Source organism: Pseudoalteromonas sp. NC201 (assembly GCF_002850255.1).
GTDB lineage: Bacteria > Pseudomonadota > Gammaproteobacteria > Enterobacterales > Alteromonadaceae > Pseudoalteromonas.
Window position 1 is genome coordinate 1,092,914 of sequence record NZ_CP022522.1, and the last position, 57,671, is coordinate 1,150,584.

General features: G+C 43.2%; 57 protein-coding genes (2 of these 57 running past the window's edge). 23 read left to right on the plus strand and 34 right to left on the minus strand.

Annotation, left to right across the window (positions count from 1 at the left end; translation table 11 throughout):
- From PNC201_RS04455 to PNC201_RS04480, 6 genes are all read right to left on the minus strand, one after another.
- Positions 1-1,972: the 5' portion of a prolyl oligopeptidase family serine peptidase gene (locus tag PNC201_RS04455; RefSeq protein ID WP_233525244.1), read on the minus strand. It extends 68 nt beyond the left edge of the window; 1,972 of the gene's 2,040 nt are visible here — the first part of the coding sequence; its start codon is at positions 1,970-1,972; its stop codon lies beyond the left edge, outside the window.
- Positions 1,973-2,113: 141 nt separating this feature from the next.
- On the minus strand, positions 2,114-3,739 hold the full coding sequence (locus PNC201_RS04460; RefSeq protein ID WP_102056296.1) for a Na/Pi cotransporter family protein: 1,626 nt from the start codon (positions 3,737-3,739) through the stop codon (positions 2,114-2,116).
- 48 nt (positions 3,740-3,787) lie between these two features.
- Positions 3,788-4,840 (minus strand): helix-turn-helix domain-containing protein, encoded by a 1,053-nt coding sequence (locus PNC201_RS04465; protein ID WP_102056297.1) that lies wholly within the window; start codon positions 4,838-4,840, stop codon positions 3,788-3,790.
- A gap of 121 nt (positions 4,841-4,961) precedes the next feature.
- Positions 4,962-6,203: an esterase/lipase family protein gene (locus tag PNC201_RS04470; protein WP_102056298.1), complete on the minus strand. Its 1,242-nt coding sequence runs from the start codon at positions 6,201-6,203 to the stop codon at positions 4,962-4,964.
- A gap of 9 nt (positions 6,204-6,212) precedes the next feature.
- Positions 6,213-7,163: an alpha/beta hydrolase gene (locus PNC201_RS04475; RefSeq protein ID WP_102056299.1), complete on the minus strand. Its 951-nt coding sequence runs from the start codon at positions 7,161-7,163 to the stop codon at positions 6,213-6,215.
- Between the two features lie 2 nt (positions 7,164-7,165).
- Complete coding sequence (locus tag PNC201_RS04480) at positions 7,166-9,436, minus strand: TonB-dependent receptor (RefSeq protein WP_102056300.1); 2,271 nt, start codon at positions 9,434-9,436, stop codon at positions 7,166-7,168.
- A 227-nt stretch (positions 9,437-9,663) separates the two neighbouring features.
- On the opposite strand from PNC201_RS04480, the gene PNC201_RS04485 reads away from it, so the two are divergent.
- Positions 9,664-10,428, plus strand: a complete 765-nt coding sequence (locus PNC201_RS04485) for a hypothetical protein (protein ID WP_102056301.1) — start codon at positions 9,664-9,666, stop codon at positions 10,426-10,428.
- A gap of 212 nt (positions 10,429-10,640) precedes the next feature.
- Positions 10,641-10,823 carry a hypothetical protein gene (locus tag PNC201_RS04490; protein ID WP_010607278.1) on the plus strand — a complete coding sequence of 61 codons (183 nt, stop codon included), beginning with the start codon at positions 10,641-10,643 and terminating at the stop codon, positions 10,821-10,823.
- Positions 10,824-10,983: 160 nt separating this feature from the next.
- Here PNC201_RS04490 and PNC201_RS04495 read toward each other — a convergent pair whose 3' ends face one another.
- Positions 10,984-11,598, minus strand: a complete 615-nt coding sequence (locus PNC201_RS04495; protein WP_102056302.1) for a response regulator — start codon at positions 11,596-11,598, stop codon at positions 10,984-10,986.
- Complete coding sequence (locus tag PNC201_RS04500) at positions 11,595-12,731, minus strand: sensor histidine kinase (protein WP_233525211.1); 1,137 nt, start codon at positions 12,729-12,731, stop codon at positions 11,595-11,597. The genes PNC201_RS04495 and PNC201_RS04500 overlap by 4 nt, the downstream gene beginning before the upstream one ends.
- A 154-nt stretch (positions 12,732-12,885) precedes the next feature.
- Between PNC201_RS04500 and PNC201_RS04505 the strand changes: the two genes are divergently transcribed.
- The 3 genes from PNC201_RS04505 to PNC201_RS04515 all read left to right on the plus strand — a co-directional run bounded on the left by PNC201_RS04505 (position 12,886) and on the right by PNC201_RS04515 (position 14,370).
- The gene (locus PNC201_RS04505; RefSeq protein WP_102056304.1) at positions 12,886-13,194 is read left to right on the plus strand and encodes a hypothetical protein; all 309 of its coding nucleotides are present in this window, start codon (positions 12,886-12,888) and stop codon (positions 13,192-13,194) included.
- Positions 13,195-13,426: 232 nt separating this feature from the next.
- On the plus strand, positions 13,427-13,675 hold the full coding sequence (locus PNC201_RS04510) for a hypothetical protein (protein WP_010370628.1): 249 nt from the start codon (positions 13,427-13,429) through the stop codon (positions 13,673-13,675).
- A gap of 128 nt (positions 13,676-13,803) precedes the next feature.
- Entirely contained in the window at positions 13,804-14,370 is a 567-nt protein-coding gene (locus tag PNC201_RS04515) for a hypothetical protein (protein WP_017217868.1), read from the plus strand.
- A gap of 196 nt (positions 14,371-14,566) precedes the next feature.
- Here the strand turns inward: PNC201_RS04515 and PNC201_RS04520 are convergent, their stop codons facing one another.
- Positions 14,567-15,115, minus strand: coding sequence for a carbohydrate binding domain-containing protein (locus PNC201_RS04520; RefSeq protein WP_102056305.1), 549 nt, complete (start codon positions 15,113-15,115; stop codon positions 14,567-14,569).
- 242 nt (positions 15,116-15,357) lie between these two features.
- Between PNC201_RS04520 and PNC201_RS04525 the strand changes: the two genes are divergently transcribed.
- The gene (locus tag PNC201_RS04525) at positions 15,358-18,039 is read left to right on the plus strand and encodes a DUF2339 domain-containing protein (protein WP_102056306.1); all 2,682 of its coding nucleotides are present in this window, start codon (positions 15,358-15,360) and stop codon (positions 18,037-18,039) included.
- An 11-nt stretch (positions 18,040-18,050) separates the two neighbouring features.
- On the opposite strand, the gene PNC201_RS04530 is transcribed toward PNC201_RS04525, so the two are convergent.
- Positions 18,051-18,242: a hypothetical protein gene (locus tag PNC201_RS04530; protein ID WP_233525212.1), complete on the minus strand. Its 192-nt coding sequence runs from the start codon at positions 18,240-18,242 to the stop codon at positions 18,051-18,053.
- Between the two features lie 52 nt (positions 18,243-18,294).
- Here PNC201_RS04530 and PNC201_RS04535 point away from each other — a divergent pair, with 52 nt between their 5' ends.
- Complete coding sequence (locus tag PNC201_RS04535; protein WP_102056307.1) at positions 18,295-18,543, plus strand: hypothetical protein; 249 nt, start codon at positions 18,295-18,297, stop codon at positions 18,541-18,543.
- A gap of 100 nt (positions 18,544-18,643) precedes the next feature.
- On the opposite strand, the gene PNC201_RS04540 is transcribed toward PNC201_RS04535, so the two are convergent.
- A complete protein-coding gene (locus tag PNC201_RS04540; RefSeq protein WP_102056308.1) occupies positions 18,644-20,029 on the minus strand; it encodes a hypothetical protein in 1,386 nt (461 codons plus the stop codon).
- A 133-nt stretch (positions 20,030-20,162) separates the two neighbouring features.
- On the opposite strand from PNC201_RS04540, the gene PNC201_RS04545 reads away from it, so the two are divergent.
- Entirely contained in the window at positions 20,163-21,533 is a 1,371-nt protein-coding gene (locus PNC201_RS04545; RefSeq protein ID WP_102056309.1) for a hypothetical protein, read from the plus strand.
- 52 nt (positions 21,534-21,585) lie between these two features.
- On the opposite strand, the gene PNC201_RS04550 is transcribed toward PNC201_RS04545, so the two are convergent.
- From PNC201_RS04550 to PNC201_RS04580, 7 genes are all read right to left on the minus strand, one after another.
- Positions 21,586-22,308 (minus strand): hypothetical protein, encoded by a 723-nt coding sequence (locus PNC201_RS04550; RefSeq protein WP_102056310.1) that lies wholly within the window; start codon positions 22,306-22,308, stop codon positions 21,586-21,588.
- A 100-nt stretch (positions 22,309-22,408) separates the two neighbouring features.
- Entirely contained in the window at positions 22,409-23,491 is a 1,083-nt protein-coding gene (locus tag PNC201_RS04555) for an MBL fold metallo-hydrolase (protein ID WP_102056311.1), read from the minus strand.
- A 92-nt stretch (positions 23,492-23,583) separates the two neighbouring features.
- Positions 23,584-24,282 (minus strand): response regulator, encoded by a 699-nt coding sequence (locus tag PNC201_RS04560; protein WP_010607267.1) that lies wholly within the window; start codon positions 24,280-24,282, stop codon positions 23,584-23,586.
- 15 nt (positions 24,283-24,297) lie between these two features.
- Positions 24,298-25,767, minus strand: coding sequence for an ATP-binding protein (locus tag PNC201_RS04565; RefSeq protein WP_102056312.1), 1,470 nt, complete (start codon positions 25,765-25,767; stop codon positions 24,298-24,300).
- A 20-nt stretch (positions 25,768-25,787) separates the two neighbouring features.
- Positions 25,788-27,284 (minus strand): cytochrome-c peroxidase, encoded by a 1,497-nt coding sequence (locus tag PNC201_RS04570; protein ID WP_102056313.1) that lies wholly within the window; start codon positions 27,282-27,284, stop codon positions 25,788-25,790.
- A 244-nt stretch (positions 27,285-27,528) separates the two neighbouring features.
- A complete protein-coding gene (locus tag PNC201_RS04575; RefSeq protein ID WP_102056314.1) occupies positions 27,529-28,161 on the minus strand; it encodes a hypothetical protein in 633 nt (210 codons plus the stop codon).
- Positions 28,162-28,316: 155 nt separating this feature from the next.
- Positions 28,317-29,225 carry a hypothetical protein gene (locus PNC201_RS04580; protein WP_227387335.1) on the minus strand — a complete coding sequence of 303 codons (909 nt, stop codon included), beginning with the start codon at positions 29,223-29,225 and terminating at the stop codon, positions 28,317-28,319.
- 168 nt (positions 29,226-29,393) lie between these two features.
- Between PNC201_RS04580 and PNC201_RS04585 the strand changes: the two genes are divergently transcribed.
- Positions 29,394-30,506 carry a TRAP transporter substrate-binding protein gene (locus PNC201_RS04585; protein ID WP_102057845.1) on the plus strand — a complete coding sequence of 371 codons (1,113 nt, stop codon included), beginning with the start codon at positions 29,394-29,396 and terminating at the stop codon, positions 30,504-30,506.
- A 71-nt stretch (positions 30,507-30,577) separates the two neighbouring features.
- Here the strand turns inward: PNC201_RS04585 and PNC201_RS04590 are convergent, their stop codons facing one another.
- Entirely contained in the window at positions 30,578-31,417 is an 840-nt protein-coding gene (locus PNC201_RS04590; RefSeq protein WP_416348746.1) for an SPFH domain-containing protein, read from the minus strand.
- A 99-nt stretch (positions 31,418-31,516) separates the two neighbouring features.
- On the opposite strand from PNC201_RS04590, the gene PNC201_RS04595 reads away from it, so the two are divergent.
- Complete coding sequence (locus PNC201_RS04595; protein WP_029215910.1) at positions 31,517-31,930, plus strand: GNAT family N-acetyltransferase; 414 nt, start codon at positions 31,517-31,519, stop codon at positions 31,928-31,930.
- A gap of 39 nt (positions 31,931-31,969) precedes the next feature.
- Here PNC201_RS04595 and PNC201_RS04600 read toward each other — a convergent pair whose 3' ends face one another.
- Positions 31,970-32,155 (minus strand): hypothetical protein, encoded by a 186-nt coding sequence (locus PNC201_RS04600; protein ID WP_010607259.1) that lies wholly within the window; start codon positions 32,153-32,155, stop codon positions 31,970-31,972.
- Positions 32,156-32,250: 95 nt separating this feature from the next.
- Here PNC201_RS04600 and PNC201_RS04605 point away from each other — a divergent pair, with 95 nt between their 5' ends.
- Positions 32,251-32,574 (plus strand): DUF7709 family protein, encoded by a 324-nt coding sequence (locus PNC201_RS04605; RefSeq protein WP_010607258.1) that lies wholly within the window; start codon positions 32,251-32,253, stop codon positions 32,572-32,574.
- A gap of 132 nt (positions 32,575-32,706) precedes the next feature.
- Positions 32,707-32,955 carry a DUF3297 family protein gene (locus PNC201_RS04610; RefSeq protein ID WP_102056316.1) on the plus strand — a complete coding sequence of 83 codons (249 nt, stop codon included), beginning with the start codon at positions 32,707-32,709 and terminating at the stop codon, positions 32,953-32,955.
- Between the two features lie 55 nt (positions 32,956-33,010).
- Here PNC201_RS04610 and PNC201_RS04615 read toward each other — a convergent pair whose 3' ends face one another.
- Complete coding sequence (locus PNC201_RS04615) at positions 33,011-33,652, minus strand: response regulator (protein WP_010607256.1); 642 nt, start codon at positions 33,650-33,652, stop codon at positions 33,011-33,013.
- 11 nt (positions 33,653-33,663) lie between these two features.
- Positions 33,664-34,791 carry a sensor histidine kinase gene (locus PNC201_RS04620; protein ID WP_102056317.1) on the minus strand — a complete coding sequence of 376 codons (1,128 nt, stop codon included), beginning with the start codon at positions 34,789-34,791 and terminating at the stop codon, positions 33,664-33,666.
- 159 nt (positions 34,792-34,950) lie between these two features.
- Between PNC201_RS04620 and PNC201_RS04625 the strand changes: the two genes are divergently transcribed.
- Together PNC201_RS04625 and PNC201_RS04630 are read left to right on the plus strand one after the other, a co-directional pair.
- A complete protein-coding gene (locus tag PNC201_RS04625; RefSeq protein WP_102056318.1) occupies positions 34,951-35,697 on the plus strand; it encodes a hypothetical protein in 747 nt (248 codons plus the stop codon).
- Positions 35,697-36,683: a tetratricopeptide repeat protein gene (locus tag PNC201_RS04630; RefSeq protein WP_102056319.1), complete on the plus strand. Its 987-nt coding sequence runs from the start codon at positions 35,697-35,699 to the stop codon at positions 36,681-36,683. Before PNC201_RS04625 ends, PNC201_RS04630 begins: the two co-directional genes overlap by 1 nt.
- 61 nt (positions 36,684-36,744) lie before the next feature.
- Here PNC201_RS04630 and PNC201_RS23380 read toward each other — a convergent pair whose 3' ends face one another.
- The 5 genes from PNC201_RS23380 to PNC201_RS04650 all read right to left on the minus strand — a co-directional run bounded on the left by PNC201_RS23380 (position 36,745) and on the right by PNC201_RS04650 (position 41,937).
- Positions 36,745-36,915, minus strand: coding sequence for a hypothetical protein (locus PNC201_RS23380; protein WP_010607252.1), 171 nt, complete (start codon positions 36,913-36,915; stop codon positions 36,745-36,747).
- Between the two features lie 398 nt (positions 36,916-37,313).
- Positions 37,314-37,943, minus strand: coding sequence for an SDR family oxidoreductase (locus PNC201_RS04635; protein WP_102056320.1), 630 nt, complete (start codon positions 37,941-37,943; stop codon positions 37,314-37,316).
- A 181-nt stretch (positions 37,944-38,124) separates the two neighbouring features.
- The gene (gene dbpA, locus PNC201_RS04640) at positions 38,125-39,513 is read right to left on the minus strand and encodes an ATP-dependent RNA helicase DbpA (RefSeq protein ID WP_102056321.1); all 1,389 of its coding nucleotides are present in this window, start codon (positions 39,511-39,513) and stop codon (positions 38,125-38,127) included.
- Between the two features lie 98 nt (positions 39,514-39,611).
- Positions 39,612-40,421 carry a fascin domain-containing protein gene (locus tag PNC201_RS04645; RefSeq protein ID WP_102056322.1) on the minus strand — a complete coding sequence of 270 codons (810 nt, stop codon included), beginning with the start codon at positions 40,419-40,421 and terminating at the stop codon, positions 39,612-39,614.
- A 94-nt stretch (positions 40,422-40,515) separates the two neighbouring features.
- Positions 40,516-41,937, minus strand: a complete 1,422-nt coding sequence (locus PNC201_RS04650; protein ID WP_102056323.1) for a DEAD/DEAH box helicase — start codon at positions 41,935-41,937, stop codon at positions 40,516-40,518.
- Between the two features lie 354 nt (positions 41,938-42,291).
- Between PNC201_RS04650 and PNC201_RS04655 the strand changes: the two genes are divergently transcribed.
- Positions 42,292-42,471, plus strand: coding sequence for a hypothetical protein (locus PNC201_RS04655; RefSeq protein WP_102056324.1), 180 nt, complete (start codon positions 42,292-42,294; stop codon positions 42,469-42,471).
- Between the two features lie 432 nt (positions 42,472-42,903).
- Here the strand turns inward: PNC201_RS04655 and PNC201_RS04660 are convergent, their stop codons facing one another.
- Positions 42,904-43,935, minus strand: a complete 1,032-nt coding sequence (locus PNC201_RS04660; RefSeq protein WP_102056325.1) for an IS110 family transposase — start codon at positions 43,933-43,935, stop codon at positions 42,904-42,906.
- A gap of 169 nt (positions 43,936-44,104) precedes the next feature.
- On the opposite strand from PNC201_RS04660, the gene PNC201_RS04665 reads away from it, so the two are divergent.
- Complete coding sequence (locus tag PNC201_RS04665) at positions 44,105-44,569, plus strand: hypothetical protein (RefSeq protein WP_102056326.1); 465 nt, start codon at positions 44,105-44,107, stop codon at positions 44,567-44,569.
- Positions 44,570-44,849: 280 nt separating this feature from the next.
- On the opposite strand, the gene PNC201_RS04670 is transcribed toward PNC201_RS04665, so the two are convergent.
- Positions 44,850-45,821 carry a transposase gene (locus PNC201_RS04670; protein WP_102056327.1) on the minus strand — a complete coding sequence of 324 codons (972 nt, stop codon included), beginning with the start codon at positions 45,819-45,821 and terminating at the stop codon, positions 44,850-44,852.
- A gap of 330 nt (positions 45,822-46,151) precedes the next feature.
- Here PNC201_RS04670 and PNC201_RS04675 point away from each other — a divergent pair, with 330 nt between their 5' ends.
- From PNC201_RS04675 to PNC201_RS04700, 5 genes are all read left to right on the plus strand, one after another.
- Positions 46,152-46,310, plus strand: coding sequence for a hypothetical protein (locus PNC201_RS04675; RefSeq protein ID WP_227387324.1), 159 nt, complete (start codon positions 46,152-46,154; stop codon positions 46,308-46,310).
- Between the two features lie 310 nt (positions 46,311-46,620).
- The gene (locus tag PNC201_RS04680; protein WP_102056328.1) at positions 46,621-46,998 is read left to right on the plus strand and encodes a MerC domain-containing protein; all 378 of its coding nucleotides are present in this window, start codon (positions 46,621-46,623) and stop codon (positions 46,996-46,998) included.
- A 23-nt stretch (positions 46,999-47,021) separates the two neighbouring features.
- Positions 47,022-47,660, plus strand: coding sequence for a DUF1826 domain-containing protein (locus PNC201_RS04685; protein WP_102056329.1), 639 nt, complete (start codon positions 47,022-47,024; stop codon positions 47,658-47,660).
- 12 nt (positions 47,661-47,672) lie between these two features.
- Entirely contained in the window at positions 47,673-48,608 is a 936-nt protein-coding gene (locus PNC201_RS04690; RefSeq protein WP_102056330.1) for an endonuclease/exonuclease/phosphatase family protein, read from the plus strand.
- Between the two features lie 428 nt (positions 48,609-49,036).
- Entirely contained in the window at positions 49,037-49,939 is a 903-nt protein-coding gene (locus PNC201_RS04700; RefSeq protein WP_102056331.1) for a DUF808 domain-containing protein, read from the plus strand.
- Between the two features lie 50 nt (positions 49,940-49,989).
- On the opposite strand, the gene PNC201_RS04705 is transcribed toward PNC201_RS04700, so the two are convergent.
- Together PNC201_RS04705 and PNC201_RS04710 are read right to left on the minus strand one after the other, a co-directional pair.
- Positions 49,990-51,765, minus strand: a complete 1,776-nt coding sequence (locus PNC201_RS04705; RefSeq protein WP_102056332.1) for a sulfatase-like hydrolase/transferase — start codon at positions 51,763-51,765, stop codon at positions 49,990-49,992.
- Positions 51,766-51,960: 195 nt separating this feature from the next.
- Entirely contained in the window at positions 51,961-52,701 is a 741-nt protein-coding gene (locus tag PNC201_RS04710; RefSeq protein WP_102056333.1) for a hypothetical protein, read from the minus strand.
- Positions 52,702-53,108: 407 nt separating this feature from the next.
- Here PNC201_RS04710 and PNC201_RS04715 point away from each other — a divergent pair, with 407 nt between their 5' ends.
- A complete protein-coding gene (locus PNC201_RS04715; RefSeq protein WP_102056334.1) occupies positions 53,109-53,975 on the plus strand; it encodes an alpha/beta hydrolase in 867 nt (288 codons plus the stop codon).
- On the opposite strand, the gene PNC201_RS04720 is transcribed toward PNC201_RS04715, so the two are convergent.
- From PNC201_RS04720 to PNC201_RS04730, 3 genes are all read right to left on the minus strand, one after another.
- On the minus strand, positions 53,967-55,142 hold the full coding sequence (locus PNC201_RS04720) for an alpha/beta hydrolase-fold protein (protein ID WP_102056335.1): 1,176 nt from the start codon (positions 55,140-55,142) through the stop codon (positions 53,967-53,969). The two genes, PNC201_RS04715 and PNC201_RS04720, sit on opposite strands and share 9 nt — an antisense overlap.
- A 121-nt stretch (positions 55,143-55,263) precedes the next feature.
- A complete protein-coding gene (locus PNC201_RS04725; protein WP_102056336.1) occupies positions 55,264-55,833 on the minus strand; it encodes a hypothetical protein in 570 nt (189 codons plus the stop codon).
- Between the two features lie 30 nt (positions 55,834-55,863).
- Positions 55,864-56,697, minus strand: coding sequence for a DUF2306 domain-containing protein (locus PNC201_RS04730; protein WP_102056337.1), 834 nt, complete (start codon positions 56,695-56,697; stop codon positions 55,864-55,866).
- Positions 56,698-56,747: 50 nt separating this feature from the next.
- On the opposite strand from PNC201_RS04730, the gene PNC201_RS04735 reads away from it, so the two are divergent.
- On the plus strand, positions 56,748-57,671 hold the 5' portion of the coding sequence (locus PNC201_RS04735; RefSeq protein ID WP_199539685.1) for a helix-turn-helix domain-containing protein. The gene runs 309 nt beyond the window's last position; only the first 924 of its 1,233 coding nucleotides appear in the window; it begins with the start codon at positions 56,748-56,750; its stop codon lies beyond the right edge, outside the window.

Here is a 57,671-nt window from a genome sequence, read left to right on the forward strand (position 1 = left end):
CAGCGCCTGCATGGCCACCTTCGGTATTCTCAAAATACAGAACTTCAAATCCCATATCTTTCATTTTAGCAACCATTTTACGTGCATGGCCTGGGTGAACACGGTCATCTCGGGTTGAGGTTGTGAAAAATACTTTCGGATATTGTTTGTCTTTACTTAGGTTATGGTAAGGCGAGTACGTTTTAATGTATTCCCACTCTTCAGGAACATCTGGATTACCATATTCGCCCATCCAACTTGCGCCAGCGAGTAGTTTATTAAAACGCTTCATATCGAGTAATGGCACTTGGCAAATAACGGCGTTGTAAAGTTCAGGCCTGCGAGTGAAAGCGGCGCCCACTAGCAATCCGCCGTTACTACCACCTTTAATACCTAAATGTTGAGGTTTGGTTACTTTATCTGCTATCAGCTGCTCTGCTACGGCTTCAAAGTCTTCATACGCCTTGTGGCGATTTTCTTTTAGTGCTGCTTGGTGCCAGCTTGGTCCATACTCACCGCCGCCACGAATATTCGCAAGCACATAAACACCGCCTTGTTCTAACCAGTTTTTACCAGTTGATGCCGAGTAGTACGGCTGCATAGAAACTTCAAAGCCACCATAGGCATATAATAAAGTAGGATTGCTACCATCTAACTTGATATCTTTCTTATGAACAATAAAGTAAGGCACTTTTGTACCGTCTTTTGATGTCGCAAATTTTTGCTGGGTAACAAACTTATCTGCGTCGAAATGTGATTTATTACCTTTGAGTCTGGTTGTTCCAAGTGATTTACCATCGACTAAGTAAAGACTGGTCGGTGATAAAAAGTCCGTGTAGGTGACAAAAAAGTCGTCTCTATTGGGATCAGTATCAAAAACGGATAATGAACCGGTATCAGGAAAGTTCACTGGGTCTATTTTCCACTGCCCATTAGCTTTAGGCATATAGCGGAAAACCTTATTCTTTACATCATCTAACACGGTAACTAGTATGGCTGATTTGGTAAAACTCAAATTTTCTATTGAACGATTTGTTGTTGGCTTGATTAAGCTTGTAAACTGGATATTTTTAGAACCCAAATCGTTAATGTTGGCATATATTACTTCTGCTTGTGAAAAGTGCTTCCAAGCAGATTTTAGCTGGATAAAGAGCATGCCATTGTTTAATCCGAGGAGGCTTGCATCGCTAGGCACTGGAATTTTTATCTGCTTATCACCTTCGAGTTTATAGACGTCGCGAGTATAAAAGCTTGTAGAATCGTATAGAAAGTGATTTGTGTTGCCTTGATCGTATACCGTAAAGCCTCCGGCACTGATAGAACTTTTATTTGCCTGATAGACCGTTTTAGCGTCGTCCAGCAGCGTACCGCGTTGCCACACTTTAACCGTTCCAGCATAACCTGAGTCAGTTAATGAGCCTTCTCCAAAATCTGTTGCAACAAATATTGAATTCTCGTTGAACCAAGATACTGAGGTTTTTGCTTCAGGTAAATAAAACCCATTTTTTACAAAAGATTTGCTTGGAATGTCGAACTCTCTCACGACTTTTGCATCAGCACCACCGCGGGATAAGTACACCAAACAGCGTTCATACTTTGGATAGTGACAGTTCATTCCGCCATAAACCCAGTTTTCGTCTTCAGCTTTTGCTAGCGCATCTAAGTCGAGAATGGTTTCCCACTTAGGATCCGCTTTTTTATACTCTTCAAGAGTTGTTCTGCGGTATATGCCTCTTACATGCTCCGCATCTCTCCAGAAATTATAGTAATAACCTGCACGTTCAGTTGCGTACGGAATACGAGACCGATCATTGATAATATCTAATGTATTTTGAAAGATATGATTATATTGGCTGTGGCTTTTGAGTTGTTTTAGTGAGCTATCGTTTTGTGCCGTTACCCACTCTAGCGCTTGTTTGCCTTCAATCTCTTCAAGCCATAGGTATGGATCTTTTTCTAATGCTATCGATTTACCAGCAAAGGTGGTGAGCATACATAGTGTCGCAATATTAGTAATTTTTTTTCTCAAAACTTAGTCCCTATTTTATAGTTATTTATTACGTTTTATCATCAAGTCGTCAAAATAGGAATGTGTGCTGATTAAAAAACGTGATCTGCTTACATCGATTCACACTTAATCTGCTTGCGATGGAGAGAGTTGTGCTTCAATGGCGTGGATCAGCAACATCGCTTTATGCCACTGCTGTGAAAGTTGCCACATCTCCGCCAGTGTATTGATATTGCTTACCATCTTATCTATCGCCAGTGATGCGTGAGTACCTGCTAGAATTAAGTCGTCTTTCACATCGTCATGTAAACGTTGCAATGTCTCTTGCGCCTGCAACAGCTCTGCAGGTGTTATGCTTTGCCCATGTAAACTGGTTTTCATGAAGTGGCTAAGCTGGGCTTGGTATTCATTCAATTGCGCATGCAAGTCATGATGCTCTGCGAGTTGCTTATATGGAGCGTGTTCCGTTAATTGTTCTACACAGTGGCTACAAGTAAACAAATACTGCTCAATACGCATGAGTTTAGCGAGTAGTGAGGTGGTCTGTGATGATAATGCTGATTGCTCTACCGACACAATAAAAAGGCTAATTTGCTGACATAGAGATTGAACTGCATGAAGTGCCTGTTCAACCGCGAGCTTATCGGTCGGGAGTAGGCATTTATCAAATTGGGCCAACACCTTATCTGCAACGAGTTTGGACTCAAGCAATAACGCATTGATTGCAAGCTCTGGCGTTTGGGCGATGGTATTATCTAAAAAGCGTGGCCTCGAAGCCGTCTCCTCGGCACTGCAAAAGCGTTTCATTAAAAAGCCCGCGAGCCTGTCATTGAGTGGAAAGATGAGTAGCACGCCCAAAATATTAAACAAAGTATGAAAAAGTGCCAATGACAACGCGGGATCGGCAGTGACGCCGAAAAGCGCGGTAAAATAGTTGATGAGATAAAACAACACAGGTAACACCGCAAAAGCGACCATCGCGGTGAACACATTAAACATTACCTGAGCCGCCGCGACGCGTTTGGCATTAGCTGTTGCGCCAATGGATGCCAGCATAGATGTTGACGTGGTACCGACGTTTGCACCGATGACCATCGCGCCTGCGGCATATAACCCAATCATGCCACTAGCAGCGGCGGTAATGGTCAAGGCGATGGAAGCACTGGAGGATTGAGTAAGGGTTGTCATCACCATACCTACCAGCAAAAAGGTCAACATGCCGTTTATTCCCTCTGCGGTAAATTGGCTTAAATCAAAAGCCGCAACAATATGCTCAAATGCGCCTTTGAGAATATCAATACCGATAAAAAATAGCCCAAAACCAACCAAGGCCATGCCTGCCGATGCCAGTCGCGAGCGAGGAAGTAGCAACTTCATCAAGGCACCAATGCCTATCAAGGGAAGTGCGATAGCTTGGATATTAAATTTAAATCCAACTGCGGCTACCAACCAGCCAGTGATGGTGGTGCCAACATTGGCGCCATAGACAATACCAAGCGCCTGATGCATGGTAATAAGACCGGCATTTACAAAGCCCAAAGAGGCCACGGTAACCGCACTGGATGACTGCACTAAGGCTGTCATGCAAAAGCCAGATGCAATACCGCGCTGAGGGGTTTTGGTCCACACTCCAAGCACTCGGCGCAGTGACGATCCGGCCGCTAGTTTCAGGCCGTCTGTCATCATGCTTATCGCAACTAAAAATATCCCCAAACCGCCGAGTAGCGTTCCTGCAAGTTGAAGTGTTTCCATATCCCTTCCACGTATTACATTTTTACTCTGTTTGCTTGTTGCACAATATCACTTTTGTTGTGCTTTACTTTGTTTAACGTCAACTTTTACCGTAGAACTCAAACTCTGCAGAAATTGCATAGGCGTTACGCCGTTCCACGACTTAAACGCACGTATAAAGCTACGCTCATCTGAAAACTGTAGCGTATGCGCCACGTCATACAAACTGCTGCCTTGAGTCAGTCGCAGTTTGGCCTGCTTGTTCTGTACGTTATTTTTGAGTTGCCTAAAACTGGTTTGATACTCAGCGAGCCTTCGTCTTAATGTTGCCGGACTGATATTGAGCTTGTCAGCCATTTGTTCTTGGCACAGTGTTCCCGCGTTAAGCTCACTATAGACTTTGTCGAGCAAGTTAGCATGGTCGTTGATCGACTGCTGGTGATGGAGTGTGTTTGCGAGCGAATGATAAATGGTATTGAGCGTTAGGTGCTCTAGCTTCGCCAAATCCAATGATTGATTCGTTTCTTGGTATTGATAGGTGAGTAAATAGCGATTACTTAAGGGTTTAATGGGAATGTGGGTGATAACCGAGTTTAGCAGCGAGCTTGAGTCACTTTTGGTCTGCACTTGTGTCAGTTGAACTCGGGTGGTTTCGGCGCACACATATTTTACGAGGCCATGGATCAATATCAGCATGCTATCTAACATACAGCGAGAAAATTGTGCGTCAGCGGCTGTGGCGTAGTCAAAGGCTGCATCATCAATTATGTAACTCACTTGAGAGTGTGACACCTCGCAGAAATTGTAGGTCCCCGCGTGGATAAAGTTATAGCCACGGGCAAGCTCCTGTAAGAGCTGAGTAATGGTGCGGCAATGGCGCAGACTATTGAATACAAATTCGTTAGTGCCAGGCAGAAGCTTTTTGCGGTTGAGGTTTAGGCTTTCGTCATTGAGCTCGACAGCACAGTGTTCCATCACGCGCATAAACTCAATGGCATCTAGGGCGTCAATAGCTTTATTGATAGCCAAATACTGCGCGACCGCAGCAAATTCCAGTTTTGCTGCGGTGAGTGTGTGCTGCATCAATTGCACGTAGCAAGGTGCAATGGCGGTGTTTGACATAAATACGTAAGCTCATCCTGTCACTCTCAACAATTCAGTTAATCAACATCAACTCAAGATAGCAATAGTTTTGCGTTGCAACTTTAGTGCAGTATTTTGTCACCATCCGCCGAGGGAGCTGCTAGGGTGCACTTAACCAATTTTTGATTTGGTTGATTGCACTGGGTTCCCAGCCAAGCTCTAGGTGGTTGGTGGCCACAACCGCCGAGCCCGCCAAGTTACTTATTCCTGTGCTGTCGATGCAGCTACTGATAAATACAACGCCATCGGAAGGGCCGGTATGTTCATTGTGAATAAATGCCATATCGGCCTGATCGCCACAAAGATTATAAACTTGAACGCTGCTGTCGGTGCCAGCGCTACGAACTTGGTCTACCAGTGAGTTGACCGTAAACGCTGCGATACCTCGGCCTTTGCTCACAAACCCTAAGCCACCGTAGTAAGTGGTGTACCAATCTTGCTCTGTGGTGGGCAGTGCATATTTATCATCTAGTGCTTTTAACATCTGCGCGGAGCCGGGAAAGTAAGGCGAGTCGTAAACCCACTCGGAACTCGAATACCACAGGCCAAAACATAATATTTGATCATGCGCAGTAGGCCCATTTATGCTGCCGCCACATTGCGAATAAGCACCATAGGTATGATTAACGCCGTGACGAAATGACCAATCAATGCCATTGTTGGGGGCGCCGAGCATCACCAGTTTGCGTACATCACTGTTAAATTTAGTGCTCCAAGCATTGGTCAAAGAAGAAATATACATGCGGGCATTAAACGCGCTTTTTGACCAAGTGACTAAATCGACTTGCGTTGCCCCCGTCTTATTTTTAACCTGAGCGATGGCATTGGCTATCTGCTCCGCCCAGATAAAGCCATCACCATTTTTATGCGCCAAATTTAAGGCAAAAACCTTGTAATCATCATTGGCAAGCGCTTGCATTAAGCCTTGCGAAGGGCAGTTTTGTCGACCACAACCGTAACTACCGGCCTCGTTTGGATTTGCCCAAGCCAAATCGGCATCTTGATTGGCACCGTGGATCAGCAACACCGGTGTTTGGCGGCTGTTACTATCCCAACCCGGTGCATGATAAAGCAGAAACTGCGCAGAGCTTGGTTGGCTAGATGCAAAGAAAGTAGCACGCTGACCTGATTGATCGCCACGGCCGTCAACAGGAAAACTTTCATTGCCGATATGCCCTGAGCTATCTCGCCATCTTTCAACCTTTTGCCAGCCATTGTTAATACCCGTGGTATAGGTGGCTTCAAGTGTCGCTGAAGCGTGCGCTACACCACTTGCTGCGAGTGAGATAAAAACGAGCAATCCATAAGTGTGAGTGCGCAAAGTCGTGTTTGTATTTTTCATATTTTTACCCTAGGTCAAGTCATGTTTTAACTGATTGGCGATATTACTGCGCGCGAGCTTGCAGACGTCGAGCACGGCGAAGGAGAAAAACGCATGTATGGTATTTTCAAAGCAAGTTAGGGTATTAAGCACACCCGCTTGCTTTAGTTTTTTGGCGAGCAGTATTCCCTCATCGTAAAGTGGATCGCAGCCGGCAAGCAGCACACTGGTGGCAGGAAGATGTGTCATGTCTTCAATAAATAATGGCGAGACATTGACGTCCGCCGCGCTTTGCTCGGGTGCGAGATACCAGTTGCAGGTGTCTTTAATTGCCTCTCTGGTTAGCAACAAGTTTCCATCGCCATACTGCAAGCGTGACGGGTAGGTTTCATGGGGAGAAAAAGAGTCAACTACCGGATAAACGAGGTATAAGTTACTTAGGGTGTTTGGCTGTTGTTGATGTAAGTTATGCGCTGCAACAAGCGCTAAGTTACCACCGGCACTGTCGCCCATCAGTGAAATCTTAGTGGGGTCTAGCTCCAACTGCTGGTGGTTTTCTTGCAGCCAATCTACTACGGCTATTACTTGCTGCAGGGCGCATGGAAACTTATGCTCGGGCGCGAGGCTGTATTCGACACTGAAAAAAACGACACCGGATTGCTGGCATAAGTCTTTTACCAGACCGTCATAGCAGTCGACATCTCCTAAAGACCAGCCGCCGCCGTGGACAAACACCACCGCGGGACTGGGGCTTGCCAAAGACTGCGCTGGGCGGTAACAGCGAACGCTCACGTGAATACCATTGTGTTCAATGTGTAGGTCTTGGCTACTTACTTGTGCTTCAATCTCTCCCGCGAGTCCTAAAAACATCGCTCTTGCGCCTTGTCGAGAGGTCTCAATGGAGATTTCTATGTCATGAATGTCGCCAGCTTGAGCCGCGAGGTCGTCTAACAGTGCTTGTGTTTGTTTGTCTAATTTCATAATTAAAACTTATATTTAAGGTTGATACCGTACGTTCTAGGCGCGCCGTAATAACCAAGTTGAACCCCAGGTGCTGCGCTAAGATCGAAGCCGTGTTGACGATAGCGTTTATCGCCTAAGTTTTTACCGTATAAACTGGCTTCCCAAGTATCGTCCGCGGAGCGGTAGTGTAGTGACATATCAAAGAAGGTGTAGCCTGACTGTGCGAGTACCTCAGAGCTGCTCACGGTGAGATAGGTTTTACTGCGATAGGCGGCACTACCACGTAGCGAAAATTCGCCTTGCGTAAAAGCGCTAAAGAAGTATTCAAAGCCTGCACGGCCATTCCATTTGGGTGAATTAACCAGCTCTCTTTCATCGCTGACTTCTTTCCCAAAGTCGCCGATGAGCTCATCATAACCGCCCCCTAAATAGCCCAAGTTGAGGTTCACAGTGAGGTTATCGGAAGCCACGGCTTCGAGCTCCATTTCTGCGCCATAAATGGTGGCTTTACCTGCATTTTCAAACAGTGATAAAAACGCGCCGGTGTCGGGGTCGATAGAAAAGCGGCTGAGCTGAAAGTTCTTATAGTCATTGAAAAAAGCCGCGGTATTTAAGCGAATATTCTGCTTATTCAATAAGGACTTAGAGCCAATTTCATAGCTCCACAAGGTTTCTGGTTCAAAAGGTTGTGCAAATGAGGTGATCCGGCCGTTAAAACCGCCACTTTTAAACCCTTTTCCGGCGCTCAGGTAAACCATGCTGTCGTCAGATATGGTGTAATCGAACACCACTTTTGGGGTAAACTCTTTCCACTCCTTGGATGCGCTGTAGCCTGTAGGGCTATAGCCAATGCCTGTGCCGAATACCGCTTCCATTTCCTCAGCCGTTGTTACACCGGTGCCAAAAAACTCCTCGCCTTTGGACGTGACTTCTTTTTTCTCTATGGTGTAGCGTGCGCCAAGCGTGACGTCGAGCTTTTCAGTCAAAGACCAAGAGAGGTTAGCGTAGAGGGCTGAGCTGGTATTTTCTTGATCGCGTTCTCCTGCGTTAATCACAGGCCAAGGCAGGTAAACATCTGGTGCCACCATAACGAAAAAGTCCGGAGCAACGGAGCCGCCAAAATTCAGATCGTCCTCATTAAAGTAATAGAGCCCAGATACCAAGGAGAACTGGTCGTCTTTGTATAACCATTGAAATTCTTGGCTTATCTGCTGTTGATCTTCGAAATTAAAAATACCAAATGATGCATCGGGGGTGGCATCTAAGTCTAAGTGCGTGCGGTATTCCATTTCGCGTCGAGCAGTGATGGATTTAAATATCGAGTGGCCCGTGAGATATTCAAGCGTTAAGCTCGCTCCCGAGGTATCCAGTTCTTCTAAATCGTTGTAGTTAACGTCAACGAGAAAAGGGTCTTCCTCGGGCGCATAGTAGCCTTCTTTTACCACCGAATAGATAGGCGTTTCTCTATGTGGGGTGCGTGAGCTTGAGGGGGATGCGTTCGAGCCGTCGACGACTAAATAGGCCGAAAAATTCTCACTTGGTTGATAAAGTAAACTGCCGCGCCATGCTAGGGTATCTTTGTCGTGGTCGTCACTATTGTTATAGCGATTCTCACTAAAACCATCTCGACTACTTTTGGCAATTGCAAAACGCCCAGAGAGCGTGTCTTCAATCAATGCGCCGTTGACGCTAGCTTTTATCGTTTGAGCATTATAATTTCCAAGCGCCACGCTGACATATCCTTCGTTGTCTTGCGAAGGTTTGGCACTACTGAAACGCACCGCGCCACCTATGGTATTGCGACCGTAAAGGGTGCCTTGTGGACCACGTAATACCTCGATTTGCTCAGGGTCGACCACATCTAAAAAGGCACCTTGAACGCGCCCAAGATATACGTCGTCGAGATACACACCAACGCCGGGATCGTTAAACGAGATAGAGTCAATTTGGCCAATTCCGCGAATATAAATGACGGCGTTGGAAGCATCACCTGAGTGCAGGTTAAGGTTTGGAACGTGAGATGCCAAGCCACCGAGGTCTTGTACGTTCATCTTCTCAAGCTCTGAGGCGGAGAGGGCGGTCACCGCAAGCGCGACATCTTGTAGATTTTCGGTTTGCCGCGTTGCGGTAACGCTGATCCGCTCAATTTTTTTGCTTTGCTCATTGCTAAGCGTGGACTCCGCTTCGGCATAGCTATGGCCTGATAATACTGCCGCTATCAGAAGTGATAGTGTATGCCGTGGTATACCTTTGGTTGAACTGACTCTGTGCGATTGAGTTGCTGCAATCATGCTGAGTAACCTTTTCGTCGTTATTATTATGTTCTCCAGTATAGGAATGAAGAAAATTCAATAGCTAGGACAAAAACAGTCAACTTGATGAGCAAATTAGCTCATTACGAACATGGATACCTTATTCATCCATTCAATTCAAACCTGTTCTACGGCTCAATGGGTGTTTATATTATGATGCTGATGAAAGTGGCTTAGAGTGTTCAAGTAATTCTTACGGTCAGGTTTTGTTTGATAAACAATACTATCCTGATGACATTTCTTTGAGAGATGACAACTTATGTATCGTTGAAAGTGGTAAGTTGGAGTGTTTCGAGTTGGTAAAAGAATGGAGCCAAGAAGACCCTAAAATTCGACTGCAAGCGCGTCCAACAAATTTAGATTCTATTAGTAATGGAAGCGCAGCAAGAAAATCTTACCTTAGTTGGGAAGGTATTAGCGTATGCGCTTTATACACAGGTGGCTTTTTGTGTGACAGCGATAACTCTGGGGCTGATTGGAGTTATCCTAGTATGTATTTTGATAACATATTATCTCTGGATTTAAGTGATGACCGTATTTGCATGGTTAGAGGTTATCAGCAGATTAATTCTCGCTTTGTGCAATGTATCAAGGAGGGAACTCATGAAGAACTGTTTGTTCCTGGTGACTTATTAACTACAAAAAGTGTCTCAGTTGGTGCTATAGAAACATGTGTTTTAGAACTTGATAGAGCGGTGTGCTGGAATCGCGCTAATGATGTATATAGCAAACCACTCGTTAATCCGACGCAACTCAAAGTATACACTTACCAAGCTTGTGCAGTAGATGATAACGGTCTATCTTGCTGGCCCTTAGGGAGTAATGAAGGAAAGGGGATAACGCTTCCTTCGATTCAAAATGTGACGAAATTAATGGAAGATTCAACCTGTGCGGTGGGAGAAGATGGTCTATTTTGCTGGGATACTTTTCCTTATTATGGGTATGGGCAAAGAGACCGAGCACTATACTAGTTTAAAGGCATTGGACTGGGTTGAGCTCAGTCCATTGCACGCAACAAATTATCCGATATGTAAAGATTGCATGCTAAGCCCTTAGTTAAAACTGAGCGAAAGAGTTATTTACAATTTTAGTATTTGCTGAATTATTGTTCTTTATCTCTAAAGGTGATACTTTGGGGTACTCTTGTAAAAAGGGTACAAATTATCAATAAGGAAAATAAAGAATGAAATTGAAATTACAAAAAAAACCACTTAAATCTCTATCTAATAATACCGAACTCAATGCGCAAGCGACTCCTCAAGTAGCAGGTGGCGTGAAGCAAACTGAGTGGTGCAGCATGGGTCCAAAATGTTTAGTTACCGGCACTTGCTATCCTACGGATAAAGTTGCCTGTACGGAAATGTAATATTGATTCGTGATGCGGACCTAGTTCGTATCACGTTTTATGCTTTTTTGTATAAATAACCTTAGCTTCGGATAGTTAATGCCATCCTAGCCGTCAGCTTTGGCGCTAACCGGATTGAGCTCACTTTCAATAACCAGCTATCGTCACGGTTAAGCTTCATTTAAATCAAACTCTGGTTAATCGCCTTTATGACCGCTTGGGTTCTGTCTTTAACTTCAAGTTTTGCGAGTATTTGAGAGACATGGTTGCGAATGGTGCCTTCGGAATTGTGTAAGGTGTTGGCGATGATTTTGTTTGACATACCGAGAGATAAACAGCGCAACACTGCTTGTTCTTTTTCAGTCAATTTTTCTTGTGGTGCTAATTGCTGATCTAGAAGGTAAGTCGTCAAAGCGCTTTGTAGCACTTTTTTCCCTGCAATCACTTGTTGGATGGCGTCGATTAATGCCTCTAGTTCAATATTTTTAAGTACATAGCCCCGTGCACCAAGATTAATGGCCTTTACCAATACATCGCAATCTTCAAAGGTAGTGATAATCAAAACTGGAGTGGGTATTGCGTTAGTGCGCAATGCATTAAGTACACCTAGTCCATCTAAATTAGGCATGCGCATATCCAGTAAGACGATGTCAAATTGTTGTGAAGCGAGTAACTCAAGTGCCTGTATACCGTCTTCAGCTTGCCCTTTTATACAAATGTTTTCGTCAAGGTTAAGCAAGTTGGCTAGGCCTAACCTCACCAAGGTTTGGTCTTCCACGAGTAGGCAATTGATCATGTAATATTCTCGGATAAAAGGTTAAGTTCGGGTACAGGTATGGTTATCGAGCTGATGAGCTTTTGATTTTCAATTTTTTGTGTGAATGAGCCGTTAAGTAGTGCTAGTCGCTCATGTAGCCCAGATAAGCCATTGCCTTGTTTTGGCAAGCTAGACTCGCTTTGGTTGTGAAAGGCGCTAGCTTTTAGATTATGGTTTGCTGTGTCAATTACGACCTCAAAATTGATATGATTTGCTTTGGTATGTTTGAGCGTATTGCTTACCATTTCTTGACAAAAACGGATCACGCAGAGTGAATGCGCTTGCGAAATTTGTTCTGATCCACGGTCTAGCTTTAAGGTGTAGCGCAAATTGGGTGTAGCCGTGAAAATTGCTTCTAGTGCTTGTTTCAAGAGTGTTTTATTGTGGCGCTGAGTGGATACGATACTTCTTACTTCCTCAAGCAAAGTTTGGCTTAGTTGATGGCAACTCGCTAGGGTTGGCTCCATATCTTCGCTTGCCGTTCTTTTTGCGAAATCAAGATTAATACTCAGTGCTGTGAGTTTATGGCCTAGTGAATCATGCAATTCTCGGGAAATATTGAGTCTTTCTTGCGCTGCTGACATGGCTCCCATCATGTGTTGCGCGGCTTTAAGCTCTTTGTAATTTTGCCGAGATTGGTAGTGCATATTGAGGCTCTCAACTATGCGTCTGCTGACAAACCAGTTCATTGCACAAAAAAATAGCCAAACAGCAAAGGTGATCCAAGGTACGCTACCCTCCCACCTTGTATAGTGTGTAAATCCGTATACCAGCATAGCAAGTAACACGGCAGACAGAACTTTAGGGAATGAAAAGTGCGGACTAAAAATTGCAGAAAACATGACCAAATGAATAAAAACTAATGAAGTTGTTGATACCTGCATAAGTAGCGCTATCAATACTAGGTAGGTACAGGCTGCCGCATGGACTCGCTTATTTGGGTTGTGAATGATAAAAAACAGCAATGTCAAAATGGCACCGCTAATGATTAGCTGGCCGACCAATGCGAGCTGAGAGTTACGGTAATACATACATGCAAGTGTGACACCTAACCAAGAAGCAAGTGTTGAAAAACGCCAGTCTGTTGTATGGCGGATAGGAGAGTCCATCATTTCTGCGCAAAGTTTTTATTTTTGATTATTACAGAATCGCTATGGTGAGAACAGTGATAATTGTCATAGTCAAAATATGAGATTTATCACTGGTGACGTGACATCACTTTACTAAGATAGTGATGGATATCGGTAATTCATATGAGGCTTATTTATGACGGATATGGCAACGATTTCTTCAATGGCTACTGTTCAATGTGGCGTCGCTCGTGCTGATGGAAGATTATGGGCGACGGTAGATACACTGCATTTTACTCCTTTCAATACCTTGCTGGGGCTAGGTCCATATCAAATTGATGTCGCTGATGTGATTAAGGTTGAACAGTGCCTTGGCAAAGGCGCAGGACTGCTTCCTCTTACAACTCAAGCGATCCAAATTACATTAAAGAGTAATCAAACGTTCAAATTTATTTTATCAGAACCTGAATCATGGGTAAGGTGGTTTAATTCTATTAGCTGTTGATTAAATGAAAAGGATTTAAACCCCACAATTTATAGATGGCTTTCTTTAAGTTGTTGTAAATTTTTAATTTTAATTTTTATTTTCCTGATTGGTTTCATTTGGTAACTAGTTTGAAAAAAGGGATTGTTCAGTTTGGTAATTAACCTATAATTAATTTGGCAGGTAGAAATAAAGCTGATAACCTATTGCCCGTCTCAAAATAATCTCACTTAAACACAAGGATTATAGTGTTATGAATGCTCAAAGATTGGAGCGCATATTAAGTGCGTTTTTACCTTCTTTTATTGCCAAGCAACTAGCTAAATCACCAAAACTTTTGCTGTTTGTTGTGCTATTTATCACCTTGCTCGTCATTTTTATTATTAAAGTCGCCTCTTTTGCTATTTACTCTTTGGTCGTGGGAGCTGTGTTATTCGGCTGTTGGATGGCGTGGAGTGGCACTAAACGCATCATGTCGAAGCGCAAGAAACGAGTGTCTTAAAGTTAAATCAAGATACTCTGGGTTTAATACCTATTACTTAATTAATCTGAAATATATTTTGTCTGTTTGTCTGCTGGACTAGATATTACATAAATTGAAAATCTCAATCTATTTAAGGAAAAATAACCATGAGTCTATTAAATAAATTCAAAACTCAAGCGCAATCTATTGGCAGTAGTATTGGTGAATCTACCAGTAAACTAAGCGGTGATATTGTGTCTTCAACGAAAGACAATGCAAAGCTTGCTGGTTTGAAATCAGATATCGCGTCAATCGATGGTCAACTTAATATTGCATACCAAGATATTGGCCGCAAATATATTGAGAACCTAATCAAAAACGATGGTGCAAATCTTGAAGCTGTATTGCAAGACACTATCGAGCGTATCGATCCGTTAATTAAGCGTAAAGACGATCTGGAAGCGGAAGTTATCGCTATTGAGAAGCAACTAAAAGATCAGATAGTTATCCAGGAAAAAGCGGTTTTCCAAAAAGAATTTGATGGTGAAAAAGAGAAGCTAGAAAAAGCGCTAAAGCTTGATGTTATCTCACAAGACGAGTTTGATACTAAGCTGGCTAAAGCACGTTTGAAACTAGACAATTTCGATGAAATTCGTAAAACCAAAAAGCAGCACGAAATGGGTCTAATCAATAAAGAAGAATTAAAAGAAAAGCTAACTGCGTTAGGTGCGTAATCTAACGCTTAATTACTCCCTGATTAGCCAGCGCTAATAATTTAACAATTATATGAGCTGGCTACACTCTGCGTTATTGAAAAATCATATTCAAATCATTGCGTTTACGTTATTCGCTTTAACCTTAAATTGGCAGCGATTGTTTAGTAAAGTGGAATACTCCACATGTAGATGCACATCAATTTAATTGGCTAAATTACTCAATTCGAAGACTCTTTATTGCAAGGCTTGCTTCGCCACCTTCTGTGTCTGTCAAGTCTGGTACAAAGTAAAGTGCGGAAACATGCTTGAGTATGACCCCTTTGTCTTTTGACCAAGCAGGTGTCCAGTTGGGTCTGGCAAAATCATTCAGAGCTACGTTGATTGTGTGCCAAGTATCTGATGCTGGTAATTTAGTTTGGTAGTGAGCATAGCTTTTATCACCTGAGCCGCCATACTCCTGTTGCGATAACTTAACTATCAAAGCGTTATCACTTTTATACGTCAATGCAATGTTGAATTGAGAGGGGAGCTGTTTAGTGGGCAAGTCGTAAATAAGCTCTACCCAAGAGTTGTTTTGTTTATCGACTCGCGGCACGCGTTTAAACTGAATAGCAACTTGCTCTTCATTAACAAGCGGGCCGTTCAGAATTGCTTGGCTGCCATGCGGATCGGTCGCATAACGCCATTGTTTTGGCTTTAAGTTCGGCTGAGTATAGCTACAGCCAGAAACCGCTATAACGAATAAAAGTGATAAAAAACGCATAGAAAAATCCTTAGAACAACGTCCCTAAAATATAATTTTTTAGTTTATTTACAAGAAGGTAATATGACAACGGGGCCCATGTGCATTTTTGGCCAATGTTAGAAAATTTCAAGTCATCATACTTCAATGTGGCTTGCTAAAGTTATGGCACCTATCATGAGAGATTGATTTATTGGTGTGGTTGATCTCATACTGTTTCTAATACAGGTTAGCTAGGGTCTAGCAAACAAATAAGGAATCGTATGGAAACGGAGTTTATCTCTTTTATTTTTTATCTTTTTGTATTTATTGGCGCTGTTTTTGCTCTACAAGATAGACAAAGGCTTAAGCAACTTGTCAAAAAAGTACATCAGTTACAAAATACGATAGAGCAGCAAAGTCGCCGGATCTCGACACTTGAAGGTCGTGAATTCTCAGATCAAGCACGTTCAGAGAAGAAGCTTTCTGTGCGTGGACAAAGGAATGACGAAACAGCTGATAGCACATCATTAACTGCACGAACAGCATTGGGTGGCTCCATTGCAACAGCCAATCCTACACAACCTCAGCAGCCTGAAAGCGACAGTATGGTGACTATAGCAAGAGCCAAGCCTAGTAAGAGTAAACCAGCCTTTGAATTTGACTTTACTTTAGATTCTTTATTAAAAGGGAATGGACTTTTTTGGATAGGTGCCGTAGTGCTAGCCTTAGGCGGCGTTTTTCTAGCGAAGTACTCTATTGAAGCCGGACTTCTTCCTCCTAGTGTGCGAGTGATACTGGGGGCCCTTTTTGGAGTTAGCTTGGTTACTGCCGCTGAAGTTGTAAATCGCTACAAAGAAAAGCTAAAAATTAATACGCCATACATTTCTGCAGCACTTGCCAGTGGTGGCGTGATCACTTGCTTTGCCATGACATTGGTTGCTTTTGATTTCTATCATTTTATACCGGCTAATATGGCCTTTGTTTTACTCGCCATTATTTCATTGGCTGCGACCTCTTTGGCACTGAGATTTGGCCCTGTGCTCGCAGGTATCGGCATCGTTGGTGCGTATGTCGTGCCTGCTTTGGTATCGACCGGTTCTAATAATATCGGTGCGTTACTGCTGTATATCAGCTTTGTTTCACTCTCTGCGATTTGGGTTGCGGATTATGTGAAGCGCAAATGGCTGTGGTGGCAAAGCTTTGTTGGGCATTTCTTATGGTTTTGCACCGCGGTTGCGGTTGGTGGAAGCGGCGACTTTTGGGTGCTGCTGATTTTTGCGCTTATCTCTATGTACTTATATGTGTTGGTAGACGTACTGGGTTGGCGACTGACGAATTCAATGATAAGTCCGTTGCCTGTCAAAGATTTATTAATGCCAAGGAAAGAGCAGTTGGGAATTTTACTCCCACTGTTACTTATCGCATGTGCGCTAATAATAAAAACCCAAATCGATACGCTTATTTGGGCTAATGTCTTATTTGCTAGCGTGGTTTTGTGTGCGGCTTATAGACATAGTGCATTGGATAGTTGGCCATTTTATTTACTATTGTTTGTACTTCTCTCATTCTACTTGATGCCCAAAGTGGGCACTTACGACGACGTACTTTTTCCTTTCACCGGTAAGTATTTGTTTATCCAAGTAGCAGTGGTCATCACGATGTTATTTAGCATGATGATGATTAAGCGATATCCATCAAGACTCGCTTATTTGATGCTGTTGAACGTGGCACCACTTGCGCTTTACGGTGTAAGCTACGCTATTTCTCCTAGAGTCGCAGAAGCAATTTTATATCCTGTATGGGCGGTTGAGATGTTGGCCATCGGGCTCTTCGCTTCGTATTGTGCGATGAAAACGGATACTAATATTCAGCAGGTCACTTACCTTATTTTGGCGAATGCCATGCTGAGTTTGTGTTTTACGATGTTACTCTCGGCAAGCTCGTTGACTTTAGCGATTGCGGCACAAGTGGCGTCTATGAGTTATTTGAGCTGGAAGTACAAAGTGCGTATACCTGATTGGTTGTATAAGGCTGCACTTATTGCCGTTGTTACCCGTCTTACTTTTGCGCCTTGGCTTGCAGATTACAAGCACGAAACGATTTTAACTATACATTGGACACTTGTGGTCTATCCGCTGGTGCTGGGCATCATTTGGTTTGCTACCAAACACAACCCTTCAAAGGCCCTGAACACTTGGTTTATGGGCGTCGCAATGCATATTGTGGCGCTTCTGGTTACGACCGAAACAAGTTATCTCGTGATTGGTGACTACCCTGATTTTACTAATCTCGGTTTCCAAGAATCCGTGTTGCTTGCTTTGAATTGGCTGGTGCTTGGCGCTGTATATCTGTGGCGAGGGCAGCTCAGCGACAAGGGCAACAGACTTTATCCGCTTGCAGCTAGCTTGCTATTACTTGGAAGCGCGTTGCTCCACGCCGATATTTCGTTTGCCAATAATCCGTTTTTTGACAGGCAATATATTGGAGACGGCGTGTTTAATTGGTTACTTTTGCAGTGGTTGGTACCAGCATGCGTATTCGCTTTCATGCTCCAGTTTAAGTTAATACCACCGCAATTTAAGCGTTTGGTATACGGGCTGATAGCCTTGCTAGGGGTCTTGTTTATCAATGGTGAAATTCGGGCGTTATTTCATGAGGGTTTCCTTGTGCTGTCGATGCCGATGGAGCAATCCGAGTTATATACCTATTCGATTGTTTGGCTATTGATTTCAACCGTATTAATTTTTGTTGCCAAGCGGGTAGAGCATAAAGTGCTGATTAATGCCGGTTTTGCAGGGCTAGCCATTGTTATTTTAAAAGCTTTTGTGGTCGATATGGCAACCCTCGAAGGCTTGCTGCGCGCCTTGTCTTTTATCGGTTTAGGCTTATGTTTGGTGGGAATTGGTTGGCTGTTTCAAAAAATGCAGGATCAGCCCAGAGAGGTAAAACCAACGGTGGACTGATCCTTACATTTTTACAAGCAGTAACCACCGTCAACAGTGATGTGCGCGCCGCGCATTGCTGTTGCTTGTAACATGCGCCCTAATGGAATCGACGCCAACCCTGCATTGAACTCAGCTATTTGTTGCTCGCTCATTCCCGCTTTGTTTTGGATTTCAGTATTGGTCACACTGGTTAAACGCCGTTTGGTGTTGGGTTCAATCATTTCAGCAGAACTGGTATTCTACGCGGCATACTGAGTAAGTGAGAGTAAAGAGATGATCAACGATAAAGATATCATTGAAACTTTGGACGAGCTGGAAGCTTTTTTGTTGCTAATTGATAACGATGGCTTAGGGTTGCAAAACGTGGCTGGTGTGGCACTGGCAACGAACAACAGCGATGGCAGACCATTTATTGCGATTTTGGATGATAAACACCAATTGTTGTTGGGTCGTTGGGTATCTCAAGACGTGTATGAAAACGGCAGAGACATGGTTCGTTACGGACCAAAGAAAGCACATTAATATCCTTTGAGTAGCCGCATGGCTGGATTTAAGATTGGAGTGCAGGATAAACCTGCTTCCAATCCGTTTTGTCGGTGGTTATACGAAGCTGCGTCAGTGCTTAAGCGTCGTTTTCAATATAGACGGAATCGCTTGCCATAAGCTCTATGGCGACGATTTCGGAGCGGTTCATGGTGAGTTTATACCTTTCTAACTGTATTCCTTGAGAAGATTTAAACCGCATTACCAAGTTGATTTGATAGCGACGTTCAACTGACTTTTTCGAGACCTTTTTCCCTTCAAGGCTATAAAGCTTTCCTGCGCCTTTTTTTAGATAGCGTACAAACGAACTCATGTTAAAGGTGATACGTTGCTGTACTTCTTCGTAACCGGGTAAAAACTCATCAATATGTACTTGGTTTTTACAGCAAAAATGCAGTAGATGCGCAGCTTGTTTATTTTGTTGTCGACGTTTTTTTAGCAGCTTATCAACGTCTTCTGGTAGGTCTTTTTTGCGAATATGTTCCAGCCATATCGTTTGTGTACAAACGATGGCGTCCGTTACTGAGTTTTTAAACTTGTTGCGCCACTTTGGCCGGCCGCGTTGAATATGACGCCATGCCCACTGGGTTAAGTCTTCTTTGAACGTTTCTCTAAGGCCATAAATTACGCCAAGCAAAGCAATAAGGGCGACGGTGACTTCTTGAAAGTTAGAGCGGGCGTTGAGCACAATAAACATCACAAAGGCCATGATAATACCAGTAACCACTCCGCGAACTAAACGCTTTAAATTGGTACTTAAGTCGATGGTTTGTTTGTTAAAAACAACGCCATATTCAATGAGCCTTTCAAGCAATTTCATTTTATTGGTAATACGGTTTGGGTCATCCAACGTGACTTGCGAGTTGTAGCTCTGCTCCTCGCGGTATTGGCTCTCTCGTTGACAGAAACTAACAATACAGCTTCGCTCATGACTAAAGTCGCTTGACTTAGGCCCGCTAGCGATGAGTTTTAAAAACGCTTGCTCAGTATGCCAACTGAGGTAGTTATCTGCGTTTTGATAGTAAGGCTTAAGCTTATTGTCCGGTGGCGTGTAACGCCTGAGTTTTTTCAATAGGCGTTCGGTTTCTTCCACTAATAATTGTGCGGCTGGATAAAACTCATCGGCCTCTTTTAGCTTCAATGTCTGTTTTACATCGGCATCTAGTGCAATGCGGATCTGGTAGCAAAATAGGTTTAGATTAACGCGGTAATCGGTTTTTTGACCTTTGCTTTGGCTGATAAAGCGGCTACGTACCAAGGGGAGATGAAGCTGCTCCGAGTAATATGCACTGTGACTTTTTATATTGGCATTAAAGTAGTCTACTTCGTTCAACGTGTTGGTATTAATCCCCATATCGGTTGGGATTGAAAAATACAGGTCGAGTTGGTTTGTCTCTTTGGGAAGGAGTTGATAGTTGATTTTAAAAGATAAGCTTTCGTCTTGACTTAGTTTGGCTCTGCTCACTCGGGTATGGTGCCTCCTGATATTGTGCGCTTAAATATTACCATAAAATATTAGATAAAATGAGTGTAATTAAATTGTAATTACCTGTTCTTTTGTTTATTTTATGTAATCTTATATTTAAAAGGAAAGTTAAATGAAATTATCATATCATCTAGTTGGTCTCTTGGCTTTTGGTGTGGGTTTTAATTGTGTCGCTGCTGCGCATGAACTCCCATCAATGGGAGAGATTGGACAGTTTAATGTAGATGAAAGAATGCGAACTCTATTTACAAATCCATCAAACGTTAAGCCGCTTCAGAAAGTATCATTTGCGATTAAAGAGAGTGTGGCGCAAATAACACCAGCATGTCCAACATTACATACTGGAAACCTATATACGTTAACAAATTCTCAGGCTGGGAATATAAATTGCTACCATTTTGAAATTACGGAACGAAGTAAGACCACTGCTATTTTAGTGGATCAAGTTGGTGCTACTAATGTAGATCTTTCTATTCTACGCCATAACAATGACGATACATATACGTTACTGGGTTCTTCGAAAAATCCCGGAAATCAGGATGAATCAGTTGTTATATTGACGGAACCTGGGCATTATTACTGGTATATCGAAGTTGTGGAATCAGATGGTACACCATTTAACTTCGGTGCTGCAGTTGCAACTGAGCTTGATGCAAATGAATTCAATGATACAGTCGCTTCATCAACGATTTTACCTGATAGACAAAATAATATTGTCGGGAACATGGATAGTATTACGGACATAGATTATTTTCAGTTTACAGCTGTTCGAGGACAAGATCTTTCTTTGAAGCTTGAAAGTACAAACATTAATGAATATATTTTCGAGATTTACAATAATGGGTGGATGCCAATAGATAAAGGTAAATATATCCCAGTTACAGGTCTGCAGGAAAATCAACCAATCAACATCAGGGTTAGGGCTAACACAGCTATTTCGGCTAACCCGAGTAACACCTACAGTTTGCAAGTTGCTTCTATCATCACCTCATTTAGCAATCACGTTGTTTCTGGGGAAAATGGTGTAATTCGCATCCCTTATTCCGCATTTAGTAACCCATACCTCACAACTCAAGCTTATCACAAACTGAATTGGTCATTAGTGCTACAAGATTCTACAGGAGCACCGGTTCAGGGAGCTACGGCTACATTGAAGTTTGTAAAGGATTGGTACAACCCAGTTGACAGTATGGTAGGTCATCAGCAAACCTCTAATTCGGATGGTATAATTTCCGGGCTAGTTGATCTGAATCTCTGCGATGAAAACGAAGCGCGAGTTAGGCATGTCGACTATAGTATGGGCTATAAAAATACTTGGGAGTCGCAATTTGAACGAGGTGCATGGCGAATCGAGATACCTACCAATGTTGACTTAAATGATGATGAAGAAGTGGATTTGATAGGTGTTGGCGGTGATAACTTTCCATGGGTACATTTCGCACATATATGTTACCAAAGGTTAGTTTCCAGTACGCCTTCATAGACCAAAGGTATATTAGAGGCTTTAACGGATATTAGAGCCTCTTGATTAAAGATTAAGAATACCTAACCGTTGCATTTTGTCCCAGCTGCTCAGCAATATTTTGAATAAATCCATGCCCAGTCAATTGTCTTCCTAGTGCTAGAGTCGTTTGTTGTGTTTCTCTAGGACCATCCATCAGTGCTTTGAAGTCGATTATATCTGCGAAATTTTCGCTAGTAACATCATACTTTCCCCAGAGTTTACTGGTGCCGCCATTATCGTCTCGTTCCATCTGCGTATATTGTAAGAAGTTGGCTTTTACTTCATTTGCAAGGTTGACTAGTGCCTTATTGCTATTGAGCTTTCCTTCTAAATAAGTAATATCTTCAGCCGAGATATTACCTGTCACCTTCAATTCGCCCTGTTCGTTGACTGAAAACCCCCACTCATTTTCAGTCAGTTCAGGTCGTTCAGTGGCAATATCCGAGAGTGTTTTGTCATATTCTTTAGACATGCTATCCGCCGATTTAAACATGCTGCCACCCAGATAAAGCTCGGCGATTGCTTCACCAGTCATAACGCTTGCACTTTTTATCGTTTGCTCGACCTCTTTTGATACACCTATCGTTATTGGTCGCTCATAAACTGGTGGGGTCACATGCTTAGCTGTTTGAGAAAATGTATCATTTTTCAGTGCGTCTCCGGATCTCTCGACTTTAGTCTGAGCAACTGTATCTGAGCTTACAGTTGATAGACTGTTTACCAACGTTTCTCTTGGTTGATTTATAATCTTCATATATTTCCTTATCTACGTATAGGTAACGATCTTTTATCGACAACTTAGAATTATAGTTTAATGTTATTTTTATGTAATCTGACTATGGTGCCTTTTTGGATTAGAGATGGACTTTTTCGCCTTCATTTAAAATATACAGTGGCGTTTTGGCTTTTAGCACTTGTTGCATATGCAGTAAGCGGAAAAGCGCTGAATGTGAGGTTTTATCTCCCATTTTCCAACTAGCATTGCCATAGCCCCAAGGCACCATGACTTTACAGCCGAGCTCTTTTGCGGCAGTCAGTGCATCTTCTGGTGTGGTGTGTACTTTACGATACCAATCAGGATGTTCTTCGCTGTAGTATGAGGCAATTGGAAGTAGGCACACATCAATATCACCATATTTTTCTTGAATATCTTTGAAATGTGGTGAATATCCCGTATCTCCAGCAAAAAATAGAGTCTTGCCTTGGTGTTCTAATATCCAGCCACCCCATAGTGCAGCGCCATGATCTTCGTATAAAAACGGCACCCAAATACGGCTGCTAAAGTGATTTGCAGGCACAAAGTGTGCAGTTACTTCACCAAGTTGTTTGCTTGAATACCACTCCATTTCAGAAACCTTGTATCCATCTTCAGGAAAGTGCTCTGCAAATCCAAGTGGGGTGAGGTAATTTGGCCCAGTACCAATCGCTTCGATATCGCGCTTGTTAAAATGATCGTAATGAATGTGGGAGTACATTACGGCATTGGTTTGTTGTAACTCTGTTTGACTGAGCTGTGCAGGTTGATTGCGATTAAACCCTTCTGAGAGGCGAAATGCCCAGTTTACAGGCCAGTCAAATTGAGCCGTGACGGGGTCAAACAAAAACTGTTGCCCATCTTTGGTGTTGACTTTAAAACTCGCATGTCCGAGCCATTGGATAGCAAAGCCGGTATTGAGCGAGAGAGTGGGGTTGTTGCCAACGTACGTGCAATCTTGCATTTCGGACTGACATTGAATTTGTTGGGTGACTGGATAGCAGTTTTCTTCGCAGGTCACGGGATAATCTTTAAACTTATTGTAGATGTTGGAATATCTATCTTCATACCCTTCTACAGAGCTATGTTTTACCACGGAAGACTCAGATTTTATTCGCTCTACAACATTACTATTACTGCAGCCTGTTAATGTGATTATGACTGCCAAAGTAAGCCTTTTCATGCCCATTCCTTTTTATAATTATTAGTTATTTTTTGGAGTTTACCAATAAAAGGGAATGGGGTGTAGCGGTGAATTAAGCCTTAGGTGAGAGACTAGGAATTACGTTCCTGCGCCTCAAACTTATATCCCGCTCCGTAAATAGAGTGGATAAAGTCGTATTTAGGCGCGATGCTTTGCAGCTTTTTACGAATATTTTTAATATGGCTATCTATGGTTCTGTCGCTAACAATGTGGCTGTCATCGTAGATGTGATCCATCAATAAGTCGCGGCTATAAATTCGGCACGGGTGTCCGTACATCGCCTTTAAGAGCATGAACTCGACATAAGTGAACGTCGCTCTCGCGTCGAGGAAGGAGACAAACAAGCTCTCTTCGTCTAGTTTAAGTTTGCTCTCTGTTTCTGACACTGTGCCGCGCTCGTTTAGCGTCACGCGTCTTAAAATCGCCTTCACTCTTGCGACGACTTCTTTTGGACTATAGGGTTTACACACATAATCATCAGCACCCACTTCAAGACCAAGGAGACGATCGATTTCTTCTACTTTGGCGGTGATCATGACAATTGGTACGTTAGAATAAGCTCTGATCCGCTTGCAAATTTCGATACCGTCAAGATTAGGCAGCATGAGGTCGAGTAAGATAAGGGCAGGTTGCTGTTGTTTAAAAGCCTCTTCAGCTAAAGCGCCATCATGAACACAATGGCTGGTATACTCGGCTTGAGCCAAATACTTACTTAAAATATCGGCAAGTTTTGGTTCATCTTCGACGATTAAAATATGTTTGTTTGGCACGGGGGAAACTCATTATTATTTCAGTTCAATAATAATAGCGAGACCACCCAGTTCGCTCAAGTCCGCAGTGATTTTTCCGTTGTGGGCAGCAACAATACTTTGGCAAATGGCTAAACCAAGGCCAGAGCCACCCGTTTTTCTACTCCGCGCTTCCTCTACTCGATAGAGCCTATCAAATAGTTTGTTTAGCTGTTCTTGTGGTACAGAAGGGGCGCTGTCCTGCCAGTAAATTATCGTTTTATCTTGTCGTTGTATGACTTTTACATCGAGATTTCCCGGTTGTTCAACTGAGGAGTCTGTGTAACGCAAAGTGTTTTGCAACAAGTTGTCGAATAGCTGCCCAAGGCGCTGCTCGTCACATTCTAAGGTAAAATGCTCATCGCATTGCAAGGAATAAGCAAGATGGTGCTTTTCAATTTGGTGACTACTTTTTGCGAATGTGCGTGAGAGCAGGTCGTAAAGGTTTTCTTTATCCATGTTGTAAGTAAGTGCACCGCGGTCTGACAGCGATAGTTGATGTAAATCGTCCACCAGCCGAGTCAATCGTTGGATCTCTTCGTTAAGCGACATAAGTTGTTCGGGATTGCTTGCGATAATGCCATCAATCATTCCCTCAAGTTCCGCGCGGATCACGGCAATCGGCGTGCGGAGCTCGTGCGAAATATCCGCTATCCACTGCTGCCTAGCTATTTGGTTCTGCGCTAATGTGTCTGCCAAACGGTTCATATCTCTGGCAAGCAAACCGAGTTCGTCTTTACTCGCGATATCGACGCGAGCATCGTAATTTCCTTGTGTCAGTGTTTTTGCATTACGGCGCAACAACACGATTGGGTTGACCATATATTTACTAAAAGGCACAGCAATCACTAAAGTAACCAACAGGGCGACAAGCGCAATGATGATGAACTGTTTACGTTGTTGCTCTGCAAACAGTTGGTCGAAGTCATTGCGTACCAAGCCACTTTGCTCGACACCTAAGTAGGCGATAATCTGTTCGCGTTTAGGCTGCGCCAAGTGGTCGCTTTGATAGACAGGGAACCACAGCGAAGTCTGCTTACTTTTCGGTGTGCCCATAATAATATTGCCTTGTGTGTCTTTGATAAGCAGGCGTTTTTTATTGTCCAAACGTGGTGGGGGGCCATCACGTCTTCGTGGCCCTCCTTCGCCTCTTTCACGATGTCTTGGTGGTGGACGAGAATGTAGCCTATCTCGTGGGCGCTCATCCTCAGAAAGACCATAGAAGCTACGTACTATGCTATCCCAATCCTCTGAGCCTCGATACACCCAGTTCAATGAACCATGGCGTGCGTAAGTCTCGGCAACTTGCGTTACCACCTCTTTGAGTTGCGCCCGAGAGGTATTTTCAAGATAGGCCGTAAAGCTTTTTTCAAACGCTAATTTATTGGCGATATAGATAGCCAGCACCAATGTGGTGTTGGCTATCAAAATTATCAGCAATAGTTTGACGCGAATGGTCATTTTCATGGTTGTTGTTATTCCACCGGTTAACGTTGTGCACGCAAGCGTAAATTATCAGGGTCTGGTGTGCGACGGTTTGGCATCCATTTTCTTACGCACCGTTGGTCTTTTGCACACTTGTCTGTCAAGGCATGTAAAAACGCAACGAGATCCTGCTTTTGTTGTGGCGCTAAATTGGCGGCAACAAAGGGTGATTGGCGCAGTAACGTTAACGCCGCTTCACTATTTTCTCTCGCTTGTAGGTTTAGTGTGTCACACTGAGCGGTTAAGGAAAACTGCTTTAATCCACAAGCACCACCACGTTGAAAAAATTGCTCGACGGTTTGCTCAGGATTTGAGTAATGATTGACCACTTGTTCTAACGACTCGTAGGCTCCTGCGTGACCATATGGCGCAGTCAGGGCAACATTTATTAAGCTAGGGACTCTAAACGCAAATTGGTTGCGAGGCGAGGGGTCAATTGCAGCGCGTCCGATATCGGCCTGATTATCTTGTGTACCAATACCATACTGTGGAAAGGCGAGGTTAAAGAAACCATCGTTAGTGAAACGTTCACCGCTGTGGCACCCAACACATCCTGCACCGCCTTCAGCTATAGGAGTAAAAAAGAGTTTAGCACCACGCTTTTGTTTGTCGCTGAGTGCGCCACGGTCACCTCGGGCATAGCGATGCCAATTGGTATCCACCATCACAAATGACGCTTGATACTGGCCGAGTGCAAAAGCGATACTATCAAAGGTAATTAAGGTTTGCGCGTCAGCTTGCGAGTTGAATGCTTTTCTAAAGGCTTGAAGCCAATCATTGGTGGCCAAACCTCCTGCCTCTTCACCGTAATCGCCAATACGCTGGGCTAAGTGTGAGCGGACTTGTTCATTGGTTTCGGCACTTTCGAAAGCCTCTCCACGCATTTCTTCACGAGAGGTGACAGGAAAGCGAGACAGGGTTGCAACTAGTGAATCTGCCGCGTTTACATCTGGTTGGTTAAAACCTGAATCAGGCGTACTGATAAAACTGCTTTCATTGCCTTGGTCGTCAGTGATAGTCACACGTTGAACACGGCCGTCCCAAAATAAAGCGTTGTTGGCAAATCCGGTATTAAAAATGGTGGGAGAGTTACGTGGAATATTGATGTCATCGTTGATTGCTTGACGACCTGGGCCTACCACATCACTTTCTACTGCGTTTGTACCTATTGGCAACGAAAGGCCATCGGCACCACCGAGCCTTGGATCGTGACAGCTTGCACAGGCGACTGATTTTTCTCCCCCAAGGGCCTTGCTAAAGAATAACTGCATGCCGAGCTGAGCAATGGGATCTGAGATCCTCGGCAGTTGTTGTGCACCTGCTACTCTGCCAGTAATACCGCGAGCACGCATAATTTGTGAGAGTTCATCATCCAGTGCCGAGTTTGGTTGTGGCTGGCCTGGAGGCGGAGGTGGTAGAGGCTTATGTTGTGCTGCTATTGGTAAACTTGCCACAGCGGTAACAAGTGCCATTGCACGTAGAAAGTTCGCGTTGTTCATCGTTATTCCAAACCTTATTGTGATTCGAGTTTTAAAATTGGCAGGCAAAAGTGCAGAGAATGTGAAAATGGAAATTTTTGTTTTGGATGAAGGGTTATCGAACGTAAAATATTTAGAAGTGATTTGTATTTTAGTTTTTATTTTAGCTAAAACATTGTGTTAGCATAAGCCACGAACGCTTTATGATGATTAACTTTGTTCGTGGCGTGAAGATCTTATGCAATTAGCAAAGAATTACACTGTATTATCTGTTTACATAGTTTCCGCGATATAGCCACATTGAATCCATGTTTTCATTGTGATTAACAAGGCCAACACCTGTAACAACAGAGTTATTACCTGATGCTGGTGGGAAATATGAAACTTCAATACCGCCACTTCCTGGGTCATAGCAGGTTTTTGATTGGTTCGTTGATTTAACTCCCGTTCCGTAGAATATCTCAGAGCCTAGATTTCCTTGACTATCAAATTTTCGGTAACTCACCCGCAGCGCTGCAATATCATCTGAACCATTGATGCGCCACTCCATACCTGTAATTGCGATATTGTCGGATGTATTTACGTACTGACATTCAAGTTCGTGACTTGGTTTGCTGCCGTAGTTTTTGCTGTAAATCTGACCAAATTCACCATTGCCTAATATTTGACGATACCACAAGGTGATGGTAGTTACCGTTGTTTTTCCGGCTCGAGCACCAATGCCAACTAAGACGTGATCAGGAATTAACATTGGGATTGGATTTTGCTCAGGAACCATAGTTGCACGTTCACCATACTTATATACATCGACATCAGTAATATAGTAACCCGAGTTATTTGCTTGTACTAACGGTGAGAGTAATAAAGCCGCGACCGGCAAGATATGTTTATTTTTCATAGTATAAGTCCTTTAATTAAAATATGAACAAAGAAGTTTGGCATCATTTCATATTTATTTACATATGTAAATAAAATGAATATTATTTGTTTTTTTAGATCTTATTCATATTTCCTATTTAAAGCTAAAGAAGTCCCACCACGTATTTTATTGAGTCATTCGCTTAACCGATATTTAGCTCGTGTAAGTGGGATTTGTATGCGACGTATTGAGCTTGGGAAGGCTGATAGAATCATCGGCTCAACAGCGCTAATATCAAATGCGTATGCTGGCGCATTGTCATATTCGCCGAATAAGGCGGTAACCTGAGAAAAAGACGTAGGTACAAGCTTGTATGGCGCTAGCGATTGCGGTATATCAAGTTGATATTGATATGCTTTCACGAGTTGTAATGCGTGATCAAAGTGGCAAATATTCCAACTTTGATTTTCATTGTTTAGCTGCAAAGCCCACACCCCATTTTTATCGGTAGCAACAGAGTATGGGTTTTCACAAGGCGCAGGTAGTGACTGTGTGTTACTGCGCTGCCAAATACCCTGATGATTCAGACAGAGATTCTCTTTGCTATTAAGCGTCACGACTCGTGTGCTGAGCCTTGCTTTACAAGCATCTTCCACTGGTAACCAATAAGCGGGTTTGGTGGTGGATAATACCATAAATCCGGCAGGTCTTTCTGGGTCGTGCGAGGTCCATCCAATAAAATAGTGGTTGTCTACGCGCCACTGATCATAGCTTAACCGACCTCGTTGGTATTGACTAGCTAAAGGCAAAGCGCCTTGTCGGTCAGCAAACTGGCAATGGATGGTGTCACTCTTCAGTTTACAGGCTGACTGAACCTTATCGAAATTGAGAGGTATTGCAGCATCTGGATAGTTTGGCGTTAGAGGTTCTACATATTGTCGCACTGGGCGCAGGTTTGCATTTTTATCCTGTGAAAAATAGCAATCAGGTTTTGAAACAGAAGGGATGACGGCAATCGTTTTTGCTACAACAGCTAATTCACATCCCAGCACACTGAAGCTCAGAGCACAATGAACAGCAAAAAAGCAAAGAGGCATACGCATAGATAAGGCTCCATTTTCCATAAATTAGAAGATAGACTGGCGCTGTTAGCAATTGTAAGAGGAGCATGAATTTTGTGATAGGTGCGGCTAAAGCTATGTAACTATAGGTTGAAACAGCAAAGCAAACAGCTATCTTTAATTGAGGTATGGAATTTAGGTTGTACTGCCATGTCCAAGAGTAGACGTCAATTTCTTGAAGCTTCACTAGCGGCATGTTTGAGTGCTTCATTTCCGGTTAGCCAAGTACTTGCACTAAATTTACTCTCAGAAGATGAACGAGAACAAGAAATGGCTAAGCGCAGTGCTGCCCTCCATATTTTAAGATTAGCTTCCCCATACCCTGCGGATCAAAGTGACTTTATCCCGCACATGCATCAAGTGTTTAAGAAGAATGTTGAGTCTATGACTCGCGGTAAAATCTATGTTGATGTTCACCATAGTGGCGCGCTTGGAAGTGGCCGCGAGTTAATGGCGGCAGTGACTCGTGGACATGTGGAGGCCGCACTTATCTCTGTGTCAAATCTGTCTCGGGCGTTACCTGTGCTAGATATCCTTAATATCCCATTTTGGGCGAGCTCAAATCGCGCGTTTCTCAATCTAATTTGTTCGCCACAATGGCAGTCACTTGTTATTAAGCCTATTAGTGAACAAGGAAAACTGAATATCTTAATGCATCATCTCGTTGGGGGTCGCACATTAACAAGCACAAAACAGTTCAACCGCTTAATTAACTTGCCTGAAAAACTCAAAGGAGTGGTGCTAAGAGTACCTGCTTCTATGGTTTTGAGTCATTTTTACAGTATGACGTCGGCAAATGTTATTGATGTGCCTTGGGCGCAAGTGGCCAAAATGGCAAGAACAAAACATATAGAGGTTATTGACCCTAGCGTTATTGGTTTGTTCGCAGGTCCTGATCTGCTTAAAAACGAGATAGGGCAGGTAGCTTTACTCGAAAGTGTCCCCGATGCTTGGGTGACCGTCGCAAATCAGCATTGGTTAGATAGTTTGCCACTGCGCTTAAAAGGGGAAATCGAGGACGCGAGTAAGCAAACATTTCATACTCATATTGCGCAGATTGAGCAACTGCAAAAACGCTGTGAGCGCGAGCTCATGGCCTTGGGCGCAAAGCTGCACCCTTTAAGTGTGGACGAAAAGCGCGAATGGCAATTAAAGTTTGGTCATCACAATGCACAGTGGAACAAGGTAAAGCGAGAGCTACTTGGCAGTACTCGCGCATTTCAACAGCTGGTAAATGCGACAGAAAAAGAGTTTACTCAATAGCCCTGGTTGAGAGCAACAACTGGCCTTCTCGCTATTGTTACTCCCAACTCAAACGAATTATTGGTACTCTGTTATCGACTCTCTTTAACCAGTGGAATGCCGTTGGTGCCAACCGGAATATAAACCGTTGTATGGTTAGGAGATTCTGCCATTTTTAGCTGCGCATTTATCGCTTCATGTTGTAAGTAGTTTGCAGTAAGTGTGGCGTTGATGATCTTTTGCGCTTCAGCGATACCTTTTGCTTCTTCAATCCGAATTTCAGCATCTTTTTTAGCAATGGCCTTTTGAGTTTCTTTTTCTGCTAGCAGCTGTTGCGCAGCGAGTTTCTTTTCTACAGCATTGGCTACGATATCTGGATAATTAATGTTACCGATCACCACTTGCTTGATATCAAATGGCGCTAACTGTAGGTAGCCTTTTAAACGTTTTGTGACGATTTCAGCAATTTGTTCGCGTTTGCTTTTTAATGCGCCGCTGTCGTATTGTTGGACTTCGTCGCGAACATAGGTTCTGAAAGTTTCGCGAACAAAACGCTGATACCAGTTCTCTGCACCATAATTTTCGACGACATCTTTTACTGTGTCTGGCTTAATTGCAATGACTGCATGAAAATCAAAACTGATATTCAAGTCATCCTTGGCTAAGATCTCAAAGCGCTCAGTATACGTGTTTGGACGCATATCGATATTGACGACTTGATTTCTAAGCGGGGAAAAACCATAGTTGCTCGGACCGATTAAGCTACCTTGGTAACCACCAGAACCAAAAAATCTAGGTTGCTCAAAAACATAGCCTTCATGTCCTGCGGGTGTGCTGGGGTTAGTGCAAGATGTGATGGAAAAAAGTAACACAATGCCAATCACGATAATAGATATAATTGAGCTTCCAATGCTAGATTTTGATTTCATCATAGATGATTCCTTTATAGGTACTTTGTTCGCTATGATAGGTGACAATACTAAAGCGAACAACAATTACCTTAGTTCAACGATATCAACCGGAGCGCAGTAGTGAAAATATCCGTGGTAGAAAATCCTGAGCAACAATTTGTCGATTTTTTAAGTAGTAAAATTAGCGAGTTTAACTGGGCTAATTGGGAGGTCACAGAGCGTCTTCCATTGGCGGTTGAAGTAAAGGGTGAGTCTGGAGAGGTTGTTGCAGGTGCAGCCGCGCGTACTTTTGGCAACTGGTTGTTGCTTGATACTTTGTGGGTTTCTGAGACACTAAGGGGTCAAAATATCGGCTCACAGATACTAGAAAGCCTAGAAGCGGCAGCCAAACAAAGAGGGTGCGTGAAATGCTTACTCGATACCTTAAATTTTCAGGCAATGCCATTTTATGAAAAGCATGGCTATGAGACCCAATGGATCCAAGAACATTACCCTAAAGATGGCTGTAAGTATTTTATGGTAAAGGTGTTATAACAAGTTTAGTGGGTAAGAGTACTTACCCACAATGGCGCATTAATACGGATTTGGACAAGTTCGAACCTGAAAGTGTGTAAACCAAGGACAGCCTTGATCGAACTTGCTTTCTGGGTATAAAGGTGGATTGCCAGCACCTGCAATATTTGGGGTTTGCGCCATTGGTAAGTCTTGTAAATCTTTTGAAAGGGACTTAATCGCCTTTTTGTTTAATTTAAGTTTCATACTTGTTTCCTTGTGTTAACTTCATTGTTTATCTTATCGAGAAAAGTGGAGAGTGCAAGGGGGATGGGTATTTTATTTATAGGAAGCATATATTGATGAAAAATGTAGAAAACACTGAGCAGTTGGCTGCGGTAAATCAAAAGGTAGTAAGAGAAGGTGAGTGCTTACCATCGGTACAATTAAAAGATGGTAGTAGAGTGCAAACGGGTACAGTAGCAACTATGTTGCATAACATTGACCTTTACAATGCTGGTGAGCGAGGACAAGTAGAGGACGAGCTAAAGCTTGCAATCCCAACGCTGTGTAAAATCGGTCTATTTGAGCTGTTTACTGTGGAAGAATGGTTGAGTGGAGATAATCCTGGCCGTCGATACGTGGGTGAATGTGCCAAGGCATTTCTAAGTAATAACGTTAGCTAAACTTCAGAGGCCTCATAGTGCTCTTAAATCGATACAGTTTTTAATTCAATTGCGATTATAAGACGCTCAGCTATTGAGCGCACGCGTGGGATTACCTACAATACAGCATGCTTAAATAATTGAAGAAAAACGATGACAGATTCAATCGAAAAACCAGCACTACCAGATAGACTTTCTATCAATCCTCGCAGCCCACATTATGCTAAAGAAATACTAGAGCACCACATTGGCATTCGTTTTAATGGAAAAGAACGTACCGATGTTGAAGAGTATTGCATTAGTGAAGGCTGGATCAAAGTCGCTGCGCCAAAAGCGCTAGATCGCCGAGGTCAGCCTTTGCTAATTAAATCAAAAGGAACGGTTGAAGCTTACTATTGCTAAGCGCTGTGACGATGCACCAATCTGCTCAGGGGTAAATTGGTGCGCTTTGTTTAAGCTACTGTAATATTCCCATCTCGATTGCTAATAGCACCGCACGGGTTCTATCCCTCACACCCAGTTTAGAAAGTAAATTGGAGACGTGATTTTTGATTGTGCCTTCTGACTTGTGTAAGGCTTCGGCTATTTCCTTGTTGGAATAACCATTTGCAACCAGTCTCAATACCTCTATTTCTCGTACGCTAAGCGTCTCTGTGGCTTTGAACTCAGAAAAATCATTGTCGAGTTTTGGTGCATACTTTAATAGGGTTTCTGTAATTGCCGGCTGAAAGTAGGTTTCACCATTGAGGATGGTTTTCATTGCATTCACCAACGAATCCAGAGCGATATCTTTAAGTACAAAGCCTTTGGCTCCATTACTTAAGCTGTCCAGAACGAGTTTGGGGTCATCAAAGGTTGTTAGCACTAATACTGGGATCGTTATACCGCGACTATTTAGCTGCTTCAAAGTAGCGATACCGTTCATAATTGGCATCGATAGATCCAGTAGAATAATATCAGGTGAAACCTCTGATAGCCCATCAAGTAACGTCTGACCATTGTCGTACTGGGCAATCACTTCAACTTCTTCGTTAAATTGTAATAAAGTGACAATGCCTTCTCTTACGAGTTTCTGGTCGTCAACCACGACTACTTTCATCAATATCGTCCTTACTGTGGAGTTAACGGGAGTTCAATTTTATAGTGTAGGGCACGATTGTGCTCATAGAGATGCAAGTGGCCACCACACTCAGATACGCGTTCAGACATCCCCGTTAAACCATTCCCTTTTTGCCATTGTTCAGTGATATAGCCATCATCATGCATATTGACGAAAAGCTTTTCTTCATCTTCCGTCATTACAATCCAAAATTGCTTCGCATGACTGTGTCTTAGGCTGTTGGTTATTGCTTCTTGAACACAGCGCAGCAGCACTTGTGCTATATGGCTATCGTCAACAGCAATATGTTGTGGAATGGTTGCATGCACTTTTAGCTCAGGAGTATGTTGGAGTAGTAAGGTAAGCGATTGATGAAAATCAATATCTCTGTGCTGTCTGAGCATATCCACGGCATCTCGTACATCATTGAGTAGTAACTTAGCTACGCTTTGACATTCTAGGATTTGCTGCTGGGCTGGTGCGTCGGCAGTCATTCTTTGCGCTATTTGCAACTTAATACTGAGTGCCGTGAGGTGATGACCTAACAGATCGTGTAAGTCCCGCGCGATGCGGGTGCGCTCAGAGTGCTTCGACAGCTCAGAAAGCAAGTGTTGTGTGGATTGCAACTGAGCATGTTGATTTTGTAGCTCAACCCTAGCTTGCTGTTCTCGTTGATGGGTGGTGGCTAATAGCAAGGCGAATAAGTGAAACAAGCCATATAGTAATCCCTCAATCCAAAGTAGATGCTGTTGCTTTACACTCTGCATTGTAAACCAGGCCAATACGATGATGAGAGTGGAGCAAGCTGATACGCGAATGGGGAGCAAATAAGCGACAACGGCAACCCAGATAATGGTAAGAATGGATAGGTATCCAAATTGCAAGATCCAGCCACAGGCAAAAGCTGAAAATAGCATAAGGACTAGCGCAAGCCATCGTAATTTGTGTTTACATTGCTCACATGTGCCAATGAGATAGCCAAGCGCATAAAAACAGAAGAAGCTGCTAAAGAGAGATATTTCGGGCGCTTCAGGCTGTTGATTCGTTATATAAACTGAAATAGCGAAAAGGGCAACCCAAGTCATCAGCGCCAGTAGGTCTCTCATATCTCGATTTGCGATTAATGTGCTGAATGCCAACGCTTATGTCCTCGTGCCGTTTTCTTCACTAAGTATGACAAAGTAACAAGGTTGTGCCTATAGGCCAAAAGTCATGGTTTTACATCATGACGTCTGGGACAGGCACTCCAAATGTAGTGACGTTAAGCTAAAGACCAAAATCGTAAAAGAGAAATTGTTATGCTTATTGTTCATCAGTTTGCTTTGTATTTGCACATAATTATTGGTGCTATTGCGCTAATTGTATTTTGGGTTCCAGTCGTGACCGTAAAAGGCAGCCCACAGCATAGACTATGGGGAAAAATATTTACTTGGTGTATGTGGCTAGTTTCTGTCAGTGGCATTGTCATGTGCCTAATTGTGATCTACGACCCATTGGCGATCCGTTACCCCTCTCAACACATTGATCAGGCGCTAGGGCAACAGCTGGTATTGAAGCAACGTCAATTAAGTGAATTTTTACTGATGCTGTCAGTATTGGTGTTGGCAAATATTCGTCATTCGAGCTTGGTTTTAGCGGCTAAACAGCACCGAGAGCGATTAAGAAGCGGGTCTCATTTATTGCTGATTGGGCTCTTAGCGGCAACGGGTGGACGAGTGTTGTACACAGCGCTTACATTTGGCAGTACGCTCTATCTAATATTTTCACTTATTGTGTTCTCTACCGTCGCTACTATGTTGTTCTACATATTTAAACCAACACTCAAACCACGAGAGTGGGTGCTGGAGCATATGAGTACCATTTTAGGCGCTGGGATTGCAGTATATACGGCATTTTTTGCGGTGGGTGGACGTCATTGGTTAGCGCAGCTAATGCCTGGGGCTTGGCAGCTAGTGCCATGGTTGTTACCCGCTGTGGTTGGCACCTTGGGCATCCTGTTTTACAAAAAACAGCTTAATCACTGTCAAGCAAGGGGGAGCAAATAATGTTTCAGATGAATAAAGTACTTTGTTTAATGATGATACTAGTGGTAACTCCAAAAGTGTTTGCGATGCCGAATATTACCGATGCATTGGAGCATGCCAAAATACTATTTGAGCAACAGGCGATAGTGGATGCTGAGCAAGCTTTTCTGGCGCTGCAAGAAACGCATCCAAATGAGTCGTTCTATTATCTTGGCAGAGTTAAGTTGGCGTCGAATCAATTTGATGAAGCAGAAGAGTACCTTGAAAAAGCACTGCGTCTCGAGCCTAACAGTGCGGATGAGTATTATTGGTACGCCAAGGTAAATGCAGAGCAGATAAAGCATGCTTCTATATTTTCAAAACTGAGTTATGCCAGCAACACAGAAGATGCGTTTTTAGCGGCAATAGACAAAGACGCAACGCATATCAAAGCGCTGCAAGGGTTGTTCTATTTCTACCTTTCAGCACCAAGCATTGCAGGTGGCTCTGAGGCCAAGGCGGTGCGACAGATAAGGGCGATAGAAGCCTTATCTTCCCATGCTGCAATGAAACTATGGATCGACTTTTATTTGCAGACTGGCAATGATGAAGCGTTGATAACATATACTAACACCTTGCTCGAACGCAAAACTATTGATGAAACAGTGTTGTTTAAAGCTGGAATAGCGCTACAGAGTATCAAACATTACGATGGTGCATTTGCGTTTTTTAGAACTTTAATAGTAATTAAGGAAGCAAAGCATTACGCTGCGGGGCTTTACCAAATTGGTCGGACGGCGGTGTTTTCAGAGGTTAATGTAGACGAGGGGATCGCAGCATTACAAACGTATTTAACACTTGAGATCAGTACAGATGGTCCAGATAAAAACTGGGCACGGTTACGTTTAAGCCAGCTCTATATGCTCCAAGGAAATACCCTAGGTGCTAAAAAGTTAATCGGCAAATTAAAGTCAACGCGAATCAGCGACAAAGACCTAATCAAAGCGATTAGACAGCTGCGAATCTGAGTATTTAGTTCATTTGTTTTATTAGGATGGCAAACGTCGAGCAAGCTCGACGTTTTAGCGATTACTGAGCTGAAGTTAACCAGCTCAGAAATTGACGTGCTTCGCCGCCATTGGCGAATTGTGTGATTTTACGGCCTGTACCGTCAGCAAAGATCACTTTAGATTTGTTCACCGAAATTGAGCTAATTGGTTGCTCAACACGGATCTCTGTTCCGTTATATGTATATGACATAATAAAACTCACTTTTATAATGCACAGCAAATTAGCTGATGCTTTTGATAGTAGATGAGCTTCATTACAGTTTAGCGAACAGAAGACACTGTCCTCGCAACGACCCGATATGGGTATGACAGCTTATACCAATTTTCTTGATTGGCTTGATTTTCGCCTGACTATATTAAGCTCTACTTGTATTTTTTATGCGGACTTACTGGATCAAGGCAAGGAGGCATTACTTGAGGTTTGCTTTATTTTGAGAGGAAGTTAAAGCAAGGGAGGGATAATATAGAATTGCATTTTTTAAAGCAAGCTTTTTATGTCGGCAGAGCGATAAATACTCTCAACACTTAGCCAAATTAAAGCACCTAAGTTTGCCCCGAGGCTTTAAACCCCGAGACATAGCTGCCCTATTAGCACAGCGTTTGTTCGACTGACTGCTTGCCGTCAAATAGCTCGAACGTTAGATTCTGAGGATGTTGAGTGGCAAGGTAAACTAGCGCGTCTGCGACATTCTCTCGACTTATTACGGCGTCTTCTCTATTTGCTGGGCGTGAAGTGGAGAATCCTCCGGTTGCAGGCTCATTTTGTAACGCACCTGGTCGGACGATGGTGTAGTTTACAATACTTTTTTGTAGATGTTGGTCGGCCATGTGTTTGGCTACCAAGTATGGTTTGATTTCACTTTCAATGTTATCAGGATCGTCGGCGCCAATAGAGCTGACCATTATAAAATGCTTAACGTTTGCTTTCACTGCATAGTCAATGGCTTTAATGGCGGCCCACAAATCAATAAGTAGGGTTTTATCCGCACCAGTCTCTCCACCAGAGCCTGCGCTAAATATTACCTGCTCGACGTTGTCAAAGGCTGAGCTAAAATCGCCTTCAAGGTCTTGCTCAATGATAGTAAGTTGCTCAGACTGAATATCAGCTAGCTTGCTTTTATTGCGCACTAACGCCACGACGTCATGGCCTTGTTCCAGCATTTTCTTTGTCGTCATTTTTCCAATTTGACCACTGGCACCAATGATTAAGGTCTTCATAGATAAACTCCTTTAAAGTGTTTGCTTAACTAAGACCTTGGGATCATGTCGCAGATTTAAACCCCTGTGGTGGAAATAGGTTACAAATAGCTTATTAATAGGCGAGTAATTGCTGGGATAATCTAAAGACGTGGTGGTCAGGGAAAAGTTGACCACCTTAGGGCGAGGGGAGAGTGACCTGTTACTTTGTTACTTTGCGAGCTCTAAAATTTCGGCCTTTCATTTTTCCTTCTGAGATTGTTTTAAGCGCCACGTTGGCAATACTACGCTCAACCGCAACGTATGAAGACATCGCAGTGACTTTGATTTTGCCGATTTGATCACCTTTTAACGCTTGATTTGAGGTCAGTGCACCTAAGATATCACCCGGTCTTAATTTCGCTTTCTTACCGCCGTCGATTTGAATGGTTACCATCGGCGCTCGGTTAATTTTGTTATTTAACACTTGGTCGCTTGGCAGGGTATTGGGCTCAATTGTCTTACCTAAATAGTCTTCGAGGGCATTTACTTTATGCGATTCTTTATAACTCATTAAAGAGCATGCCACGCCTTTATTGCCTGCACGTCCGGTTCTGCCAACGCGGTGAACATGCACTTCTGGGTCATGGGCGATATGGTAGTTGATCACCATATCTACGTGGTCGACGTCGATACCCCGGGCTGCGACATCCGTTGCCAACAAAATGGTCACGCTCTTATTCGCAAAACGAACCAATGTGCGGTCACGGTCTTTTTGCTCTAAGTCACCGTGAAGTGCTGCTGCATCAAAACCTAGGCTATATAGGCTGTCGCATACGTTCTGGCATTCTACCTTGGTATTGCAGAAGATAACCGCTGAGCTTGGTTGAAATTGCATTAACAGCTTTTGTACCGCAGGCAATCTCGCATCGTTGTTGTCGACTTCATAGAAGTACTGTTCAATTGAGCTATCATCATGCGTTGCTTCAACCGTGACTTTGGCTGCACCTTTCATGATGTGCTGCGCGAGCTGCTCTATTTTTGGCGGGAAAGTTGCACTAAATAACAGGTTTTGGCGTGCTGTAGGACAGTGATCTATGATGCACTGCAGCGACTCTTCAAAACCCATCTCTAACATGCGATCCGCTTCATCCAGTACAAAGGTATTCACTTCATCTAGCGACAAACGGCCTTTGCGGAGGTGCTCTTCAATACGCCCTGGCGTACCCACAATGATGTGCGCACCGTGTTCAAGAGAGCCAATTTGTGGACCCATAGGTGCACCACCGCACAGCGCTAACACTTTGATGTTATGAACTGCACGGGCAAGCTTGCGAATTTCAGCCGCAACCTGATCGGCAAGCTCTCGAGTTGGGCATACCACAAGCGCCTGCACGCGAAAGCGTTTCACGTTTAAATTATGTAATAGTCCTAAAGAGAAAGCGGCGGTTTTACCTGAGCCCGTTTTACCTTGGCCAATGACATCTTTACCCGCCAAGATAAGCGGTAAGGTTTGTGCTTGAATGTCAGTCATGGTGTGATACCCCAATGACGCGAGGTTATCGAGTAAGGCGCTGGAAAGTGAGGTACTTGAAAAAAGTGGCTGAGTCAAAGTCGCTGTCTCTGTAGTTCTAAAACAGCAATTATAACATGGCTCGAACGGATAGCGCGTGTAAGGCCGTGATAAAATTTTTACCACGGCCAAGTGCGTTAAAAAATAATCTTAAACATTTCCCATGAACAGGGATAAGTGGCATTACAGCCTATGACGGTAGGATGCACATTGGCTCCCGCGCCACCATTACCTGCGGCTTGGATATAGTGACCATTGATTGACTTAAGCGCCACTTTATCGCCATTTTGGATCAAAGCACCGGGGTTATTCGGCAACTCAATCGTGAAGGTTTCCCAAATAGAAGCCACCGTTCGATTGGCATTTAACTCAGCGCCACCACCTTGCTCTGCAACAAAGTAATAGCCAGTGGCTGTTTGAATGTGGACGGTGTCGCCATCAAACAGGTTACCGCCGTTGACATCGATAAGATTAAACCGCTCCCAAGGGCCAATCGCAATACGATTGGCGTTTACTGTATTACCGCCATTGTTTTCTGCAACGAAGTAGTATTGTCCGCCGGTTTCAAACGACACATTAGTAAAAATCGTCGGGCCACATGGGGCTGTAGTGAAGGTTAAGTCTTCCCCTTGAATGGTGGTGCGAGGTGGCTTTGGATCTCCTCGAAAACGAAAATGATATTCGCTGCCGCAATCTAGGTTCGCTATTTGTGCGCTAACCGGGCCATTCACACCACCCGGTGTTGCGAGTACGCTGTAGCCGTAATTAGTAGTTGGGCCATAATCAAACGTTTCTCCACTTAAACCAATAGTAGAGGCGGAATAGCCGTTTAATTGAGCGGAGGTTTCTGTGATATTGCTCGCAGCTTGGGTCACATATTGCGTACCAGCGTGCGCTAAAAATGTACTACCAAACAATGTGAACAGTATCAATTTCAAGATATTCATTGTCTAGCTCCTTTGACTAAAAAAGCTGTTACGATTAACAGCCCTTTTAGCTTAGGAGAAGGAGTTGCAAATGCTATTACACCTGCTTACACCATTAATTGCCAGAAGTGGGCTTCTGACGTGGTGTACGCTTTTCTCCAGCGTGTTGGCTCTTTGGCTTGTTTGCAGACGATGATGGACGGCGTCTACGGTTGCCATTGTTATTACCAGCAGGTTTACCGTTGCTACTTGGCTTATTGTTGCGAGGACCTGAATTTTGCTTAGGTTTGTTTTTCGGCTGAGCGGAAGGTGTTTGCTCAGCGTCTGTCGCCTTTGGCTTTTTAGGTTTCTTTGGCTTTTTCGGCTTGATTGGGCGTGTATCTAATTTTGACTCAGGTACGGCAAGTTGCGGCTCAAACCCTGGCTCCACTTTACGTGGCACCAGCTGTTGAATTAATCGTTCAATGCCAAATAAGTCGCTTGCGGTCTCTTGGGTAACAAACGAGATAGCTTCACCTGTCGCACCAGCGCGGCCTGTTCTGCCGATACGGTGAACATAATCTTCGTAAACATTTGGCAGGTCAAAGTTCACGACATGAGGCAGCTCTTGAATATCCAAGCCCCTTGCTACAATATCAGTGGCAACAAGTACACGCACTTCACCATTTTTAAAGCCAGCAAGGGCTTTCATGCGAGCGCTTTGGCTTTTATTACCATGGATTGCTGCGGCATTGATCTTGTCTTTTTCTAGATCCTTTACCAAGCGGTTGGCACCGTGTTTTGTGCGGGTGAATACCAACACTTGTTGCCAATTATGCGTTTGCACTAAATGCTTGAGTAAGTTGGTGCGTTTACTTTTGTCTACCGGGTACACCCACTGAGTCACGCTTTTTGCGGTGCTGTTTGCTGGTGCCACAGAAATCTCTACCGGATCATGAATTAGCCCTTTCGCCAAGGCTCTAATCTCTTCAGAGAATGTTGCAGAGAACATCAAGTTTTGTCTGCGGCTTGGCAATACTTTGATGATGCGTTTGATATCGTGAATAAAGCCCATATCTAGCATACGGTCGGCTTCATCCAATACCAGTACTTCAAGGTCATCAAATTTGACAGCATTCTGCTGGTAAAGGTCGAGTAATCGCCCAGGTGTTGCCACTAAAACATCAATGCCTTTACGCAGCTTCATCATTTGCGGATTGATCTTCACACCGCCGTAAACGACTTCAGAGCTGATAGGCAGGTGTTTACTGTAAAGCGCAACACTTTGCCATACTTGGTCAGCAAGCTCTCTGGTTGGTGTTAGAATTAACGCGCGTACATTATTCGCACGTGGTTTAGTACCGGCAATCAGCTTTTGCAACAAAGGTAATGTAAAGCCCGCTGTTTTGCCCGTTCCCGTTTGCGCTGCAGCCATCACGTCTCTACCTTCTAAAATGGCAGGAATGGCTTGTTCTTGAATGGGAGTCGGTTTGTCGTAACCTTGTTCGACAACGGCTTGATTTATTTCTGGGGCTAAACCTAGGTGGCTAAAGCTCATGATTTTGTACTCTGTATTGGGCGGCGGGCAAGAGTACAGTATTTACTCCGCTTAAGCAATTTCGCCGTGTTGTTAAATAGCCTCAGGTTAAATAACGATAGGCGGGTAGATAACAAGGCATAGCGTTAAAAGCAGAATGTAAACATCAGGATTACAATCAAAATAAGTGAAAGGAAACGTTCGTACTAGAGGTCTATTGATGGCATTAGTTATTCACGACCAGTTTGCTCTGTATCTGAGTCACTAATTTGGCAAACTGGATTAACTTAGGAGATGTATGGACTCCTCCCCCTTATCGGGAGAGTACGGTATAAAGATATTGCAAAACACTTTTACCAAATAAGGAGTCCATACATGACACAGTCTAATTTAATTGCTATCGACTTGGCAAAAAACATTTTCCAAGTAGCGCAGCTGAAAGGCAATAAACTCAAGTTTAATAGCCAAAGCAAAAAACAAGTAAAAAAAAGTGAAAGTAAAAACAAGTGGCACCCACTACTATTTGCATCAAAAACAGAAAACAAGAAAGAATAAATCAATAAGAAAAAATCAATTAAGAAAAAATCAATGACATATATGGACGCTCAGCTGCTGTCAAGTAATACTCATCCAACAAGGTTGTGTTAACAGCCTTGTTGCTTCTTTTATTTATCTCTCATTTACTATTTGTATGTATTGATAAACAGTCACTTTGAGTCACCCTAAATAAGGTGCTGCTCTGACATATATTCGGGCTTAACTGACTTTCAGCGCCCCTAATGAGTTTCGAACCTAGCCACCCAAAAAGTAGAATACACCCACGCGGCATTGAATGCCTTGCCTATAACGGGTTTAACTAGGTAGGTTTGACCTTTTGTTCATCGTTATGTTTACAGCAATGAGAATATGGCTATCAAGGGCTCATAAACACCCACTCGGGCTCGAGGCCCTTGTCACGACCGGACTCCTTGATAGCCATAATTTGAGTCATGATTGCGCCTCACTTTGTGTATATTGGGCTTTATAAGGTTCATTTCTTTGTAGCAATATCCACATTAAGCGAGCCAATCGGTGGGCCGTGGCCACCACCGCTTTATTTTTACCGCGACGTTCTACCAATGCGTTGATCCATTTGTTTAAATCATCCTGCTTTTTGTGCGCATGATTGACCACTGTACGGGCACCATGAATGAGTTGTTTTCTTAGATAACGATCACCTCGTTTGGTGATCCCTCCCATCTTATTGGTTTCACCCGAAGCATATTGACGTGGTGTGATCCCAAGCCACACAGCCAACTCCTTTTTATTAGAAAATGCTTGCCCTTTATCTATTGTGGCACTCAATGCCGATGCGTTGATAATCCCAATTCCGGGGATGGATTGGATAATTTGAGCAGCTTGGCTCTGTTCATTAAACTGCTTAAATTGTGCCTCTACATTTTTAATATTGGCGTCTAACTTTTGCATTTCTTCATAAACGTCTCTGAGGAGTAGATTTAAAGCTCCATGTAAATTACGGTTGAGCAGATCAGCAATGGTTGCACGAAAAGACTTTAAGCTCTTCTTGATGACGATGCCAAATTCAAGTAACAAACCACATGTTTGGTTGATGCAGGCGGTTCGATTATGTATGAGCCGTTCCCGATAGCGATGTAGTGCTAGGATTGCTTGTTGATGCTCTGTTTTTACAGGAACAAAGCGAATGTTAGGTCGAAGGCTCGCTTCATAAATCGCCATACAATCATTTTTATCGTTTTTATTGCCACGGACAAAAGGGGTAACATGTTGCGCAGGGATAAGCTGAACTTGGTGCCCAGCTTGTAAGCAGTACCGCCCCCAATAATGAGACGTTGAGCATGATTCCATAACAACATTACAAGCAGGTAATTGGGTCAATGTTTGCAAGAGCTTTGCTCTATCTAACCTTCTGGAAAAACATTTATTACCTTGCTTATCAAACGATAAAAGTTGGAATACATTTTTTGCTAGATCAATTGAAAGCGTGCTAACGTTATTCATGATGGACTCTCCTAATAACTGTGTTTGCAACTATCAGTTTGGCGCATTGACGCCGATTTGGGAGCGTCCATCTCATCACCCATCACTATAAATCGGCTGCATGTTTGACTAGCCTTAATTATCAATTGCTGCAGGAGTAGGCTTTCTACTCTTTTTATTAAGAGGTTTTATGAATAATACAGAAACACAATCAATCGAAAGTATCTGGCAAGAGCAGCTTTCAGGTTATGGCTGTGATCCCGATTTAGCTTATGCCAAAAATACGTTTTTTAACCAGTCTAACGAGTCTATTTCAGCAGCATTTTCTCGCAGCGTAATTGAAAGGGCAAATGAACTAAGAGTTATGCCTAATGTGTTATTTAATAAGGACTTTTACTTCTTCATTGACTTCCTAATGAACACAGATCATGAACCATTCGACGCTTCTGAGGTAGCGAGCTGTTTTGCATCCCTTCTCAAAGAGAAGCTGGATTCAAACTCTATTGCTAGCTCAGAACTCGTGAAGCAATCCAAAGGCGCGGTGGACTATTTAACGCGTAACACTATTTTTTTTAATGAGGATGCGGATATCTACGGTGATCTAGAAGCAAAGTTGAAGGCTTTAAAAAGCCAGTTAAAGACTTATCAAATTTAGGCTGCATCTGAGGTTAAAAATAGTGGTCAAATTGAGTTGGCCAATGAAAGCTAATAAATAGATAAAAGAAATAAGTGACATCCATCACTATTAATATCCAAGCTGAGGAAGTGAAGTAAAAAAGTATAAAAAATACTTCAACCACTTTGGTCAAAAACGTTTATAGATAGGCTAATTTTTAGCGCTCAGGCGTATCTATTCAACAAAACAGGTTTATCGCGCACGACAAGGCGCTTTAAATACAACAGTAAGAAATTCTAGAGTTGAAAAGCTTGCTCTGCTAAGCCAACAAACGCTCGCAGTTTGTTAGGTTTGTCCGCCGTCTTTTTTGCAGTGTTTCACAGTAAGCGGTTATTGTCCGCTCTCGACCAACTGCACCGTGGAATACCTGTGAAAATTGCGTGGTGAGTTTTATCCAGTTCTCCGGTTCTATATTTAATCGAGTGAGAATGACTTGTGCTTCGTTTATATAACCGCGTTTATCGACCCGAATGCATTTGCCCGTGAGCTCAACTAATTCAATATAGGACTTGAGTTCAAAGGGCAGGCCTTTAGGCATATGTTTTCGTGGGCTGCCAGCAAAACGTAGTAGACTTTTTGGTTGATTACCCCGTTTAGCGTGGTCGATGCGCTTTTTGATGCTGGTGTAGTCTGAGGTCTCAGGCGTTGCAGCGATTTTGGCTCTAATTGGGTTTAAGTCTACGTAAGCGAGACAAGCAGCCAGTGCTGCCTCATCCAGTAATGCTTGGGATTTGAATCGTCCTTCCCAGAATCGGCCTGTACAATTATCTTCTTTATTTGCTCGGCGGGCGATGTCTTCGTTAAGCACTCGCATAAACCAGCTAATATCTGCGAGCCTTTCCCTGTACTTGGCGACATGCTCATCGAATATCAATTGTTCCGATTCATTGAGTGGTTCACCTTCAGTAAATTTTTGGCTTACCCAATTGCCTTTAAACAACTTGTGCCATCGAATAACAATTGCTTCATCAGACAGGCGCTTAGCCTTTTTATCATCAACATATAAAACAATGTGGGTGTGATTACTCATCACGGCATAAGCACAAATATCAATACAAAACACGGAGCCCAGCATCAGGAGCTTTTCTTCAACCCAATCACGGCGGTGTTCGTATGATTTGCCAGTAAATTTATCTTCACCGCACAGAAAGGCGCGCCTCACGCAACGGGAGATACAGTGATAATATTTGGTGTCGGTTAAACTAATTTGTTTTTTACGGGCAGTTGCCATAGTTTGGTTTCCTCAATCCTTTGAGTGCAGAATTTAAGCTTAGGCGGAATTTTAGGAAGGTGCAAATTAGTGATGGGTGTCAGCTATTTAATTACTGCTATTTAATTCATAGGGAGTCAAAAGTGCTCATACATGGGGCTTTTAGCGCTTGCCACATTACAGCATTGTTTAGGCTTGGATATCACGTTATTAATGTGTTTAATAAATGTTTTATATATTGATTTTTTGTTTCTCCGCTGCCAGTATAGCCATTAGTAAGTTTCCGGTTTGGAAACTTTAAACAATGATTATCAAGGAAATAAAATGAAACTAAGCCTTAAGAAAAGGAACATGAAAGTACTCAATAAAGACAATAGCCACGTTGTTAAAAATGTCACTTTGCAAATTGCTGGTGGTTATAATCGAGGTTATACAGACTTTTATTTTTGTGGGACAACGCACTGTCCATCTGCGTATCCAGAGTGTGAAACTATGGGGTGTAACGCGTAACCTTGCTCCATAGTTGGCAATTACTCATCAATTCATAGGTTTGTTCTGAATCTCAAACTTATGAATTGTAATTCAGTGCATTCCTATTTTATCAAACACCTTCCAAAGTGCCTTTGCGTGTACTTGCTACAACACAGAAAAATCACGACAAGTAGAGATTGACTCTCTGAGTGCTTTAAATATACGTCACTTTTATATGTTGGGCTTTGTATCGAACACTCTTTTGTAGTATGGCTTTTAACGTTTTACTCTTTTTTGACTGGTATGTTATATTGTATCAATTGTGGGCGAGCATGACAAAGGAGAAAGCGTGAACGTAAAAGTACAGTCGCTTGGAGACAAAGCAGCAATTGGGTTATCTATGTTGTGCTTAGTCCATTGCTTAATATTACCTTTGTTATTATTTGTACTTCCTCCCTTAGCGGGGTTATTAACGCTTTCTGATGAAGCTTTTCACGAATGGTTACTCATAGCCGTGCTACCCATTAGCGTATTGGCCCTTGGATTTGGCTATTTGCGGCATAAGTCAGGTCTTGTTGTGGGCATGGGGTTAGTAGGCTGCACATTCTTGGTGCTAGCAACTATTTTAGGTGAACAACGCGGAGAAACCTTGTTCACAGTGCTTGGCTCTATGCTCATCACCTACGCTCATCTTCGAAACTATGCGCTGCGTCGCAATTTTCACTAAATAAAACCCTATTTGGAGTTACTATGAATAGCCTTATGCCTATAGAACCCTTGCTTGACGTGGACTCAGTGCATCATCAGCAGTCAGAACATGCCACCGTGTTAACCAAAATTTATGAGCCCAACACCAATATTGTGATTTGGCAACATGCATTATCATCTGCTTTAAAAGCAGAGTTTGGCCGCTACTTAGAAACAGCAAAAGAGCTAGAGTTAGCGCTACAAATTGCGACTAGCAAGATCACTTGCGAAGTCAGTGAGTCGTTAAAGCGTTTGAATTTTAGTGATGCGATGGTGGCGCATATTATTGAAATAGTAGATATGTTTAGCTGCTTATTTGAACTTCGCGTCGTTGGTTTACGGTTAAAAATGCTCGAGACTGCAATGTGCCCGAAATTTCATGTTGATAAAGTGCCAGTACGACTGGTGACTACACTCGCAGGCGCTGGCAGCGAGTGGCTTAGAAACCAGCATGTATCAAGGGATGGCAACAAACTGACTATTTCTCCTGAAGCTGATGCAATACAGCTTGCCTGTGGGGATGTGGCATTATTAAAAGGTGAGCGTTGGGAAGGCAATGAAGGCCGTGGCTTAGTGCATCGCTCACCAGCAGTAGTAACAGGGGAAAGACGATTGCTACTGACATTAGATTTTATCGCATAGACTGGATTTATTATGACAACAAAATTAACTGCATTTGTATTTAGCGCTATTTTTAGCCTCTCGCTTTTGGGATGCCAGTCAGAGCCTACAAATATCGGTACCTCCGCGGTAAGTGGCCAAGCAACCGTCGCTCCGCTTAAAATCGCGACTTGGAACATGGAGCATTTAGCATATCCATCGAACACAGGGTGTAGGCCTCGTGATGAGCAGGAGATAAGCGCACTGCGCGATTATGCAAAAGGGCTTAATGCAGATGTTATTGCGCTGCAAGAAGTCGCATCGGTTAAAGCATTAGAGCAGGTCTTTCCAAGTAGTGAGTGGCAATTACTGATTTCAAGTAGAGCTGATAGCGCGACGTACGACTGTAGAGGAAGTGGCAACGTCTCTACACAGCAGAAAACCGCTTTTGCAATTAAAAATAGCCTTGCCTCAAGCAAAGTGGATAACGTGAGCGAACTTAGCGTGGATGTTGAAGGGCTAAGACATGGTCTAGTTGTGACCTTAGATACTCAGTTTGGTGAGCTTTCACTGCTTAATGTCCATCTTAAAAGCGGCTGTTTTGTTGATAACTACTCGACATCGGATAAAAAAGCCTGTCGATTGCTGGCAGAGCAATTACCAGTACTCAAGTCCTGGTTGAAGAAACACGCAAATAGCAACACCATTGTGTTGGGCGACTTTAATCATCGTTTAAGCCATGGCGACAATCAATTTTGGCAGCAGTTAACCAAGCACCAAAATAACGCCTCTACACCTTTGATAAATGCAACTAAGACGCTGACAGGTTGTCACCCTCGTTACCCTGTGCCGATTGACCATATATTACTGAGCAACAAACTTGCAAACACGGTAAAATTCGCCCCCAGCGTACACTTTTTTGCGGATATGTCTGAAGAGAAAATGCTCAGCGATCACTGCGCTATTTCGGTGTCAATTAGCGTGCGTTAAGACTGTTGCTAGTTGTACTAAAAGGGAGCGCATATAGCCAACCGCTGCCGTGCAAATATTATCAAGGTCTAATCAACAAAAAAAGCAGCATCTTTAATGGCAACTTTAGTGTTGAAATTAGACCTTATTTGCTTTTGCTAACGGCTTCTGTTGTTGTGATTGGATAAAAGGGTATGAGGCTTATCTAACGGCATAGCAGGGCGACACTACGCCTTTGATCCCTTTGATCCCTTTGATCCCTTGGATCCGGTATAAAAAATTACCGAGCCGAGAGAATTAAAACAACATTTAAGTTGTCTTGAAGCGGTCATGCCTGCAATATCATGTTTGGCCTATGATAAAAATATTGTGTATTAGGGCCTGTTGCTAACATAAGCAGCTATTTGACAACCGCACTTAATGAATAACTTAAACGAAAGGAGTGTGCTATGCCATCCGCAAACTTACTTGCCTTGCTCGATGATGTCGCTGCGCTAACAAAATTAGCCGCAACGAAAACCGCTCCGGTGTTAGGAGACGATCTTGCCGTCAACGCAGAGCAACTATCGGGCGGGATCAAACCAGATCGGGAACTTGCAGTCGTATGGAAAGTGTTTAAAGGCTCCTTGCTGAACAAGTTTATTTTAGTGCCTGTTGCTTTGGCTTGCAGTTACTTTGCGCCGTTTATGATCCCCATTATGCTAATTTTAGGGGCACTGTACTTGCTGTTTGAGGGCGGCGAAAAAATTCTCCACGCTATTTTTCACCGTCAGGAGCAACAGCAAGAAACCGATGAGTTTGTCAAAGCGCTTGAGGATGAGCGTGTTGACTTAGTCGAGTTTGAAAAAGACAAAATCAAGGGCGCTATTGTTACCGACTTTGTTCTGTCGGCGGAAATTATCATTATTGCGCTGGGGGCGATTGCTGATCAGCCTTTTGAAAAGCAAGCAATAGTCCTTTCGTTAATTGGACTTGCGCTGACAATCGGGGTTTACGGAATTGTGGCCCTGATTGTTAAGCTTGATGATATTGGTTTAGCCATGATTAAGGACGCAACTAAGACTACACTTGCGGCGATAAAACGTGGGGTGGGTAAGGGGCTGCTTTATTTTGCTAACGGTCTGATGAAGTTTTTGTCAGTCGCTGGTGTGCTGGCAATGCTTTTAGTTGGCGTTGATATTTTGGCTCACCAGTTCCACTTACTTGAAGAAATTGTTCACGCTATTGAAAAGCTGATCCCTGCAGTGAGCTGGCTTTTGAGTATTATCGCCAAGCTTGGATTGGGTGCGGTGATTGGTGTCATTATCGCGGCGGTGCTGAGTCAGTTGCTGGCAGTGTTTAAAAAAGCATAAATAATCGCAAGTAGGCCGTATATTTCAGGGCTACTTGCAGAGCTTTTCGATTACCTTCTAATCGGCACTTGCTGGTTGACTGGCTTTTGCGGTGCTTCATTGAGGTTTTGTGGTAATAAACGTTTGGCTTTACGCTGCTCTCGTAGCGTAAATTGTAGCGCTTTTAAAATCCGCGCATCCAATGGCGTTTCGCAAAACGGGCTTAACAGGTTGTTTTCTTCCGTCGGATCTTCACTCAAGTTATAACACTCGTATTCACTGGGAATGAACTGAGTGGTTGTTATTCCGTCTGGGTTGCCGACGCCAACGACATTACTCACAGACGCTTGCTTGGTAGGCTCATCGTTACCACCAAGATAAACTTGGTTCGGGTCTTGCTCATAGAATCTAGCGTTATCAAAATAACGCACAAACTTCCATTTCGTGTCACCGCTGATATCCGGGAGTTGCGTTATTACGGCTTCAATATGGTTCGGTTGGATAATACTATTGTAAGCTTTACCGGTAAGCATATTCGTCATATCACTGCCAACTTCGATGTTGTCATCGGTCATAAAGTAAATGGCTTCTTCTTTGGGCGACGCTTCACCTAAAATGACGTTGGCTAGGTTTCTGCCAACGAGTGGCTGTGCCTCACTGTGATCTTTAGCAAGTTGAGTACGAGTTTGCTCAATATCTATATCCGCTAGACCAAGCAGGGTAGGCAGTAAGTCGATGTGCGATGTGGTGATATCAAGCTGCTTAGGTTGATTGAAAAGCACAGGATTAGAAATAATAAACGGCACGTTTAATACTTCTTGATACGCGGTGTACCATTTTTGATGTAGACCGCCGTGAGCACCCAGTAGCTCACCATGATCTGAGGTAAAAATGACAATAGTATTTTCATAAAAAGATGACTGCTTTAACGCGTTAAATACCTGTTCTATATGCTTGTTCACTTCTGCGATAAGATAGTAATAAAACTGTCTATAGGTTTCATCTGGTGGCTGTGGTAGATACATATGCGGGTACATAAGCTGATAGTCTTTTTGGCATCTAGGCTTGTCCATTAAGCTTTCAGTTTGGCTTGGGGCTGGCGCAACACTTGGAAGGTTACCGGCTTCTTTTTCGGCATAAAAGTTGGAAAACCAATCTTTTTGTCCCATTAATACAATGTCATGAGGGTTTACGAATGAAGAAACCAGTAAAAATGGTGTTTGGTCGCCGTTTTGTGCCTTTTCTTCAAGTTGTTTAAGGGTTTCACAAACTTGATTGGCAAATCCCGGATCTCGAGACGTACCTGAATTGTTCTCTGCAGCGCCATGAGGTTCAGGACCTATCCATTGACTAAAGCCAAACTTATCTAGACGCTCTGCGCGCTCATAGAGAGCTTGTTTTGCTGGGTAAGGCTCTCCAGTTTCAGAGTTACTATACAGCGCTTGCTGACTTCCCGGCACGGTAATATCCTCATCGGAGAGGTGCCACTTACCACGATAATAGGTTTGATAACCCGCTTCGCGAAACCAAGAGCCCATGGTTGGCACAGTGTTGGGAGCCAGCCAGAACATGTTTTGATCAAATGACGACTTGCCAATTCCTGGTGTTTGGCTCACGCCGTGTAGGGATGGATATTGTCCCGTGTAAATGGATGTTCTACTTGGTGCGCATGCCGTCGCTGCTGCATTATGATTCATGAATTCCATGCCACAGCGGCGCATTTCTGCCATGCACGCACTGTGCTTGAGTCGATACTCTTTTGCTTGTGAATTTTCGTAAGGCGGAGGGAAACGCTCTTCATCGGTGGTAATGATTAGAAAATTCGGTTGTTTGCCATTAATCTTCATTACAATCTCCTTTTAACTTGCACAGGGCAAATGCCCACGGAGAGTGTAGTTGAAGATCCTTAGGTATTTGCGTTTTGTGTAATTTAATTGTTTTTTTATTTTAAATAATGTGTAAAAACAACATTCTGTATTTTCTCAACGGCGAATAGAAAAAAGGCCTTATCGGCCTTTTTATATGCTTTGGTATTTGGTGAGTTACCAATCGCCTGGGTCGCCGCCATCTGAGTCGCTGATCTCTTCGTAAGTACCGCCGGTGTCAATACTCAGCTGTTTAAGAAACTGAAATGTAGGGGTACTAGATACCGACTGAGATGCAGATGAAACATCTAATACATACATCTTATCTTTATTAGCCAGAATATTTTGCACTGTGCCTGTATAGATTGTGGCATTGAATTGCACTGGTGGTAGCTCAAACAGGTATTTAGAGGTTACGCTTGTTTGCCAATTTGAGCCGCCACAGCTAGAGACTGGACTGTCATTTTCGCCGCCATCAGTAGAACCATACACTCTTAGCAGTGCGCCATTAGCGGCTTCCGTTGAGTAATTTGCTCTTAACTCATCAGCGCCATCACACATAGCTTGTGCAAGTGCAGTTAGCCCCGAGCACCCTTCTGGATCTAGTTGATAGAGTGCCATCATTGCCGCATTGAAACCGACAAACCCGTTAGTTAGAGATTGAATTTGACCGCCACTAGCAAACGTTTTCACATTTAACTGTTGGCCATTAATTATGGCATCTAAAAAGAACTTTGATACTTTTTGCACTGCCTGTTGCTTTGAGAATGAACATCGGCTTTGTCCATCTGGGCGCAACGTGTTCATTGAACTACTGCGGTCTAAAAAAAGCACGCCATAAGATTCAGGCGCAGCGAGCGAATTGAAACTCGACATTGTGGTTGCCAATACAATGGCAGATACTAAGATTTTCATCATCGTGAACTCCATGTCAAAAGATACCATTTGCATTATCTAATTGGGAACCTCACGGCAGCGACAAGATATTGTTCAAATGGTGTAAGAAGTATCTGGCTGTACTGCTGATGCAGATACATGATTTGCGCAAGTAAAAAAAATGAGCTTGATTGGTTGCAAATTTGTTGCGCAGCGTAAGGGTAGGGTAGATTCTAATTTTATCCATTACACCACATTACAGCGATAATTTATTTTTAAAACATAATGTTACATTGAATTGTGAAGTAAGTTTCAGTGTTTTCAGTATGTTATGTTTAGCTGCTTGATATTATAGCGGTTGCGATTTAGTTTCTAAAAAAAATATACAGTAGGATGAAGTAAACTGTATTCAAAAGTACGAAATAATAAAAACAATGACAGGAAGTTTTATGAAGCGATATCTATTTTCTCTTTTAGGTTTAATTGCAATCGTCGCTGCTGGTTGGAAGTTTATCCAGTATCAGTCTTATTACACTTCAGATTATGTTGATGTAGTGTTGTCTTCACAAGTGCTTAATGAAGATCGAAAGGTCTTTATTCGCCTCCCAAAAGGATATGACAAAGCACATAGTTATCCACTCATTATTCGCACCGACGGCAACTTTAATCTCGCGCGGTGGGATGAGGTACTAAGCAGCCTTGCCGAACAAGGTAGGGTAGAAGATGCCATTTTAGTGTCTATTCCCAATCAATTTTGGACTGAGACCCGCAACCGCGACTTAGTACCGCCTTATGCTCGACAAGATGTTGCGATTGAGGCTCGTCCAGAGAGTGACAATGAGCCTGCCATTTTTGGTCGTGCAGATCGTTTTTTGCAATTTGTTGAAAGCGAGCTGTTACCCTATTTAGAAGCTAACTACTCAATTAACGACAACCGTGTGTTAAGTGGGTTCTCTGCTGGTGGAAGTTTTGTACTTTACACCATGGTGACTAAACCTGCGCTTTTTGATGGCTACTTTGCTTTTAGTCCTGCTGCGTGGTATGACGACTCGGTTGTCGTAAAAGAATTCGCAAAAAGCCTAGCCAATATTCAAGGCAAACCTAAGTATATTTACCTCTCCATAGGCGGTGCTGAGAATGACATCATTACGGGGTCATTTCGCGGTTTATTAGAGGCACTTGAACAGCATGCGCCTGCCAATGTGCGTTGGGGACACAGCATTAGCGAGGGCGCGGGGCATTCACAAAATCCAGTGGTTTCCGTGCCACTTGCCTTGAGTGAGTATCATCACTTTAGAAAAAATCAGTTAATGTAAGTGTTGCAATGCTTTGATTTCAGAGAGCAAATGTTTTTGTTCACTTTCACTTAGCCCTTCAAGCTTAAGCATGGCTTGGTAGGTCTTTAATAGTGATGGCTTATCTCCTTTTTGGTGATAAGCCATGGCCAATTGCTGCAGTGCATTGAGGGACGCTGAGTTGTGCTGGCTCACAAAGCTGAACAGGTTGATGGCCGCAGTGAAGTTACGTTCGAATAGGGCGCCATACCCGAGTGAAGTCAGTGCGTCGTAGGGGTAAGTCTTGAGTCCGTATAGCGATTTAGCGATGGCAACATGATTTTCCAGCTGAGTGACACCCGCGGCCGCTACCTTCAAGGATGGCTGATAATGGTTAAAGAGGTGCTGCAGACCATGATAATAGCTTGGGTAGACGACGCTCATATGGGATTCGCCGCTAAAGTGCTGCGCTTTGAAGTCAATTCCATTTGGCTTTCGCCAAGCATCATTAAGACGTTGAAATGGCTGCGTTATGATTGCGCTTTCGTCAGCCATGCTGATGTAGATACACTTGTTGATTAACGCTTTTGCCAGTAAGTCATTTAATAATCGCTCTTTATCCCACCAAAGGCTTGGACTTGCCAACATCACACCATTAAATAAATCGGGTTTTTCAAGTAGCGCATAGGTTGCAAACAGCCCACCGAATGAGTGTCCTGCTAACGCGCGATAGCCTGATGTGCGATAATGCTTGTCTACGTAAGGGATGAGTTCTTTGTCGATAAATTGCAGTAGCATTTCTGCACCGCCCGGATTTTGCTGCCGTGTTGGACCTGCAAAATGTCCCAGTACCGCAAGGCTACCTTTGCGATAAGACGGGGTCAGATCTCGAGTGCGGTGTTCGTTGGTTTCGATGGCAACAATGATAAGTTCCGGTATTTTATGTTGTTGTGCCAAGAAGCGAGCCGCTGAAGCGGTATGTTCAAGATTGCTCTGGCCATCAGTTAGATATAACACTGGATAGCCTGTATTGCCTTGCTCATAGCTTGGTGGCAGGACGATATGAACCGTTCTTTTTTGCGAAAAATAAGCGGATGAAAGCTGCAGTGTCGAGTTCGAATCTACTGATTTATTAGCAATAGCGCTACCAATTGACAGCAACGTAAAAATAGCCACGATAACAATGTGAGTAACTAACCTAGCTTGCATAACCGCTCGTTCCTTGCTTAAAAATCATCACTAATTTAACACGAGTCAAAACGACAAGGAACGAGTTATATAGCAGCGCCTAGGAATTATTTGTGTTGTCTTGAGCTTTGCAAGGTCACTATTACTCCATTCTCATTGGTGTTTGTGTCTTCTTAAGTAATTTAGAAAAGATAGGTTTTAAGCAAAAAAGAGAAAACACTGAAACTATTGCCATCACTAAAATGCCGATCAGTGGAATAGCATAACCAAAGGTAAAACTAGCACCGACCACGTGTCCCAATATGCATTCTGCGCGGTAGATTGGATAAAATAATCCAGCTATCAAAAGTCCTAAGGCTGTATACATGGTGAGGCTTTGATAACCGAACTCCCAAAGGGCTGATTGCAACAAGCTAAAGAGTAACATCACAAAGAATGCGACCAAAAACTCAGTAGGAATAACCACGGGTGCTGTTTTTTTAATGCGCTCTGTGCCAATTGCTTTATGTAGCCGCAGTGCAGTAAGCCAAGCTAATACGGGAATTATGATAATGCCCCATGCGTTAGATACTGCTGGAAAATCAGCTCTGTGAAGTAAGTGGTGACTCACTATTCCGCCATTTAAATGTTGCCACATCAGCGTTAGTATCACGAGCAAGATTGCCGATGTAATTAGGCCTTTGTTGATTTTGTTCGCTTTGACTGAAAGCATGTTTCTACTCCTAACTGATTAAACTGTAATTTAACTAAAAAAGACGGCTGAAATGCGTGGCCACCACATCATGACAGCGGCCGCGCAGACACCAATCGCGGTGATCACAAAACCTAGGCTCATCATCACCGCGATTATCCAAACCGGTGCGCTGACGTTGGTTTGGCGTTTTGCCCAAAAGTAGAGCTCTGCGAGTACCATTGGTAGCAGATAGCAGGCAAACGAAATAAATATATCGACAGGGCCATCTAAGGTTGCGGTATTGCCATTGAAGCCTTGATTGACCATGTACCAACCAAACAAATAAAGACGAAACGTCCACACCCCATTAACCAAGAAAAAACTATGTGCGGCATAACGTTGATGTGCGGCGATATTTTTTTGTATGGCAGCGCGCCAAGCAAAAAATATCGCAATGGGAATTAATATACCGTTGAATGTTATCCCAATGGCACCAACATCGCTTAGCCTAAGACTGGTTACCCAAGTGAGATATAACCCTGTGAGTGCGCCCGAAATACCGAGAATAAAAAATACGCGTCCGTTGTAGCGATGAAAGCGTGGAAAGCGTTTTCGCACCGCAGGAATAAGCTGTAATAAACCGTTGGTGGCTAAAATCACAGCGGGTAAAACATGGCTAAAAAACACCTTGGCATCTTTTGTGTGTCCACTCGCCGGTGAAACCGCTGCACTTTGCTCTGTGAGTCCCACGATAAGCGGGATGGCATATAGGCCTAAGATATAAACAGCAAACATCCATTGCCCGAGCAGTGCGACACACACCCAGCTCTTTGCGGCACCATTCAATACACTAAAGGGACTAAAGAAAACCCCTGTTGTTTTGGTCAGATTGAGGGAAGACAAAATACTTATCCTTATAAATCAATAAACTTGGTATATAAAATGACAAGGTTTTGCTATCTCGTCGCTTTGATTTTGAAAATCAAAGCAAAGAAAGTAGGCTGAATTTTAAAAATGCTGGTGTTAAGTTTACTTACAAAGTTAATTTGAATGCTTTTGGTGTGGCTGTTAGAGTTTCTGCGTCTATCAATATTCCTTCAATCGCCATGACTATTGAAAACTATTACCTACTTTTGCTTAGCCTATGTTGCACTTTGGTTGTTGCTCAGCTTTTTGTAAAAGAGAAAAAAGCAGCACATTTACTCTTTGCTTTGGTGTGCGGCTCAATAGCTTTGGCCACCACCAAAAAGCTGACGCAGGACTCCTTAAATGGATATCAGTATTTAATTGGCATGGGTGCTTGTGTGACCTGTAATGGGTTTTGGTTGCTTGCTAGGGCACTATTTAGAGAAAAACATGCCATTTTAAAAAGGCATGTTGTGTTTGCAATCGCCATTGCTGCCTTGGTCATATGGCGACAAGGCTATTTGTTTATCGATAGTCAATTACACATGAACGCTCGCGGATTTGTTGAGTGGCTTAACATTGCGGCGTATGAGCTTACCTTGTTGTTGTCATCTAGTGTACTTATGCTGGCATTTTGGGAAGGGTGCAGAGGGTTCTCGCAGTCTCAAGGGCAAGAAAAAGCACAAAGGGTGCTATTTTTATCCGCTTATTTTATTTGCGTCGCAGGCACTAAACTAATCGAAAATCGCTTTGCCGATAATCGTGAGGTTCAAGAATGGGCAGTGACAAGCGCAGCTATCCTCATTATATTGACGGCGCAAGTGTTACTGTATTGGCGATTTTCATCTCAACGTACAAGTACATCCATTAGGTGCGTCGAATCAAATGAACCAACACAAACCGAGGATAATATTGCGCTCCAGCAACAGGTGGAACACTTTCTTATCGAGCAAAAAGGCTTCCTCAAAGAA

What these genes read in the sequence shown, in the direction of transcription:
- PNC201_RS04635 (WP_102056320.1), bottom strand. Translation starts at nt 37,943, where the DNA reads ATGAAGACCTTAATCATTGGTGCCAGTGGTCAAATTGGAAAAATGACG.
- PNC201_RS04525 (WP_102056306.1), top strand. Translation starts at nt 15,358, where the DNA reads ATGGAAACGGAGTTTATCTCTTTTATTTTTTATCTTTTTGTATTTATT.
- PNC201_RS04505 (WP_102056304.1), top strand. Translation starts at nt 12,886, where the DNA reads ATGACGGATATGGCAACGATTTCTTCAATGGCTACTGTTCAATGTGGC.
- PNC201_RS04545 (WP_102056309.1), top strand. Translation starts at nt 20,163, where the DNA reads ATGAAATTATCATATCATCTAGTTGGTCTCTTGGCTTTTGGTGTGGGT.
- PNC201_RS04605 (WP_010607258.1), top strand. Translation starts at nt 32,251, where the DNA reads ATGAAAAATGTAGAAAACACTGAGCAGTTGGCTGCGGTAAATCAAAAG.
- PNC201_RS04580 (WP_227387335.1), bottom strand. Translation starts at nt 29,225, where the DNA reads ATGCGTATGCCTCTTTGCTTTTTTGCTGTTCATTGTGCTCTGAGCTTC.
- PNC201_RS04600 (WP_010607259.1), bottom strand. Translation starts at nt 32,155, where the DNA reads ATGAAACTTAAATTAAACAAAAAGGCGATTAAGTCCCTTTCAAAAGAT.
- PNC201_RS04645 (WP_102056322.1), bottom strand. Translation starts at nt 40,421, where the DNA reads ATGAATATCTTGAAATTGATACTGTTCACATTGTTTGGTAGTACATTT.
- PNC201_RS04550 (WP_102056310.1), bottom strand. Translation starts at nt 22,308, where the DNA reads ATGAAGATTATAAATCAACCAAGAGAAACGTTGGTAAACAGTCTATCA.
- PNC201_RS04625 (WP_102056318.1), top strand. Translation starts at nt 34,951, where the DNA reads ATGCTTATTGTTCATCAGTTTGCTTTGTATTTGCACATAATTATTGGT.
- PNC201_RS04660 (WP_102056325.1), bottom strand. Translation starts at nt 43,935, where the DNA reads ATGAATAACGTTAGCACGCTTTCAATTGATCTAGCAAAAAATGTATTC.
- PNC201_RS04480 (WP_102056300.1), bottom strand. Translation starts at nt 9,436, where the DNA reads ATGATTGCAGCAACTCAATCGCACAGAGTCAGTTCAACCAAAGGTATA.
- PNC201_RS04705 (WP_102056332.1), bottom strand. Translation starts at nt 51,765, where the DNA reads ATGAAGATTAATGGCAAACAACCGAATTTTCTAATCATTACCACCGAT.
- PNC201_RS04465 (WP_102056297.1), bottom strand. Translation starts at nt 4,840, where the DNA reads ATGTCAAACACCGCCATTGCACCTTGCTACGTGCAATTGATGCAGCAC.
- PNC201_RS04565 (WP_102056312.1), bottom strand. Translation starts at nt 25,767, where the DNA reads ATGAAAATGACCATTCGCGTCAAACTATTGCTGATAATTTTGATAGCC.
- PNC201_RS04685 (WP_102056329.1), top strand. Translation starts at nt 47,022, where the DNA reads ATGAATAGCCTTATGCCTATAGAACCCTTGCTTGACGTGGACTCAGTG.
- PNC201_RS04510 (WP_010370628.1), top strand. Translation starts at nt 13,427, where the DNA reads ATGAATGCTCAAAGATTGGAGCGCATATTAAGTGCGTTTTTACCTTCT.
- PNC201_RS04500 (WP_233525211.1), bottom strand. Translation starts at nt 12,731, where the DNA reads ATGATGGACTCTCCTATCCGCCATACAACAGACTGGCGTTTTTCAACA.
- PNC201_RS04515 (WP_017217868.1), top strand. Translation starts at nt 13,804, where the DNA reads ATGAGTCTATTAAATAAATTCAAAACTCAAGCGCAATCTATTGGCAGT.
- PNC201_RS04460 (WP_102056296.1), bottom strand. Translation starts at nt 3,739, where the DNA reads ATGGAAACACTTCAACTTGCAGGAACGCTACTCGGCGGTTTGGGGATA.
- PNC201_RS04670 (WP_102056327.1), bottom strand. Translation starts at nt 45,821, where the DNA reads ATGGCAACTGCCCGTAAAAAACAAATTAGTTTAACCGACACCAAATAT.
- PNC201_RS04725 (WP_102056336.1), bottom strand. Translation starts at nt 55,833, where the DNA reads ATGCTTTCAGTCAAAGCGAACAAAATCAACAAAGGCCTAATTACATCG.
- PNC201_RS04720 (WP_102056335.1), bottom strand. Translation starts at nt 55,142, where the DNA reads ATGCAAGCTAGGTTAGTTACTCACATTGTTATCGTGGCTATTTTTACG.
- PNC201_RS04690 (WP_102056330.1), top strand. Translation starts at nt 47,673, where the DNA reads ATGACAACAAAATTAACTGCATTTGTATTTAGCGCTATTTTTAGCCTC.
- PNC201_RS04495 (WP_102056302.1), bottom strand. Translation starts at nt 11,598, where the DNA reads ATGATCAATTGCCTACTCGTGGAAGACCAAACCTTGGTGAGGTTAGGC.
- PNC201_RS04700 (WP_102056331.1), top strand. Translation starts at nt 49,037, where the DNA reads ATGCCATCCGCAAACTTACTTGCCTTGCTCGATGATGTCGCTGCGCTA.
- PNC201_RS04530 (WP_233525212.1), bottom strand. Translation starts at nt 18,242, where the DNA reads ATGATTGAACCCAACACCAAACGGCGTTTAACCAGTGTGACCAATACT.
- PNC201_RS04520 (WP_102056305.1), bottom strand. Translation starts at nt 15,115, where the DNA reads ATGCGTTTTTTATCACTTTTATTCGTTATAGCGGTTTCTGGCTGTAGC.
- PNC201_RS04470 (WP_102056298.1), bottom strand. Translation starts at nt 6,203, where the DNA reads ATGAAAAATACAAACACGACTTTGCGCACTCACACTTATGGATTGCTC.
- PNC201_RS04615 (WP_010607256.1), bottom strand. Translation starts at nt 33,652, where the DNA reads ATGAAAGTAGTCGTGGTTGACGACCAGAAACTCGTAAGAGAAGGCATT.
- PNC201_RS04555 (WP_102056311.1), bottom strand. Translation starts at nt 23,491, where the DNA reads ATGAAAAGGCTTACTTTGGCAGTCATAATCACATTAACAGGCTGCAGT.
- PNC201_RS04630 (WP_102056319.1), top strand. Translation starts at nt 35,697, where the DNA reads ATGTTTCAGATGAATAAAGTACTTTGTTTAATGATGATACTAGTGGTA.
- PNC201_RS04665 (WP_102056326.1), top strand. Translation starts at nt 44,105, where the DNA reads ATGAATAATACAGAAACACAATCAATCGAAAGTATCTGGCAAGAGCAG.
- PNC201_RS04570 (WP_102056313.1), bottom strand. Translation starts at nt 27,284, where the DNA reads ATGAACAACGCGAACTTTCTACGTGCAATGGCACTTGTTACCGCTGTG.
- PNC201_RS04650 (WP_102056323.1), bottom strand. Translation starts at nt 41,937, where the DNA reads ATGAGCTTTAGCCACCTAGGTTTAGCCCCAGAAATAAATCAAGCCGTT.
- PNC201_RS04575 (WP_102056314.1), bottom strand. Translation starts at nt 28,161, where the DNA reads ATGAAAAATAAACATATCTTGCCGGTCGCGGCTTTATTACTCTCACCG.
- PNC201_RS04585 (WP_102057845.1), top strand. Translation starts at nt 29,394, where the DNA reads ATGTCCAAGAGTAGACGTCAATTTCTTGAAGCTTCACTAGCGGCATGT.
- PNC201_RS04490 (WP_010607278.1), top strand. Translation starts at nt 10,641, where the DNA reads ATGAAATTGAAATTACAAAAAAAACCACTTAAATCTCTATCTAATAAT.
- PNC201_RS23380 (WP_010607252.1), bottom strand. Translation starts at nt 36,915, where the DNA reads ATGTCATATACATATAACGGAACAGAGATCCGTGTTGAGCAACCAATT.
- PNC201_RS04675 (WP_227387324.1), top strand. Translation starts at nt 46,152, where the DNA reads ATGAAAGTACTCAATAAAGACAATAGCCACGTTGTTAAAAATGTCACT.
- PNC201_RS04535 (WP_102056307.1), top strand. Translation starts at nt 18,295, where the DNA reads ATGATCAACGATAAAGATATCATTGAAACTTTGGACGAGCTGGAAGCT.
- PNC201_RS04590 (WP_416348746.1), bottom strand. Translation starts at nt 31,417, where the DNA reads ATGATGAAATCAAAATCTAGCATTGGAAGCTCAATTATATCTATTATC.
- PNC201_RS04715 (WP_102056334.1), top strand. Translation starts at nt 53,109, where the DNA reads ATGAAGCGATATCTATTTTCTCTTTTAGGTTTAATTGCAATCGTCGCT.
- PNC201_RS04710 (WP_102056333.1), bottom strand. Translation starts at nt 52,701, where the DNA reads ATGATGAAAATCTTAGTATCTGCCATTGTATTGGCAACCACAATGTCG.
- PNC201_RS04655 (WP_102056324.1), top strand. Translation starts at nt 42,292, where the DNA reads ATGACACAGTCTAATTTAATTGCTATCGACTTGGCAAAAAACATTTTC.
- PNC201_RS04610 (WP_102056316.1), top strand. Translation starts at nt 32,707, where the DNA reads ATGACAGATTCAATCGAAAAACCAGCACTACCAGATAGACTTTCTATC.
- PNC201_RS04475 (WP_102056299.1), bottom strand. Translation starts at nt 7,163, where the DNA reads ATGAAATTAGACAAACAAACACAAGCACTGTTAGACGACCTCGCGGCT.